Genomic DNA, 57671 nt, shown 5'->3' on the forward strand with positions numbered 1-57671 from the left:
AATACTTTAAAGCAAAACAACGTACTTTACTTTCAGCTCCAGCGACTGGTCGGATCTATGCACAACGCAAGATTGATATTGAACCGGTTTTTGGCAGGATGAAGGCTTCTTTGCATTTCAATCGTTTCTCAGTACGGGGATTCGAAAAGGTCACCAAAGAAACCGGACTCGTTGTAATGGCATTAAACATCCTGAAATTAGTCACGCTAGGAATCAAGTTAAAAGAGCAAAATCTTAAGCAAATAGAGCGAGAAACCCAAATTCGGTTTCTCGCCCTATTTATTTGTGTAGAGACTAGTTATGTCACAGCCTCGTAATGGTTGGTGGTGACACGAAGATATCTGCAGACATTTTTGTGATTGAAATTGTAGGTAAGTCATTTGCGTGAAGTAAAGTATAGTCTATTATTTTACAATAAGTGTCAGTCGATTCGTGGGTGTTTTTATAAGACATCATTTTCTTTAAAAAATCCATAAGGGTCATCTCCTATATAATTAATATTTTGACAAATAGAAAGGTGTGTATATCATGCAATTTAATAAAATTCAAAATTTTATGGAAAGTAAAATATCACCATTTGCGACAAAGTTTGGTAATAGTAAGTTAATCAGAGCAATTTCAACTGGTTTGATGTATACGTTACCGCTAACATTAACGGCATCTATTTTTTCTATTTTTGCTAAATTCCCTATTCCTTCAGTGGACACATATTTAACAAAAATTGGAATTGTAGATAATCTAAATGCAATTATTGGCGGTACAATGAATAGTATAGCTATCTTTGTAACAGCAGCAATTGCTTATGCATATATAAAGATTTCGGATAGCAAGGATGCTAATCCATTTATTGGTGGATTATTAGCAGTAGGTATCTTTATAGCACTTCTTCCTCAAACGGTTGGAAAAACTTCCGCACTTAATATGACCTATTTAGGTAGTTCCGGTATGTTCCTTGGAATTGTTCTTGGATTAGTAACTGCCAAACTATATATTATACTATCTGGAAACAAAAAACTAATAATTAAAATGCCAGATGGTGTTCCACCAATGGTTGCAGAATCATTTAAGCCACTTTTGGTATCATTTATTCTACTATTATTAGCTTTAGTTACAAGAATAGGTATCTCATATACTCCAGCAAAAACGTTATATAGTTTAGTAAACACCTTTATTACAACACCATTAATGGCATTAGGTACGTCACCATTTGCATGGCTTGGAATTGCAATAATTGCTAATACGCTTTTCTTCTTTGGGATTCACCCAAATGCAATCAACGGAGCATTGACACCAATCTTACTAAGTATGGCACTTACAAACTTGCATGCTTATCAATTAGGTAAAGCATTACCATATAAAACAGTGATGATTGTTGATCAATTCTTGAATAACGATGCAGTCGGCAGTACACTATGTTTGTTAATTGCAATCTTTATTTTCTGTAAGAGTGAACGTTATCGTAAACTAGCTAAATTAACTGTTGTTCCTAACCTTTTCAATATTAATGAACCTGTTATTTTTGGATTGCCAATCGTATTAAATCCAGTGTTATTCATACCATTCTTCTTAAGTACAGCTATTAGTGGTTTAATTGGTTGGATTGGTGCAGTTACCGGCTTTATTTCATACTATAACCCAGCATTTGCTTTAGGTATTCCTTGGACTGTTCCTAAGTTTATTACAACATTCTTTGTTACTGGTTGGCAAGGTTTGGTATTACGAATTGTAAGTATGACAATTATGGTCTTATTATATGCTCCATTTATCAAGATGTTAGATAATAAAGAACTTGAAATTGAAGCTAAAAAAGATAAAACAGAAAAAACTGAAGTTGAAGCTTAAGTAAGACGTAAGAGAGAAAGGAAGTATGAATGTGAATAAAATATTTCCCAAAGATTTTTTATGGGGCGCTTCTACGAGTGCATATCAAGTAGAAGGTGCTTGGAATGAAGATGGAAAAGAACCTTCTATTCAAGATACAATGAAGCCATTTCCTAATACAACTGACTTTAAAGTTACGGCTGATTTCTATCATCATTATAAAGAAGATATTAAGATGTTTAAAGAATTAGGCTTAAAGGCATATCGTTTTTCTATTGCGTGGACACGTATCATTACTGCGCAAGGAAAAGTGAATCCTAAAGGTATTGCATTTTATAACAATCTTATTAATGAGTTGCTAGAAAATGGGATTGAACCTATTCCAACGGTTTTTCACTTTGACTTACCACAATCATTAGAAGAAAAAGGTGGTTGGGGTAATCGGCAAACAATTGATCGTTTTGTTGAATATTGTAAAGTATTATTTGATAATTATGCTGATCGCGTCAATTATTGGCAAACAATTAATGAGCAAAATATGTTGGTTTTTGCAGGTCGAGTATTAGGCCAAAAAAAGAAGAGCTGGAAAGAAGTTTTTCAAGGCAATCATCATATGTTAGTTGCGCAAGCAAAAGTGATGCAGTTATTCCACGAGGGAATTTATGAAGGTAAAATTGGTCCAGCTCCAAATATTTCGTGTGTGTATCCTAAAACACAAAAGCCAGAAGATGTATTAGCAGCGGAAAATATGAGTGCTTTTAGAAACTGGTTGTTTTTAGATGCAGCTGCCTATGGAATCTATAATCACCGTGCTGTTCAAATTTTGAAGTCGTTGGATGCAATGCCAGAGATAACGGATGAAGATCGAATTGTAATGCGTGAAAATACAGCTGATTTCATTGCTTTTAACTACTATAATTCAACAACAGTTGAAGCTTTTCCAATTGAAGCTGGTGCTGAAGCGAAAAAAGCAGCTGACCAACAATCTGGTTTTGCAATTCCTGGCTACTTTAAGCCTGCCAAAAATACACATCTTCAAAAGACTAAGTTTTCACAATGGTCAATTGATCCAGTTGGGCTAAGAATAACAGCTAATGAAATATATGATCGTTATCATCTACCAGTGATAATCACTGAAAATGGTTTAGGTCAAGAAGATACGTTAACATCTGATAACAAGGTTCACGACGACTATCGGATTGACTATTTAGAGCAACATATTGAACAAGTATATCTTTCTATACAAGATGGCGTAGAATTTATTGGTTATTGCCCATGGAGTGCAATCGATCTGGTAAGTACGCACGAAGGTTTTAAAAAGAGATATGGCTTTATTTATGTCAATCGTGATGAATTTGATCTTAAGGATTTAAAACGCTATAAAAAAGATAGTTTTTATTGGTATCAAAAAGTAATTGCTGATAACGGACTTAAATAGTAAGGATGACTACGCATGGATAAACATTTAGGTATTGATGTTGGGGGGACCTTCATTAAATATGGTATTGTGGATGACACAGGGAAAGTTTTGAGTTCTAGTAAGATAAAAACAGAACGAAAAAATCCAGATGCAGTTGTGGAGAGTATTAGTAATTTAATTACAGAACAAACTGCTAATCAAAAAATCGCTAAGATAGGCTTGAGTATACCGGGTGTTGTTTCTAATGACGGAACTTTATTAACCGCAGGCGCAATAGAAGGTCTAAGTGGTCACAATATTATTAATGAAGTTTATGAAAAAACCGGCAGAAAAATCAGTGTTATAAATGACGCAAATTCAAGTGCATTAGCAGAGCACTGGGTGGGAGCAGCTAAACACTATGATAACTTTGTAAGCCTTCCGCTTGGAACTGGCGTTGGTGGAGCTATTTATATAAATGGCAAACTCGTAACCGGTAGAATTGGAGCAGCTGGTGAATTTGGAATGATGCTAATGGATCGTGGAAATACAGAACCATTAGAATATGAGTCTAGCAGTTTTTATTGCGGTGCAGTTGCAGGCCTTTGTAGAATATATAGCTATAAAATAGGCAAAAAGAAGATGTCTGATTGGGAGTTAGATGTTCGTAAGATTCTTGAACTAGCAAGTGAAGGGGATAAAATCGCCCAGGAAAGTTTGACGGAGTTTTATCACAATGTCGCTGTTTTGTTGTTGAATATCTCGGTTTCTTTAGATCCAGAGCTAATTTTAATTGGTGGTGGAATAAGTGAAAATCCGATAATAATGACAGGTATCAAAAAGGCAGCAACAAAAATTTCGGAAGAATATTCTTCAATTAAAAATATCGGTTTTCCTAAAGTCGAAGCTTGTGTTACAAGAAATCAGGCAGGATTGATTGGTGCAGTCGCACATGCAATTAGACAAGCAGAACTGTAAAACTAAGTAATTTAAATTACGATGAGTTCGGGACAAAAGTCTCGGATTCTTTTTATTTTCCGCTGTTAATACTGTTCAGCTAGTCACCTTTTCTCGATAAAATTAATTATATTAATAACTTTACCAAAAATAGCATAACATTTTCTCGAAATTATTGTCAATAATCGAATAAGGTTTTGACAAAATTGCCATGACGAATTAAAGTTAACTTATTAACTATCTAATGAGGATTTTTATATGGACATTATCAAAGCTATTCAACAAAAAGCAAAAACTCTTTCTAAATCAGAATTAAAAGTGAGCGATTATATTTTAAAATACCCTGAGCATGTTGAAACATTTACAATTACTAAACTAGCAGATAGAGCAAAAACATCTACTTCAGCAGTATTACGTTTTTGTCAGTCGCTAGGTTTTAAGGGTTATAAAGATTTTAGATATGAAATGATTAGTCATTTGCGTAATAATCGCCATCATTTAAAAACAGATGATACGCAGGGAACTTTTTTAGATGAATATTCAAAATTGATCGAACAACTATATAAGTTAGATCAAACGTTAATTGAAAAGTTAGAAGAGGCCCTTAGGACGCCAACGATGAATTACCTATTAGGTGTACATTTTTCAGCATTACCAGCTAAAGAACTTTTCTTAGGTTTACAGGATTTAGGAATAGTGGCAGCATATGCAGATGATTATATTAATGCGGCACATTTAACAAACACAATGACAGATGATGATACCCTGGTTTTATTCTCCATAAGTGGAAATAAAAGTAATTTTAAACATTTCTTGGCTGCGTTAGATAATAATATGCCTCAAAATTCATTTTTAATAACGATGAATCCTAAAGCTGATTTAATAGATAGCTTTAAGCATACACTTATTTTACCGGGAAATAGTTTTTCAAATCAGTCAGTGGTTGATGCACAGGCAGTTCCAATTTTATTTGTGGAACTATTACTAAACCTGATTCATGAACATCAATAAAAAATATGTGGTGCAAATAGAGATCTTTTTAAATAAATATATAAAAAGATAGTACTTTTAAACGAATAATTGGTATGATATAAGATAGAAATAATAATAAGGTCGGTGAATAAAGTGCAAGCCTGGATAACATTGCAACATACTATTATAGAGATCCAAACACTCTAGTGAGCAGAAAAAATAAATGAGTGAAGCTAAACCTTCCTCATATCACTGGAGTGTTAAATTTGAAAATTGAATATCATAAAAATATTAAATATAGTTACTATTATAGTTTCTTTTCTTTCTTTGGAATTACCGGTTTATGGGTCATTTATTTACAAAACGCGGGATTAACGCTTTTTGAAATAGGTTTATGTGAAAGTATCTTTCATATTGCTAGTTTCTTGTTTGAGGTTCCTAGTGGCGTATTAGCAGATCGCTTTTCATATAAAACGGTTTTAGTTGCTGGAAGGATAACCGCAATTTTATCAGCAATTGTAATGTTAGTCGGTCATTCTTTAGTTGTTTTTGCACTAGGTTTTATTCTAAATGCTTTTTCATATAATCTGCAATCGGGCACAATTGATGCTTTAATGTATGATTCGCTGATTGAGGGAAAACAAACCAAATTGTACCCTAAAGTAATAAGTAAAGCAGAGATTATTTTTGAAGTGGCTGATACATCAGGGGTTGTCATTGCTGGTTTTTTCATCCATTGGCATTTTGCTTTAACATATGTAATTTTTATTTTAATGTGTGTGATGGCTTTGGTCGCTATTTTTTTGTTACAAGAACCATTAAGATCAAAAGAAATGGTAACAAAGAAAGATGTTGAATCAACAGTAACTGTTGGTGAATTGATTAAGTCATCTTGGAAAGTTTTGAAGAAGGAAAAATTATTACGTAACTTAATGGTATACCAGGCCATTTTAGATTTAATATATACGAGTTACTATTACTACTATCAATCTGTGATGAAAAGTAGTGATTTTTCAGGAATCATGATTTCAGCGATAATTTTAGGGTCTTCGGTTATTGCGGTTGGTGCGATTAGTTTGTCAACTAAAATCATGAAGCGCTATACGCAAAAGAATATTTTAGGATTCTTGTTAGTGTCACCAATTAGTCTAGTTGTATTGCTTTTTGTTAAGAAAAGTGTTTTAATGCTGGGTTTATTCATGTTATTGCGGGCATTAAGTGCTATAATAGGCCCAATTTTTAGTAGTTACTACAACGAGTTAATTGAATCTAAACAAAGAGCAACATTACTTAGTGTGGCTAGTGTCTTATTTTCAGCAACAATGATTATTTTCTTCCCACTTATTGGTTGGTTAATTGATCGAAGTAATTTTGCGATAGCTTTTGGTAGCTTAGGGCTATTTTTAACTAGCGTGTTTTTAATAATTAATTTAGGCAAGAAGCTTGGAACTAGGTTAAAGCGCTAATACAAAGTTTTAGTTAATAGAATAGTGAATTTTATAAAAGTTTTCTAAGGATACTAGTCTTTAGAAAACTTTTTTATTGCATATTCTGATTTAAAATTAAGATTATTATTTTACAAAAAAAGTTAATGGTAATTAAGAACATTCATGTTGAGATAGCGCAAAATTAGTTAGTATAGTTATTTATGATGGGTAATTTTTAAATTTCTCTAATGCTTTTAATAAAAAATATAAATATTATTTACGTTGCTGTTACACGAAAAACTAAGAAGCAATACATTTATGTTTTATGATGAAGGCCTAAAGGAGGGATTTATTGATGTTAAAAAATAATAATCCATTTTTAGTTACTGATGAAAGTAAGTTGGGAAAGTTTCATGTCAAAGCAATGCTGATTACTGGAATGGGAGTTTTATCGGATGGCTACGGCTTGTCTTCGGTTGCGGTAATTTTACCAACTATTTTAACTAGTCTTGGTGGAGAAGTTACGGGGATAACAACTTCATTTTTATCAGCAGCACCATTGATGGGAATGATTGTTGGCTCTTTGCTGTTTGGATACTTAGGCAATTCTGGGCGTAAAAAGTATTATGGAATTGATGTTATTTTAATGACAGTTGCCACTTTATTATCAGCGGTGTCAACCAATATTGGTTTTTTAATTATTACGCGTTTTGTTTTTGGGATTGGTGCAGGTGCAGACTACGTATTATCTCCAACAATTTTGGGAGAACACAGCAATGCTAAAGACCGCGGTAAATTAATGTCGGCAGGTTTTGGCCTAAGTTGGACGATGGGAGCAATTTTTGCAGTGTTAGTGGCAATGACTTGTTCAGCATTAGGGTTATCAGGTGAATTAACTTGGCGAATTACTTTAGGAATGGGTGCATTACCAGCCGCATCGGTAATATACTTACGTCGCCACTTACCCGAAACACCGCGGTTTTTGGCTCGAGTTCAAGGAAATACATTAGAAGCCGCTGAAGTAGTGGCAGCTGAGACCAACCAAGCGACAGCTAAATTAGATGTTAAACAAGATCAACAAAGTGTACGTCACTACTTGAAAGAAAAGAAAGCAGCAATTATCAAAGCATCGTTACTTTGGTTTCTAGCAGATATTGCCGGTTATTCGACAGAGCTTTATGGACCATCTTTAATCGCTAAAGGATTGGGTTTTTCATCAACATCATTTTCACTCTTAACACATGTATTGTTCTCAGTTCCTTCAGCAATTTTAGCGGTTTTTCTGATTGATTCATTAGGTCGAAATAAATTACAAGCTTTAGGAGCTTTTCTAGCTGGAATTGCCCTAATTGGATTTAGTCTTTTGGGTACTTCAGGAGTAATGGTGCAATTTATTTTATTTGGTGCATTTTCATTTTTTGATAACCTTGGACCAGGGTCAGTAGTCCAAGCCGGCATTACTGGAATTGAAATAGCTAGTACTAAGGCTCGTTCAATTGTGCAGGCAATTACAGTTACTGCTGGGCGTTGCGGTGCAATTTTAACCGCCTTTGTTTTTCCTTCATTATTTAAATATTTTGGAGAAACAGTTTCAATGTGGTTCCTGATTGCAATTTTATTTATTTTGACAATTGCCAGTATAGTATTATTACCAGAAGCCAAGAATCGTTCATTGGAGGATTGTGCGCAAGAAGTTATTAATCCAGAAGAAACATTTGCGAAAGTTAATTAGAGAGAAGGTAAGCATAATTTCAATCAAATTAGTTGCAATTGACGTTGACGGAACATTAGTGAATTCAGAAAAGAAATTAACAGCTACTGTTAAAGCAGCTATTAATGCCGCAAAACAAAAACAAATTAAAATCGTAATTTGTACGGGGCGCCCCTATAGTGGTGTTGAGTCACTATTAGAAGAATTGGGACTGCAGGAACAAGCAGAACAGTATGTTATTTGTTTTGGTGGTGCACTAGTTCAATCAACCAATGGTCAGATAATACAACTACGCCGCTTAGCAGCTGAAAGTTATCTGAAACTAGAAGCATTAACCCAGACTTTACAGTTGCATTTTCAAGCAGTTACAAGTGATCGAATTTATACTTCTAATCGCAATATTAGTCGGTATACTGTATATGAAAGTTTGATAACAAAGCAAGAGTTGGCTTATCGAACGCCTAATGAAGTGGCAAACGAAGATTTGATTAAAGCAATGATTGTTGATGAGCAACCTAAAATTGAAGCTTTAATCCAATCTGATTCAGCTTTTCTAGCTTTAAGAAATGGAATTAATTTTTGCCAAAGTTCACCTAATTATATTGAAATTAATGCTTTCGGTGTCAATAAAGGCTCAGCATTAGAAGTCTTGTGTCAATACCTAAAGCTAACACCTATTGAAGTTATGGCAATTGGTGATCAAGGTAACGATTTAAGTATGTTTAAATATGCTGGATTAAGTGTAGCTATGGGAAATGCGACTTCTGCGGCAAAAAAAGCAGCATTAATTGAAACAGATGATAACGATCATGACGGAGTAGCGACAGCAATTAAGCGTTTTTGTTTAGAAGATATGGTTAACTTGAGTGATTAGTGAATAACATGTAAGTTGTGAGATAACTAGTAAATAAGAGTTCAGGATAAATGTAAATCTTGAACTCTTTTAATTTTCGAAGATGTGGTGGTAAAGTGTGCTAAAGAGTAACTGGTTGTACTTAATCTCGTAATACCCAGCTTTAGATTGCTAGGTTTACGATGTTAATGGTTCTAGTTAGTCGTCTTTGTACTCACTTTTTCTATATTATTGGATATTCAGATTGAGTACAAAATAGTTATGGTAGTATTGTAGTTAGTTAAGGACTTGGAATACAGAAAGAGGCTGTAGTTTACATAGCAACATCGAATTTTATAAATAAAAAAGGAGTATTAGCTGTGATTCATTTAACAGGCGATAGTTTGATGGCACGATATGAGGGGTATAAGCAACCAATTATCAATGAAATACTTAAGAGATTAAATCCACAAATAGAGATAATAAACACGGCACATGCTGGAGATAATACTACCGATTTATTGGCGAGAATGGATACGGAAATTCTGAGCCATACAAACGCGGATCGGATATTTATGTTAATCGGGATCAATGATTTAGCGCTTAATAAGCAGGTAAAGTTAAAGCAATTTGAAGAAAACATTGGGAAAATAGTAGATAAGTTAAGAACAAGATATCCGACACAGCAAATATATTTTATTACATTAGCACCAGTTGATGAGAGTAAACAAGTATATCGAACGAATAAATTAGTCAAAATGTATACTTCGCAATTAAGAAAGGTCGCAATTGCCAATAATTGCCAAGTACTAGATTTATATCAGGCTTTTATTAAAAGCGAGATACCGGTAAATACGTTATTACAAGGAATACGAAATGACGGCTTGCACTTTGGTGAGGCAGGCTACGTTATCCTGGCAAAACTAATTAATGGTGTTTGTTAGTTGTTGTTAGAGCTATTGAAGATGGTATAATTATAAGTAGTAATTATTTAATAATGGTGGGTATCTATGGATAAGATTTTAATAATTGAAGATAATAATGACATGCAACAATTGTTAAAAAAGGTTTTCTCAGCTCAATATGAGACAGTAAGTGCATTTTCTGGTACAGAGGGCTTGCTGTTATTTGAGCAACAAACATTTCAGTTAATTTTGTTGGACCGGATGTTACCAGGAAAAAGTGGCGATATAGTCTTACAGGAAATCAGAAAATCTTCAGAGATTCCAGTAATTATGATAACAGCGCTAGACGATTCTAGTGAAAAAGCCCAGTTGTTGCTGGTAGGGGCAGATGATTATATTACGAAACCCTTTGATATTGATGAATTGCAGGCAAGGATAGTCGTACAATTGCGAAATCATAGTGGACAAAATATAAAGGATATATTGCAATACAAGAATTTAACTTTATTGCCGAGTGAATATGCTATTTCGAATGGAAAAGAGAAATGTATGCTTAAGAGAAAAGAATTTGATATTTTGAAATTATTATTTAACAATCCACAAATGATTTTTACGAAAGAAAAGCTATACGAAATGGTTTGGGCTGAGAAATATTACGGAGACGAAAATACCATCAATGTTCATATTAGCAATTTAAGGAAGAAACTAGCTCAATTGGATGATACGGAACAATACATTGAAACCATTTGGGGAATAGGAGTACGACTAGCATGATAACTATACTAAGCATAGCTTTGGTAGTGTTAGGAGGTATAATAGGATATTTACTCTATGTGTTATTTGATTACCGGCAAATAACTAAGCAAATATCTTTTATTAATCATGAAAGAACCAATCAACAGTTAAAATGCAACTCGCGTAACAAGAATGTAGTAGCATTAGATCAACAAATTAATCAATTATTGGATGCACAACAAAAAGTAACAAGGAAATATGTGAAGTCGCAAAATCAGCTTAACTTAGCGATTCATAATATTTCACATGATTTGAGAACACCGTTAACAGTGGCAAGTGGGTACACACAGGTTTTATTAAAAACAAATAATCTTGATAGTGATGCTAAAAAGCAACTAGCAAGTATCAATAGAAACCTTAACGCGTTGACTAAGAATTTAGATTTATTACTGTTATACAACCGTTTAATTGAAAAGCGAATAACACCAAATTTACAACAGGTTGACGTTTCAAAAATAACGCAACAAGCTATTTTAAATATTTATGATGCGTTAAAAGAAAAAGGGATATTTGTTAATTTAGATATTCAGCCACAGCTAGTTTGGTCAATGGATGAAGCTATTTTTCAAAGAATTATTCAAAATATTTTTGGTAATATATTAGACCATGGTTCAAAGCAAGCGACTATTTTTTTACGAAAAGAAGGAACGGAATTAATCTTGTTGGTTAAAAATCAGTTATTGCAGCCAATAAAGAACCCACAAAACTTGATTGATCGTTTCTACACAGAGGACTTAGCTCGAAAAACGAAAAACTCAGGGTTAGGACTCTATATTGTGGCAGAGCTAACCAAGCTATTAAACGGAAAAGTTGATATTGCTACACATGATTTAGAATTTGAAATTAAACTAGTTTTTAAAATAGTTTAAATAAGTAATTTCTACATAGTAGTTTTTACAAAAGATAACTGAAAATATATGAAGCACTAGCTTTCCAAAATAGAGATAGAATTAAAAACAAAGCAAAGGAGTTTGAGACATTTGACAGTCTCAGACTCCTTTAGCTTTGCATATTTGGCGTCGAAATGAGCACTTAACCTCGTAATTCAGCCAACTTAAATCTTGGATTATCCAGTTTACGATGTTAATGCTCACTAGCTACTTTTTTGTTCATACTCTTGAAAATAGCTAACTGCTTTGAAAATGTAGTAATCAGGCTATATTAAAGGTCTTTTCTTTGGAAAATTAAATAAGCACCAACAAGGCAAACTAAGATTGTAGCAAGTGCATATAAGAAAAAGCAAGAGATATTAGTGGATGAATAATGAGTGAAATAAGCGCTATCTATGCTTGATTGAAAATTAAAATATTTTAGCCAAATTGTATGTTTAAAAACAGCTGAAATAATGCTGATTATTAGTGGAAATACAATTGTAAAAATGATAGAGGCAACTGTTGAAAAACTGAGATACATAATAAAAATAGAAATAGCAAATATGGCTAAAAGAGAGATAATTTGTAAACCAATAGTAAATATTATTTTATGAAGAAAGTAACTACTGGGATCTCCCCAACCATTTTTTAATCCAGAAACTATAAAAACTGTACCATAGTAAAAAACGAACTGTAAAAAGGTAAGGACTAAGAAAACAAAATACTTGGAAATAAAATAATTTATTCTAGTCATGCCACTGCTCAAAGGGTTTTTGTATATTTTTCGAGAAAAGTCAAACCCAATAGTCATAATAAAAAGGGGTAGAATTAGGTAAATCAAGATACTTGCCATGCTTGACATAGCTGAAACGGAAGTAATAGAATTCCATACCTTGGCTTGAGAAGCTATTTGAAACTTTTCAAGATCTTGTGTATTTGCCCCAATTGTTCCAGCTGTTTTAGTCATAATTGAGCTGCTTACTGCAAAAATTAGGACAGCTTCTGTAATATAAAATCCTTTTGAATGAAGCAATCGATATAAATCGGCTCTTATCATATTAAACATGGTTAATATCCTCCCCAGGCTCAATCGTTGTTTTGAAATAACTTTCAAGATTAATATGCTCTTTAACGATGGTACTAATCTTTATGTGTGCTAAAGTTAATTGTTTTACAATTTCAGTATTATCTACAGAAAAATCATAGATATTAATCGTTTTACTATCAACAACCTTTAAACTTTTGATGCCAAGTTGGTTGAGAATAGTAGTTGCTAAGTTTGGTTTATCTACTTGCAGATGAATATACTCGCGACTTTGTGTTTCGAATTCTTCTTTGGTAAATTCCTTGATAATAGAGCCATTATCGATAATACCAAAACGAGTGGACATTTGATAAAGTTCACCAAGGACATGACTTGAAATCAAGATAGTCATTTGTTGTGTTTGATTTAGCTTAATCAGCATATTTCTAAACTCAACAATTGCGATGGGATCTAGGCCGTTAATTGGCTCATCGAGAATAAGAAAATCAGGTTTACTAAGCAAAGCAATCGCTAAACCTAGTTTTTGCTTCATGCCTAAAGAAAAATTTTTAAACTTCTTTTTTCCAGTGTTAGCCAAACCAACGAAATTTAAAGCTTCCAAAACAGCATTTTTATCAACGATACCTTTCATTTTGCAATAATAGATTAGATTTTGCTCAGCTGTTAATTGATTATTTGCAACGGGTGTTTCAATAACACTACCTGTTCGTTTTAACTGTTTAAAATAGTCCTTTTTAGTTGAACTCCCAAATAATAGAATGTCGCCTCTATCTTGTTGTAATAAGCGAACGATTATCTTAAGAATTGTTGTTTTACCAGCACCATTACGACCAATCAAACCGTAAATATCACCCCGCTGAATGGACAAGCTGATATGATTGAGTGCAACTTGGTGCCCAAATTTTTTGGTAATATCGCGAAGTTCTAAAACTGTATGCATAAAATATCCCCCTTATTAGAATTGATAACTAAATTTTATGGATTAAGTGTTAATAAAACATTAAATGAATTCTTAACTGTTTATTAATTCAGTGAAGTTCTAATAATTAAGATAGCATAAGTTAGCAGGAGAGTGCTATTTGTAATAGTTGTAGGTGTGTTTTCATTACTCAAGGGTATTAATAAGTTGAAACTTCATCAAAGAAGAATAGCGGGATATGGATTAATTGTTATTGGTATAGGTTAAAGCAGAAGAATTATTTCAAGACTCCGCTATTCTAGGAATAGCCTTAGATAATCCACAACATGTCCCTGCAGAAAAGTGTAGATATGATGTCTGTCTAATTACTAATGAGAACCACTTTAAAAACAATAATATCAATCAACGAAGGTTAAGGTCTGGAAGTTATGCTGTTTTTAAAATATCTCATACTGAAATAGCAATTAATGAATTTTATCAAAAAATAGGCACAATTATCAGTGACAATCAACTCAAAGTAACCGAACGGCCAATCATTGAACGTTATCAAAAAAATTAGTAGATAACGGGTTCTGTGAGATAATGATTCCAATTGAGTAGTAAATTAAATTCTAATTTACCCAGTGTGGTATGTATAATTATTTGTCTTTAAGGGTTCATAAATACAAATAGCCCTCAATATCTATACTGTAGATGTTGGGGGATATTATATTTTTTTAGTTAATAATAATGCTTAAAAAGTAGGGTTAAATTGAATTGTTAATCGTTGATTAGTCGCTTGCGCAAAAAGCCATGTGAGAAGAAGTAGAGCTCATAAAAATGGTTTTGAAGTGACTTTATTGTATGTTGCTTTACGAGACGAAAACTTGGCTATTTAAAGAGTAAATGAACGGGTGCAAAAGGGCGGACATGGTGTCTCGAAAGAAATTATCAAGAAACGTTATCAGCAATCGAAGCATAATTTGACAGAAGTGGCTTTTAAAGTTGATAAAGTAATGATCTACGATAACAGCAAAAAATTTACTCTTGTTTATGCAAGAGTAAAGGGAAATGGAATTAAGAATAATTTGAGCCATTTTCCTTGGATAAATCAAAACATTACTTTTTCAGAAAATCTGTAAAATCAGGAAAAGAATTCTGTAAGTCATAACCCAGAAAAGAGCACTTTTCATCCACAAAAACGACCTCCAAGAGCGAGCTATGTGGGGGTCGTTTCAATAAATCTTTTGTTAATATGATTAGAGGATACCAAGTATAGATGTGTTATAGATGTGCACGCAAAGTTTAGTTAGAATATAGCTTATTAGAATAGAATGCAGATTAGTCTTTATTTTTAGACATTACAGGATATTTTTTGAACATTACAGTTAGAAGATGCAATATGAGTGATACTGCTAAGATTATTATAAGACGAGTCATAGAGTCATTCATGCTCCCTACACCAAACATGATATGAATATCATTTTGGACACTCGCAGGTACGGGCAAGATATTGTAAAAAAACTTATATGCACTAGGAAGCATCTTATAAGGAATGACACTTCCTGATGAGAAGGACTGCATTAAGATAAGTGGTAGGGTAACTAAACCGGCAATATTTCCTAGAAATTCAAATAAGAAACCAACTAAATTTAAAGAAGTGTATGAAACTAAAACATGTTGAAGGTAAACCTCAATTAGTGTTTTTGTAGAAAAAGGATCAACAGCTTTCAAAATTACAATGCCAATAATTGGAGATATTACTGCAATTATTATATATGCTAGTTCAATATACAACCAGCCATGTAGCTTTTTAGTTCCTTTGAGAAAAGCTAATTTAAGTCCTCTAGATAAAATCATAGCGCCAATCATAGCGGCGATAAATGAAGAAAGTGAGAAAAACATTGGTGCCATAGTTTCATAAAGATTTGAACGATTAGCATTAAGGTCTTTAATGTTTGCGGAAACAAATGTCGTCTTTACTATTTTATTTGTTTGTGCATTTACATTTTTTCTAACTTTTTGTGATACTTGAGATTGTATTTTTTTTGAGATGACAGCTTTGATTCTAGCTTGTTCATTTTGCAGTGCAACGCTATCGTTTTTGAGTGATGGTGTTGCAGCAACAATACTTTGCATTTGCTTTTGTACTTGTAAAGTAGTTAGTTTAGTGACTTCAGATTCGGTAGTTGCAGCAGAGGCTTTCAGAAGAATATTATAAATAGCAGCCTTATAGTATTTACCTAATGTTCCAGAATTAAATTTTGCGGTTAAATTATTAGCAATTTTTGTACCCAATTGGTGACTGAGTTGGTCACCAGCAGAGCTAACAAAAAAGTTTAATTTTACAGAATTACCTTTTTGCAAGTTTTCAACATAGTTTTTAGGAATTTCTATTACTAATACGTTTTTATGATTTGCTAGGTTATTTTTAGCGTGCGAAAGGTTCTTTTTTTGAATTAATTTAAAATGTGTACTTTTAGAGTTCTTGATACCTTTTTCAATACTATTGGCTATTTTTTGACCATTGCTTTTGTCATTGTTAACTAGTTCTATTTCAGCATATTTTAAATTATGGGTTGCTACTTTATAGCCGGGTAAATATATTCCAAGCATAACGAGATGATAGAAAACACCAAAAATTATAGCAATTAACGTAAACTTACTGAAAATAAATTTTTTTAAACTCATAATAATCTCCTCTTTCTCTAACGAGTTTCAAAAAGTGAACTCGTTTGCGTAAAGACTATTATAAACCTGAGTTTCATTTTGTCAACTCAACTTAAAAAATTATGCTATACTAGCTATAATAAAAACATGGGGGAGTTACTATGAAAGATGATACAGATAATTTCAATGAAGAGTTTTACGAAAATATAAAACGGGTTTTTTTAATAAAAAAATTGATTTCTAAAAGGGTAAGAATCCCATTTAGTGGTGCATTATTAACAAAGAATGAAGTATTAATCCTATTTTTATTATATATTTCAAAGGATCACAGAAATGATGTACAGGAATTAATTAATATTTTAGATTTATCTAAGTCGCAATTTAGCAAGCTCACTAAGTCATTGCGTGATAAAAAAATGATTATAACAGAATATAATCAAGAAAATAAAAATTTTTTGGTCCTACAATTAACAAAAGCAGGAGAGACTTTGCTTAAAGAACAATATCAAGAACTTACAAGTGTTAAAAAATTAATTTTTTAATTAAATAGTAGCTAGGAATAACTAATACAATAAAAAAGTAGTTATCACCAAGGGTTAAACCTGGTTGATAGCTACTTTGATATATTTATTTTTTATTATCAGTAGTTTAATCTTTGACAACATTTACCCAAGTTGATGGTTGGGTATATTTTTCTAATTCTTCAATAGTTAATTTAATCGCTGTATTTGCAGTTCCAGCAGCCGGATAAATGATATCGTGTTTTTTTAAAGTTTCATCTAGATAAACACCAACATTAGATTTTAATGTAAAGGGACACACTCCCCCAATGGGATGACCAATTAGTGCTTCAAGTTGGTCGAATTTTACCATATGGGCTCGTTCCTTAAAGAATGCTTTGAATTTTGGATTAGATATTTTGGCTGTTCCTTCCGTAACAATTACAACTGGATGATCTTTTAGTTCAAAAGCCAATGTTTTTGCAATTTGAGCGGGTTTGACACCTAAAACAGCAGCGGCTTCAGCGACTGTTGCGGTGGATTGATCGAAAGCTTTGATACGATCTTGTAAATTATATTGTGAAAAAAATGTTTGTACTGCTTTAAAAGACATGCTGATAACCTCCTAAAATAATTAATAGCTAAATTGTTTTCATAATTCCTGTGAGACAAATTTAAACTGGGTTACGTTTACTAATCCCATATCTGTAATCTTTAATTCGGGAATAACAGCTAGAGGCATAAAACTTAATGTCATAACTGGATTAATATTTGTGGGAATTTGTAATTCTTTATGCGCAACATCATCAAGTAAATCTTGTTGTTTTACGATATTTTCACCACTTTGATCACTCATTAAACCTGCAATTGGAAGGGCCATGCGAGCCAATACTGCACCATTTTTGACAATAATAGCTCCCCCACCTAGTTTGGTGAGTGCTTCAACGGCTAATGTCATGTCACTATCATTTGTCCCAGTGACAATAACGTTATGTGAATCATGACCAATTGAAATAGCAATGGCCCCTTCCTTTATGCCATAGCCTTTGAGCAAACCAACAAACACATTACCTGTATTATGGTGCCGCTCAATTACTGCAATTTTTGTTAAATTATTGCCTGGGTTATAAATAAAATCACCAGTATTATCAAGCTCAACAGTTACATGAGCTTCCTTTGTTAATACTTCACCAGCAATGACTTCAATGGCCCGCACATTAGTGGATTTAAGGTGCATTTTTAATTTTGCTTCGGAAAAATCTTTAATGTGTATTGACGATTGAACACTTGTAATCGGATAGCGTGTAACCGGAGGTAGATATTTACCTTTTTGTGCGATAAGTTCGCCATTAATATAAGTTTCTTCAATATGAATATCAGCTAAGTCATTAAAAATCACTAAATCAGCACGCTTACCAGGAGCAATAGCACCGCGGTCATTTAAACTACATGCCTCTGCTGCATTAATAGTAGCCATTTGAATAGCGACTAGCGGATCAAGCCCTTCTTCAATACAGATACGAATACTATGGTCTAGATGTCCTGTGTTCAAAACGGTTTTTGCTTGCATATCATCAGCAGCCAGTACACACCGACGAGCGTTTTGGCTAGTAACGCCTTTTAATAGTGTTCGAAGATCATGAGCCACAGATCCCTCACGTAAAAAGACATACATACCACGCGCTAAACGAGCTTGCATTTCTTCAATGGTGGAACATTCATGGTCATTATCGATTCCAGCTGCAATATATGCATCTAGATTATGACCTGTAACTTGAGGTGCATGGCCATCAATTCGCTTGTGATATTTTTGTGCCATTAATATTTTAGCAAGAGCTTGATCAGTGGCATTAATAACACTTGGATAGTCCATAAACTCAGCTAGACCATCAACTTGATTTGTAGCTAATGGTTGTTCCATATCGTCAGCAGTAATAACTGCCCCCGAGTTTTCCATATTAGTTGCAGGAACGCAAGAAGGCAACATGTAATGAATGTTAAGTTTAGATAGTTTTGCTGCAGCAATCATATAGTTTAATCCGGTTAAGCCAGCAACATTAACAATTTCATGTGGATCTGCAAAGATAGTTGTTGTTCCGCAAGGAGTAAACAAACGGCCAAATTCCTCGGGCGAAACGTAGGCAGACTCAATATGTATATGCGATTCAATAAATCCAGGAGCAATGTACTTACCAGTTAAATCAATTTCTGTTTTTCCTGTATAATTTTCTCCAATTCCAGCGATTTTACCTGCGACTACAGCAACGTCACCTTTTAAAATCTGTGCCTGGTAAACATCAATGATGTTTGCATTTTTGAAGACCAGATCAGCAGGTAAGCGACCAGCTGCGACATCGATAAGTTTTTTTAAATCCTGTTTTTCCATTGGTTATACAGCCTCGTTTCTGTTCGTGTTTTAGATGCATATAAGCACCATAAAGTGTATTTTTTCTATTGTAGCGCGTCAAGAGTGTAAGTACAAGTTAAAATTATAGTTAAATGTTAAAGGATTTCCGAACGAAAGAAATAAAAAAGAAGAATATTAACTATAAACTTGATGTAATGAACAGATAGATTAGTTGAGCATAGACTTTGAAAAATAATGATAAGTATGGTAGATTGTTTAACATACTTACTTTTTAATAGTGGAGGTTAAATTATTTATGAAAGCTGTCGGTTTTTATCATTATGGTTCAGCAGAAGAACAAGAAATGTTGGAGCTACCTATTCCTCATGCAGGAAAAAAACAAGTAGTTGTTAAACTAAAAGCAACATCAATTAATCCAATAGATTGGAAATTGCGGCAAGGATATCTTCAAAAGATGATGGATTGGGAATTTCCAATTGTTGTTGGTTGGGATGCTGCAGGTGTTATCACGGAGATTGGTGATGAGGTTACCGATTGGAAAGTCGGTGATGAAGTTTTAGCACGTCCAGACACGACATCACGGGGTACTTATGCAGAGTATACACTTGTAGATCAGAATTTGTTGGCGCATAAACCAGCTAATGTTTCATTTGAACAAGCTGCAGCAACACCTTTAGCTGGATTAACAGCTTGGCAAGGATTATTTGAATATGGGAAATTAACGGCTGGTCAAAAGGTTCTGATTCAAGCAGGTGCAGGTGGCGTCGGCACTTATGCAATTCAATTTGCTAAACAAATTGGTGCGGAGGTTTGGACTACAGCTAGTGCGTCACATGAACAGATGCTAAAGAAGTTAGGTGCAGATTATGTTGTTGATTATCATCAAAATGATGAATTGGCTAAGTTAACTGACTTTGATTTAATCCTAGATACTTTAGGAGGTAAGCAACAAGAAGATGCATTTGCATGGCTTAAAAAGGGTGGTCGTCAAATCTCAATTGCTGGTCAAGCTCCTGCAAGTCAGGAACTAGCGACAAAGAATGAACAGTCTTTTGAATCGATTTGGTTACGACCTGATGGCAAGCAACTTCAAGAGATTAGCGATTTAATGGGAGCTGGCAAGGTAACTTCAGTTATTGGAACAGTATTACCATTTTCACTTGAAAATATAGTTGCAGCACATAAGCTAAGTGAAACAAAGCACGCAGAAGGTAAAATTGTAATAACTTTTGCTTAATTAAAAATAAGAGTGAAATAAAAGGCAGTTAGCTAGAGAGTCTTAGCGTTGTAGCCCGGATAATGGAGGGAAGCGCAACTAGCTGCTTTTTGGCACCGAATATGTGAAGATAAAACGAGAGTCTGGACAAAATGATATGCTCCCCCCTATATAAGTCACTTTATATATATAGGGGAGCATATCAAAAAGTTCCAGACTCTCGTTTAGTTTGAACCTAGATAAGTGATTGCAGGAAACTAACAATCACTATAATAATGAGTATTATAAAAATTAACAGACCGATTGGATTTTGCGGATTGATAGACCAACCAAGTCCAGCAGCTTTTGGAACAAAAAGGGGCACTTTTTCACCCTTTTTCTTAGGATAGGCAATCCAATAACGGTATAGTGAAAGAAAGAGAATTAATAACACAATAACCATGGTTATTAGCAGCATAAAATGAGTGTTGATTTTGTTAAGAAGTGAAAAGCATAATAATCCGCCAATTAATATAATTAAGATAATATCTAAGAAACGTAATTTTTTTTGCATACGGACAGTATTAGTATCTTTCGTAATTTTTTTCATAATAATTTCATCATCCTTTAACAGTTGATCTAGAGATAAATGATATAGTTTGCATAAATTAATCAGGGTTAAAAAATCTGGATAGTTTTTTCCGTTTTCCCAGTTTGATAATGCTTGTCGGGTAACATGAAGTTTTTTGGAAACATCTTCTTGGGTTAAATGTAATTCTTTTCTTTTTTCTTTCAAGATGTGACTTAATTGCATTTTTAGTTCTCCTTATATTCTTAAAGTAAGACGTTATTAGAAAAAAGTAACGCAAGTATTTCTTGCAAATGCAGTAATTTAGGGTAAATAAGATCTTTTTGATTGCATGATACCGTATTGAAGCAAGAGGCGCAATCTATTTTCGCAAAACTAATTGAGAATCAATATCTTATTTAGATAGAGTTATGCTATATTAATGGTAGTTAGGGAGGACAACTCAATGAGTAAAATATTTTTAATTGAAGATGATCAAGCAATTATTAGTGCTATTCGTCTTGGACTAGCTAAATGGAAATATGAGTCACAAGCGGTTACAGATTGGGAACAAGTTTTATTACAGTTTGAAACTTATCAGCCTGATTTGGTTATAATGGATATAACACTACCCGTTTTTGATGGCTTTTATTGGACAACGAAAATTAGAGAAGCCTCGACAGTTCCAATTATCTTTTTGTCAGCAGCAGATTTAGATCCTAATGCGATTCGTGCTATTGCTGTAGGTGCTGATGATTATGTAACTAAACCATTTTCAATAAATGTCTTAATATCTAAAATTCAAGCAGTATTGCGTCGAGTGCAACCTGATTTGAAAAATTTGGACTTGTTAAAATTCGATGATTATCAACTGAACATTTTGACAAACGAAGTATACTTCAAGCAACAAGTAGTTAAGTTGACACCGAATGAGGCATTAATTTTAAAACTACTAATTCTAAATATTGGAAAGCTAGTTTCTAAAACACAAATTATCCAAAGTTTATGGCAAGGTGGCAGTTTTATTGACGAAGGTATTTTGAATGTTAACCTAAGTCGCTTACGAAAAAAAATAAAACCATTACGTTTAGATCAGCGAATTGTAACAGAACGAAAAAGAGGGTATCGACTGCTTGAAAAAGATGAAGAAAATAATTAAGATCATTGGAAAATTGCTCCTAGACCAAATACCATTAATATTAGGATATACTTGTTTGTTGCTATTATTAGGAGTGTTATGTCACTTGTATTCAGTATCGCTAGAAGTGACATTTGATTTGTTACGGTTTACGTGGATTCCTATTTTATTGGTAGTAATCAGAAATACCTATCGAACTTATAAAGAAAAGCAGGAGTTATTAGTAGCACGAAAACAACATTTGCTGCCTGTTAATGCACCATCAAAACAAGTTGCATATACATACTGGCAAGAATTGCAAAAGATACAAGAAGAAGAAATAATATTGATGCGGACTAAACAACTAGCAGCAGATAAAAGGCAAGATTATTTATTATTGTGGAGTCATGAATTGAAATTGCCTTTGACGGCGCTCAGACTTCAAGCAGAAAATAACACCAAAGTAGATAGTGTTCTTATTTTACAAGAGTTACAGTTAATGCAAAATCAATTAGAGATGCTTTTGGGCTATGAACGTTTAGATAACTTTGAACATGATTTGGATTTTGTTTGGACAGCCTTAGATAAGGTATTAATGCCCATTATTAAGGAATATTCGCTGTTTTTTATTGAAAAGCAGCTAACACCTAAAATAGATGTTTCACGTGTTACGGTATTAACGGATCAAAAGTGGTTGACTTTTATTTTGAAGCAACTAATTTTTAATGCGATAAAATATGCTAACCCGCATACTGATTTAACCATTACTTGGCAACAAAACAAACTAATTATTCAAGATTATGGCATAGGTATTTCAGCAGCTGAATTACCACGGGTTTTTGAACCCGGTTTTACGGGGAGCAATGGCCGTCAAAAACAAGCAGCAACCGGAATGGGGTTATATTTAGCGCAGCAAGTTTCGCAAAAGCTAGAACTTAAATTAATGCTGCTTTCTAAACAAGGTGAGACAACAAAGGCATCGATTGAATTTCGAGAAGAGCAAATTAGGTAAAATAACAAATTGTAAGGTTATCGACTTGACTGTAACTAGATAGTAAAGTGGGTAGCCTTTTATAATAGGGTTATAGACTTAGAAAAGAGGGAGATATATGCCAATCTTAACTTTAGAACATATAAAAAGAACATTTACAGAGGGACAGAATAAAGTAGAAGCGCTAAAAGATATTTCGTTAAAAATTGATGCAGGTGATTACGTAGCGATTATGGGAGAATCAGGTGCGGGGAAAACAACGTTATTAAATATTATGGCAACTTTAGACCAACCCAGTGGAGGGGAGATTAAGCTAAAGGAACAAGATTTAAGCAAGCTTAATGAAAAGAATGCAGCTAAGTTTCGACGTGAAAACTTAGGCTTTGTTTTTCAAAATTTTAACTTGCTAGATACATTTAACAATAGGGATAATATTTTTTTGCCGTTAGTATTGGCTAAAGCAAAGTATGAAGATATGGAACAACGACTTGACCCATTAGCTAAACAACTGGAAATAGAACAGATACTTGACCGTTTTCCGTATGAGATATCAGGGGGACAAAGACAGCGGATAGCTGCAGCGCGGGCGTTAATTACACAACCGGAATTATTATTAGCCGATGAACCAACAGGGGCGCTAGATTCTAAAAATGCAGCTGCATTACTTGATTTATTTGATCAGGTTAATTATGAAGGACAGACTATTTTAATGGTTACACATAGTGCAGTAACTGCAAGTTATTCAAAACGAACACTTTTTATAAAAGACGGTCGGATATATCATGAACTTTTTAGAGGGGAGCAAAGTAAAGCCGCTTATTTTGAAAAGATAACGAATAGTTTAACGGCTTTAGCTAGTAAGGGGGCAAAAAGATGATACATCTCAAACTAGCTTGGCATAGTTTAAACCATCATAAACAACAGTATGGTTTGTTTTTACTAGCAAGTTCATTAATGGTTGCGATAAACTATGTATTCTGGAATCTAACGTTTAACCATAGTATAAAAGCAAGCAACTATGGAACAGCAATTATAAGTGTCTTAGGAATTGGACAGGTATTTGTGTTATTAATTGCTGTTTTCTTCATGTTTTATGTCAATAGCTTTTTGATGCGGCAACGAGATCAAGAGCTGGGCTTGTATAACATGTTAGGGATGACAAGAGGGGATTTACGCATCATTCTAGCTTGCGAAAATGTGTTATTACTATTAGGAAGTATAGTAATTGGTTTAATTAGTGGATTAACATTTGTTAAGTTAGCATTTTTGTTTTTGGGGAAGCTACTGAATAGTAAAAACTTAAAAGAACAATTCTTATTAACACCGTTAGTTTCTGTTTGTTTAATTTTTATTGCTATTTTTGCAGTATTGCTAATATATAATTTTTTAAGATTAAGAAGAATTAAGCCAATTATGTTGTGGAAACAGTCGACAAAAGCAGAAAAGGAACCTAAAACACGCTTCTTAATGGGAATTATCGGGATTATTCTACTTGCTGGAGGATATTATATTGCACTAACAACTAAGGCTAACATGGCGGGCATTTCTCGATTTATGCTTGCTGTTATGTTAGTTGTTTTCGGGATATACCTTGTATTTACAGCAGGCAGTATCATGCTATTGAAATTTCTAAAAAATCGGCGCAATTTTTATTATCAGCCGAATCATTTTATCTCTATTTCAGGAATGCTTTATCGAATGAAGCAAAACGCGGTGGGGTTAGCATCAATCTGTCTTTTATGTACAACAATTCTAGTAACAATGACGGCTAGTGTTAGTTTAGTTGTTGGCCAAAAGAACTTAATTAAACAATGGAATCCTTTTGATATAATGTTAGTTACCAAAAAAGCAGTTGATAATAATATGGTTTTAAAATACGCTAAACCTAATCATGTTAACATCGATAAAAGTAGTGCTATAAAAGTTACTTCGCCATCATATGGAGAAATTCAGAAAAATGAATTACGTATCCAAAGTGAAATGAACAACAAGACATCAAAAGAAATATCGGTTTTGACAGTTAGAAGTTATAATCGATTGACAAAACAGAAGATAAAACTAAAAAACAACCAATTATTGGTGTATGTCCCGGGTGATAAATTAACTGTAAAAACTTTACACGTTAATAAAAGAGTATATGACGTTAAGAGTATAACTAATTTTAAACTAGGCGCAAATATTGATCATACAATATTTCAACCGGTTTACTTAGTTGCAGCTAATGAAGAAGTTGTTCGAAATATTAGTCAACAGCCATGGATTTATATAAACGGAATAAACATTAGCGGAAAAACAAAAAATCAGAAAAACTTTGCGACACAATTACAAAAAAAGATGAAGTTAGACAATGGGAGTTTTTCATTTAAAGCAGAGATTAATCAGTTGCTCAGTTCCTTTACAGGCAGTCTACTTTTTATGGGTTGCTTAATCAGCCTTTTAATGGGAATGACGACGGCCTTAGTAATCTACTATAAACAGGTGGCAGAAGGAGTTGCTGATAGTGAACGCTTCATAACGATGCAAGAAGTGGGATTAAGTCAAAGAGAAACTAAAAAAGCAATTTGGAGTCAAGTATTGCTTGTCTTTATGTTACCAATAGTTGCTGCAGTGATTAACCTATGTTTTGCATTTCCAGCAATTCGCAGTATACTACAGATTTTTTCAATGTATAATTTGAAAGTACTACTGCAAGTGAGTGTCCTAACTGTGATAATATTAATTGCCTTTTATTTACTGATATTTAAATTAACAACTAAAGTTTATCAAAAAATTGTAACACGCTAGATTAAAAAGCAGATAATAAAGAAAAAATAGGCGAGCTTGGGTTATTGAAGTGATCCCTCTGAGTTGAAGTAAAATTCAGGGGTCACCTCATATCTACAAGCCGCTATTTTTGTTTGATAATATATAATTTTGAAATATAAAAAGATGGCTAAAACATTGTCTATCGAACCTCTCCCACAAGGCTAACTTTTTGAAATTATGGTAGACGCTTGGTTTTAATAAAACAATAATGTAAAAAGCAATTGAAATTAAGTGTATAAGGTGAAGGGGTTTAAAAGTGAGAGGTTATTTTTAAATATAGTATAATAATAGTTGAGAAAACAGGAGCTAAAAGAAAAAAGAGAATAACTGGGGCAGGTAAATTATGGAAATTATCGTAAACTTTTTAAAGTTATTATTAATAGTACTAGTAGTGGGGATTGTTTCTTTGATAATTACAATTAATGTAACACCACGACTAACGGTTGCTTTGTTACGCCATAGTTTTGATAAAGAAGCAATTAAACCTAAGGAATATAAGACATATGCTCAGCAAGTAGATATAACAAAAAATATTAAGTATAGTTCAAAGTATAAAAACAGTAAATTGGATATCTATTCACGTAAAGAGAATAAAAATAAACCGACCATTATTTGGGTACATGGAGGAGCTTTTGTTGCGGGGGACAAGGCGGATGTACAGTATTGGGCAATGAAGATGGCTTATGATGGATACAATGTTGTATCCATCAATTATTCTTTGGCACCAGACAATTATTATCCAGCTCAGATTAAGCAAACCGGTGATGCGATAAGATATATAGTTGCTAATTATAGTAGTAAATTAAATGTCAAAAGAATTGTCATAGGCGGTGACTCTGCTGGGGCGCATATTGCATCACAAGTAATTGCGGCACAATATAATAGTGAGTTAGCCCGAAAAATAAACTATCAGCCTATTAATAAGACTAAGATAGTGGGCGGACTGCTTTATTGTGGGGCATATGATGTTAAACCGTTAGCTAATTTGAAAGATAAGAATTTTATGACTAAATTATTTGTTAATCAACTTGGTTGGGCATATTTAGGCAAAAAAAAGTGGCAAAAAGCAAAGATGATTGAATATGCTTCAACCGTTGACTATGTTAATGCCAAATTTCCACCTATTTTCATAACAGATGGGAACTCAGGTTCATTTGAAACGCAAGGAATAGCATTATATAAAAAGTTGCAAGAAAAACAGGTTACTGTGAAAAAGCTTTTTTTTGATAAAACACAAAAAGTAGGTCATGAATACCAGTTTGATTTAGATACTAAACCCGCTAAGAAATGTTTTAAAGAAACACTCTCTTTTTTAAACGATTTATAAAGAGCTAGGCAGGTACTTATATTAAGTAATAATAATTGAGGTGAAGGCAGTGAAGAAAAAAGTGTTATATCATACAGAAATTGAAAATACAGCTGGAATTGCTGGAAAGATTCAGGCACTTACAGGTGGTGAATTCAAACAATTAACCAGTAGTCCATTAACGGATAATCCTGGAACTAATCCAGAACAATTATTAGGTGGTGCACTTGTAACATGTCTAAACGCCACTATTGAAGCTGAAGAAAAAAGACGGGGCTTACAACATCAAAGCATAGTTAGGGCCAGCGTTGATATGGGAAGAGATATTAAAGGATTTCAATTTTGGATTCAGGCGCAAGTTAAGATTCCACACGTTTCGGTAAAAGAAGCGCAAGAAATTTTAGCTATTTGTGAACAACGCTGTCCAGTTGCTAAACTTTTAGCAGCAAGTCCAAATGTAGAGGTTAAACTAGTTGATAAGTTTGATTTTAAGGAGGAAGCAAAGTGAAATATCTAGTTACAGATAGTCGTGATATTCGATATAACTTAGCACTTGAAACCTATTTAATGGAGCATGCGAATTTAGAAGAACCAATTCTTTATTTCTATATCAATTCTCCATGTATTATTCTGGGTCGGAATCAAAATATTTATGAAGAGATCAATAGAGATTATGTTCAAAAACATCAAATTATTGTTACACGGCGAACATCAGGTGGTGGGGCTGTATTTGATGATTTGGGTAATGTTAGTTTTAGCTTTATTACTAAGGATGATGGTCAATCTAATGGAAACTTCTTGAAATTTACGCAACCAGTCATCGAAGCACTTCATGAGATGGGAGCTCAAGCGGCTGAACTTGTCGGGCGCAATGATCTGCAAATTGATGGCAAGAAGTTTTCCGGAAATGCAATGCGACTAGAACATGGACGGATGTTTTCGCATGGGACTTTAATGTATGATGTTGATCTTGACGTAATTGAACATGCTTTAAATGTTCCTAAAGATAAGATTGAAGCTAAAGGAATTAAATCAGTGCACAGTCGTGTGACAAATTTAAAGCCATATTTTAAAGAAGAATATCAAAAATTAACGATTGAACAATTTAGAGATACTTTAGCTAAAAAAATTCTTGGAGTTGCTGATTTGAAGGATGCGCATCCGTATATTTTAGATGAAGAAGTAAAACAGGAAGTTGAAAAACTTAATGCCAAGATTTTTAGTAACTGGGATTGGGTTTATGGAAAATCACCTAAAGCTGCTATTCAAAAACGGAAGCATTTCACTCAAGGGACAGTTGATTTCCGCTTACAAGTTAATCACGGAAAAATTAGTTACTGTAAAGTTTATGGCGATTTTTTAGGGCAAGCCGATATTAGTGCATTTGAACAGTTACTTTTAGGAGTTCGCTATGATCGAGCTGAGATAGTTCAGACGTTAAAAGAGGTTGATGTACAACCATACTTTGGAAAACTAGATAAACAAGAAATCATTGATTTAATAGTCACCCAAGGATGATTTGTGGCTAATATCAGTTTTTTAGGTAGCAATTTGTAAAAAAATCTAGGAATAAGCTGTCAGTTCAAATACTATTAAAAAGTTAGCGAGTAGTTTATAATGTTTGTGTGAGATTGATTGTTAATCGAGCTATTGTTGATTTTAAGGAGGAACATTAGATGACAGAAAAAAGCGCTAATAAAACAAAATTACAAATTCCTAAGTTGGGGCTAGGAACAAATAAAGTTGGTGGTCATAACTTATTTAAGAATTTAGAAGATAGCAACGGTTATGCGGTTATTCGTCAAGCTTTAGATAGTGGCATACAGTTACTTGATACCGCTTTTATATATGGCAAAGGTCGTTCAGAAGAAATTATTGGTGACGTTCTGCAAGATTATGACCGCTCTAAAGTTATTATTGCGACAAAAGCAGCCCAGGATCCAAGCCAAGACTTCGCACCTAATAATAAGCCGGAATTTCTAAAAAAGGCGGTCGATGAAGCCTTAAAACGTTTAAAAACTGATTATATCGATATTTTTTATATTCATTTTCCTGACGAAACAACCGCTAAAGATGAAGCTGTTGCTGCTTTAAATGAGCTAAAACAAGCCGGAAAAATTAAGTATATTGGTGTTTCTAACTTTTCTCTTGAACAAATAAAAGAAGCAAACCGTAACGGACAAGTGGATATTGTAGAAGATCATTATAGCTTGGTTCATCGGGATGCAGAAAAAGAAATGTTACCTTATCTACAAGAACAAAATATTGCCTTTGTACCATACTTCCCACTGGCTTCGGGACTATTGACAGGTAAATATACATTGGCAGATCATGCTAAATTTGATAACTTCACTACTAGCGAGTATGAAACGATAATTAAAGCACTAGATGAAGTTAAAATAATTGGTGAAAAACATAATGCTACTGTCGCACAAGCAATTCTAGCATGGTATATGGCTAATCCAATGATGAGTACAGTAATTCCAGGAGCAAGAGTACCAGAGCAAGTAACAATGAATGTTGCTGCGTTAAATGTAACTCTAACAGCTGAAGAATATAAAACGATTGATAATTTATTTGCTGATTTTAGCAAATAATGTTAAGAATGGATGTTAATCTCAAAGAAGGCTAAGACATGAGCAAATATGATTTTTTAAAGCCATTTACATTTAAAAACAAGCCAATTACATTAAAAAATCGTGTGGTAATCCCTCCAATAACTGAAAGAATGGCGTTTGAAGATGGGACAGTTACTAATGATGAAATTGCCTACTATGCGCAACGTGCTGGTGGAGCAGGGATGTTTATTACAGGAACGGCAAATGTAAATGCACTTGGTAAGGGTTTTGAAGGTGAATTAAGCATTGCGGATGATAAATTCATTCCACAGTTAAGCAAGTTAGCTGCAGCTATGAAGAATAACCATACAAAAGCCATTCTTCAAATTTTTAGTGCAGGGCGAATGACGAACAGTAAAATATTACGTGGTCAGCAACCCATAAGCGCTAGTGCAGTTGCCGCTCCAAGAGAAGGCTACGAAGTTCCGCGGGCTTTGACGAGTGAAGAAGTTTTACAAACAATTGAAGATTTTGGTGAAGCAACGCGGCGAGCAATTGCAGCTGGCTTTGATGGAGTAGAGGTTCATGGAGCTAATACTTACTTAATACAGCAGTTCTTTTCACCGCATTCAAATCGTCGGACCGATGCTTGGGGTGGTTCTTTAGAAAAGAGAATGAAGTTTCCGCTAGCTATTGTCAAAAAAATTACAGAAACGATTGAGCAATATAGTAATAAACCGTTTATCTTAGGATATCGAATTTCACCCGAAGAGTTAGAAGAACCGGGAATTACATTGACTGATACCTTGGCCTTAATACGAAAGCTCAAGGAAACGAAGATTGATTATTTACATGTTTCGCAAAGTGATGTTTGGCAAACTTCTAAACGAGATACGTCAAACGACGCTATAATCAATGAGATTATTAAAAAAGAAGTCAATGGAGCATTTCCAATTATTGTCGTGGGCGGTTTAAAGACACCGGATGAGGTGCAAAAAGCGGCAGCTAGCTTTGATCTAGTCGCATTAGGCCACGAGATAATTTGGGAACCTAAATGGGTGCAAAAAGTTGAAAATGGTGATGAAAATGCAATCCGATATGCAATTTCACCTGCTGATTTAGCTGATTTAGGAATTGCACCTTCATTTTTAGGCATTATTGCAATGACTGTTGGTGGCGTAGAGAACATCCCATTTACACGAAAGTATTGCTAATATAAAAAAGCACCAACCTCTAAGCGTTAGGATAATGTAGTAAGCGCAAGAGCTGGATTTTAATCTAACTTTTGAAGAGCTGTATAGAAAACTAGCGCTTGGTGAAGTGCCCCATAATTGTTAGACATAGAAACTAACAATTATGGGGTGTTTTTATGACCAAATATTCAACTGATTTTAAAATTATGTTTTTCAAGACAGTCTCTACTTTTCAATTGCGATAGTCCATGCAGTATAAGCAACTGCTACAATTAGCAAGGATGACATTAGAATGGATATTATGGAACGTTTATTGATGACTTCCAATATTTCAATACCTAAACCATCTAGTAAAACTAAAAAAATGAGTAGTAATCGAATAATTAGAATGAAGAGTAAACCAAGCGAATAAAAGCCAGACATAATGCTTTGATTTGTCAGAATGTGATTCCACTTTCCTTTGTCGTCTTTCGATTGTTGAGCTGCTTTCAATATTTCATTCTTATTCATTATAAATAACCTATTTTATCGAGAATGGTTATAATACGAGTTATTTATTTCTTTGTGCAAAATAAATCAGAAAAATTGCACCACCAATCCCGCTGATCAATCCACCGATTAAATAGTAATCTGTTAATGAAGCTACTAGATTTCCAACAACAAATAATGCCCCACTTAAAAATAAACTTTTTGTGCTTATTGAGACTCTTTTAGTAGTTCTAACATCAATTTTTCTTTGAAATGTACCCTATTGTAACTATCTAGAAAGTGCAGTATTATTAGTTACATATAAGTGACCCGGAGGTATACTGAAAAATGACTAAAATTGGTTATGCTCGTGTTAGTACCCGAGATCAAAATCTAGCACGCCAACTTGAACAATTAAAAAGTGCCGGAGTGACCAAAATCTTCCAGGAAAAAATTTCTGGTAAAGACGCTGATCGTCCCCAGCTGCAAAAAATGCTGAACTATTTGCGTGATGATGATGAAGTAATTGTTGTTAGCCTGGATCGTTTAGGTCGCAACTCTAAAGACCTGACCGATATTATTGAAGCAATTCGCCAACAAGGTGCTACGCTAAATGTCCTTAATTTACCAAGTTTTGCCAGCATTGATGATCCTAATTTGCGCAACCTGATTACCAACATCATTGTCGAGCTTTATAAATATATTGCCCAAGAAGAACGAGAAACAATTCGTGAACGCCAACGCCAAGGGATTGAGATTGCTAAAAAACAAGGTAAATATAAAGGTAAGGTCCGCGAATATGGTCCAGATTCTCCTAACAGACAAAAATGTTATATTTACAAAGAAGCTTGTAAGTTATTGGATCAAAAAAAAGCTGGCAATGCTGATCTCACGAAGAGACAGATTGCCAGAATGTTGGGGATTGCCCCCGTTACTTTGTATCGCATTGAAAAATATTATGCAGAGGAGTAAAGGTTATTTCTATAGTTAGTTTTCTTTGATATACTGAATAAATAAAATAGGAGATGTTTTTATTGAATATTAATCAATTAGACCTATTGTTACTAACCATTTCCATTATTTGTACTATCATTTTTTTTATATTTTTATTTAAGCTTATTAACACGCAAAAGGCCTTAAAAAAGCAAATAGCTATTTTTAATCATTTTTTAAATACATACAAAGCAAATAATGATATTTCTGCTACAAAGGAATCTACAACAGTTTCATTAAAATTATATAAGTCAGCAAAAAAATTGTATAATCCAATGAAACTACTATTGCCAATAATTGTTGTGAACATGATTCCAGCAATTATGTTGCTTTTAACATTTCCTGTTCACGGTCTATTAATGGACATGCTACTCATTTTCTTTTTTAGTTGTATGCTTTGCTTGGCTATATATATCTTTTATTTAATAAAACACAAAGATTTTTTTAGTTTGGAAAAACGCTTTGTAAACAGTAGTTATCAAATAAAAAATGATGATTTTTTATTAATTCAGAAATTTGACTACACTATTTCTCCTCTAATTCAAAGAAAAGTATTTATTATTTTATATGCTTTTGAATTTCTAAATGTTTCTCTAATTTGTCTGATGTGGGTCTAAGCTATTTGCACTGCTAACCTGAGCTTTATGTTGTAACTATATTCAATTTCTCAAAACATTTTATCCTATCTCTACTATTTCAGTAAGATACTATCATTTTAACCAATACGGCAATTGATGAACTAACTTCTGCAGCTGTTGTACCGGCAGTCGATAGTGTAATATATAGTCCTCCTACTACAATAACTGAAATTAAAGTAGCTTTTGCGAATTGTACGGCCTCACCTGTAAGTTTATCATTATAATCATTTGCTGTAGAGCTGGGTACCCCTTCTGGGACAGTCGCAATTTTATGGAATATTTCATCAATAATGATTTCATACTCTAACTCAATCTCGTTGCCATTATCAAGAGTGTGATTGAAGGTTGATTTAATATGCAATTCTATGCCGGCATTGCCATCTTTGACTACCGGTACAAGCCAGACCTTACCATTATTAATCTCAGAAGATAACTCGGTTAATGCATCTGTGATATCAGCACTCTTTATTTCATCACTTAATGCAACTACACCTGCAATACTATCTGTAAAATCTGATTCAAATTTACCTTCTGATACATTATAGACAACACCCACACTGTTATCTGGATCAGAAACTGAAGCCTCGAATTTAACTTTCACGTACATATCTACCGCTAATCCCGATATTTTGTATTCTGTACTTGTTTTCTCAATTTTAATACCACTTAGAAATGAGAAAGCATTTTTTTGGCTTAAATCGCTAAGAATTGTATTAATCTTTTTTAGGTCAGCTGCATTTCCATAACCACTTTCGCCGCCAACACCAAAACTGTTGGTGGCTGTTTCTCTAGCACTAGTTGTCGCAACTTTATCAATCGCAAAATCACCAATTAAAATTTCCGCAAATTGATCAAAAGCCCAGTCATCAGGCATTGAAAAGCCAAGATTTCCTGAATAGCCGGTTGACATATCCGATACGTAAGCTTTATCAGCTAAACCGGCTTTAATAATTGTTTGGGTTACATTTCTTGTTCCATAAATCCCAACACCATAACCATATGAAGTTACAGTATCATATAAAGCATTAAAGTAAACTACAGCTGTACTTGCAATATCTCCATCCTGAATATCAGCGTCAACTGCAAAGTAGATGACTACATCTTCTTCAAAGCCTAGGTCTTGTGCTGCATATACGGCTTTTGTTGCGTCTGTTGTCCCTTGTGCTGCTGTAAAGTAGCTTTCACTATCCGAAGCTCCATCTTGATAGATTGGGAAAATCTTTAAGCCACCATCTGTGATTGCGGTAATTTCATCAGTGGTTAGATTTTTTGCTCGTTTACTAGTTCCAGAACCTACAGTTCCTGTTAAATAACGACCAACAATTTCATAGCCGGCATTTTTAAGTACTTCTACTCGGGCGTTAATTGATAAGAAGTGTCGCAAGCAATTGCGGATCGATCAGGGTTACCGGCTGATGTTAACAAGCTCATAAAAATATCAACACCGGCACTGGTTCCATCAGTAGTTGTTAATGCTTGATCTGATTCAAATTTCTTTACTGCGGTTACAACTGCTGAATCATAATTACCATCAAAATCTCCTGTATAGGCTTTGTTATTTACATATAATCCCCACTGTAGAATACGGACAAAATTATTTGTTTCTCCTTGTTTAACCGTTGGCGTATCTGCTTTTGTTGTTGGGCCATATGCACCTGTTGCAGTACTTGTACTCAACTTTTCTTCTGCTTGTAATGCATAAATTAAAGCTGAATTAGTATCTCGCTGATATATTCCATCACAGGGCAAGATACCTGTATACGCTAAATAATCATGATTCAATTGTTGTTGCATTTTACGAATCTTAGCATCGCCACCTTGAGCTGTTAATAAGTCAAAAGAACTCATATTTAACAAGGCCGCCATAAAATTACCATCAACGGCACTACTTGTATCTGCAAGTCCAGCCTTTGTTTTCATTGTAGTCACTGCAGAAGCCGTATCAGTTGAAAACTTACCATCAAATTCTCCTGGTGTGATTCCCTTACACCAAAATCCACCTTGAATAATATAAGCAATATTTCCTGTATAACCAACTACAATCGTACTTGCAATATTATTGAACAGTTGTTTACTTGTTGGTCCAAAATTATTGACCAGACCTGTAATACCAAGTTCATGCTGTAATGCCCTTGTTAAACCATAAACAGTTGACCAACCAGTCTTTCCATCTTCGGTAATACTACCAAAACCACTGACACCTCCATATGTTTTGTTTAACCATTGTTGTGTTTCTAATACCATTTGATCCATTTGAAAAACTTCCTTTCATTTAAGATTGGTATTAGCATAAACCCTAAATTTCGTTTAATCAAACATATGTTCTAAAATATTTTAAAAAAATTATTTATTCTTTGATTTAGTTGTGTTTTGCTGCTTTAAAAGTTCAATTTCTTTGGTCAGTAACTCTATGGTTTGGTTAGCTTCTTCTATGGTTTTTTCTAGTTGTGGTGTTTGTAGCTGACTTCCAGTTGTTACTAGAATATGATTGTTCAATATGTTACCAATTAAAATAATTAAAGAACCTATAGCGCTAATTATCACTGAAATATCCGCTGTTGAAATAGTAATATGCCAAATCCATTTAGCGATTAACAAAAGTACTATACAACTAAAAGCACTTAGAGAAACCCAAAAATTTACTTGATGAGAGTTTGTTCTCCAAAGGGTACTAATTTTCAAAAGGATTTTCTTTAGCATGAATCTTCACCTCCTTGAGTTTCATTTAATTTGTATGCTCTAATGGTGTCGACATAACGCGTTCTAGCTGCATAAGTTGGAGACGCCTTAAAGCGTAATGTGTTAACAGATGTATGATAGCGACTTGCTAATTCATTTAATGTTCCGATATCAACAAACTCATCACCCCGATAGAGTGCATAATAAGCGACTTTATTACTCATTTATATCACCGGCTTCTATAAATAGTTATTCTTGTTCTTTATTGTGAACAAGGCAAGTTTATATCTTGTGTTCTTTATTGTCAACAAAAAATAAGCATTGTTCTATAAAAAGAACAATGCTATAATATATTAAATGATACTGCGAAGGAGGAACTTACTTGAAAAGCAACGAAGAAGTAATTGATTCTATTATTAGAATAAGTAAAACACAACATCTTTCAATTAGTGAATTAGCACGACGAACTGAGATGGCTAAGTCAGCTATATCAAAATACTTCAATAAAACTCGTGCCTTTCCACTAAACCGCTTAGAACAATTCGCAAAAGCACTTGGTGTTACACCAGAAGAGTTATTAGGTGTTCCTAATAACCTTCATTTTGTTAATGAAACCGTTAAGATTCCTGTTTTAGGTACAATTGCGTGCGGAGACCCAATTACAGCTAGTGAAAATATAGATGGATATATTGAAGAGTCTAGAGATACTTTACCAGCAGGTAATCTTTTTTATTTACGAGCTAAAGGAAATTCAATGTCTCCAACTATTCCTAATGGCGCTAGTGTCTTAATTAGGCAACAACCCGATGTTGAAGATGGAGAAATTGCAGCAGTTTTATTAACTAATGAGGATGAAGCTACTTTAAAGCGAATTAAGCGTTCAAAGAATATAGTTCTACTGTTGCCGGATAATCCTGAATATGAACCTATAATTTCAACCAAGGAAAATCCAATTCGAATTTTAGGAAAAGCTTTACGCTATGTCTCTCAGCTTTAAATAAATACCTATGTGATAAGATATAACTGAATATTTATAATCTTTGCTAGACTATCGTTTAGTTTTTATTTTATTGTAAAATGGATTATCATTTTTTACAGCTTATATGATGAGCTTAAGAAAAGCAATTGTATAAAGAAAAAGCATAAGCATAGTATCATGGAATGCAACAAAAAAGTTAGATATTTGAATAAATTTTAGCATGTTAAGGTCTGTTTGCGGTATTCAACCGGAGATCGGCTTTTTTTACTATGTTTAGGTGAACTTTAAATTTAATTGAATATGGTAATTTTGAAATGAAATAGCTTAACAAATTGGAGCAATGTAAAGATAATATGCATTGTATAGTGTTGTATAGAAGATTCTATTTGCTAACTCAGGGTTAATCGTTGTATTTTTACTGGGAGTAATTTAATAAGAAAGCGCTTATTTATTTTTGTGATATGCTTATTAAGATAATTTAAATCATTTTTTTAAACGGTATTATAATATAAGGGGAGTAGGGTAGTCTACAAAGTATTTATAAGTAACTTAAATAAAAATAAGACATTAGGTGAAAGGTAGTTAATAAAAAATGGATTTACTAATACGCAACTTGAGTATGGAATATGGAAAAACGGCTATTTTTTCAAATTTGAATGCGGACTTACAATCTGGAAATTTGATTGGGTTGCTTGGACCAAATGGAGCTGGTAAAACAACTTTAATAAGAATTTTAACAACTCTTTTAAAACCAACGCATGGAAAAGTTATGGTTGATGGTAAAGATATTATTTCCAAGCCGCAAGTAATGCGAAGTATCTTAGGCTATTTGCCACAACAAGTTCCTTATTTTCCCAACTTAACAGCAAGAGAATATTTAAATTATATTGCTGATATGAAAGGCATGAATATAAAAGAAACAAAGCATCAGGTTGAAACATTGCTAGAAAAATTACATTTGGCCAATACAGGAAGTAAATACGTAAAGAATTTTTCTGGGGGAATGCGCCAACGTGTGGGAATCGCTGCTATGTTATTAAATGATCCTAAAATCATCATTGCAGATGAGCCTTCAACAGGATTGGATCCTGAGGAAAGAGCAATTTTAAGAAATATTTTAAGTGAATTAGCAAGGGATCACTTAGTTTTGCTGTCTACACATATTGTTTCCGATGTAGAGGCTATCGCAAGTCAAGTGCTGTTAATTAAAGAGGGTAATTTTTTATATCAGGGAACTCCTGAAAACTTAGTAGAAAAAAGTACAGGTTATGTTTGGGAATACTCAATAGATAAAAATGCAAAGTCCTTTGAGGTACCTAATCAGTTTGAAAAGCCGACGATTTCTTTAACTCAAAAATCAGATGGTGTTCAGATTAGGGAAATAAGTGATAAACCGCAACAATTAAATGCCAAACAAGTTTCTCCTACTTTAGAAGAGGCATATTTAGGGGTTATAAAGGGAGTGATAACTTTATGAAAGGCAGTTTTCAAGCCACTTTGCGAGAACGAATGCGACATACGTCTTTTTTAGCTTTGTGCATTGGGTTAATTTTTTCAATTACATTTATGATTCCGCATGGATCTGGTGTTATGCGTGCAATAATTATCAATCCTGATACATATGAACAAGCAAACAATGCTAGCTGGTCAGCAATTAGTATTAGTTTTATAATGGGGTTTTTTCTTCCACTAATTGGTGCAGCCTTTTTGCGAAATAGTATTCAATTGGATAGAGATAATGGAACAATGGATTTATTTATAACAACTAAATTCTCACGTTTAAAGTATATACTTGGAAAATTTTTTAGTAATGTTTGTATTATGTTAATTTTTTTGGTATTGATTTTTATTTTCTCGGCAGTAGAAACTCTGCTTAAATATCATTTGGTAGGCTTTAATTTAATCCAATTCACCTTACCATTTCTTATTTTGTTACCAGGTTTAGTCTTTGTTTCTGCAATAACCCTATTTACAGAGGTTCTTCCGGGATTACGTGGCCGCATAGGGACTATTGTTTTAGTAATATTTTTAACGGTTTTGTACGCTTCAGAAACAAGCTATCAAACATCCACTAGTTATTTACAACGATTGTTTAATATTTCAGGAAGCAATTATTTAATTACTAATATAAAACAATCTATTGCACAAACCTCCAACCAGGGCTTAACTTTGTTAAAAATAATCGGGAGCACTTCAACTAACTATACAGGGAAAAAACAGCTTGTATTTTTACCTTTGCAGTTAACCACTGGAGATTTATTGAATATGCTTACTCTTATTCTATTAAGTTTCATGTTCGTTTTTTTAGCTAGCCTATTTTTAGAACATAGTCCAATTAAGAAAACCAGAATAAATTTAGCTAGAAGAAACACGGCCCTATTTGCTAGTGAAAAGCTATCAGTAATTTATACACCACTAAAGTTATTAATTAGAAGTGTTCCTAGTTATTGGATTTTGTTGATAATAGGGCTTTGGTTATGGAATTTTAGTGCTAGCGATTACAATTTTATTCATTTGACATTTCCTTTACTGTTCTTAGCAGCACTGCCTTTGTTTGCTGAATTAGGAACAGCGGAAGTAAAAGAAAATGTTTATCAGTGGCTAGGTTCTGTTTCTAAGGCTCAAAAGAAACATTCTTTTAAGGAAAGCATTACAGGTATTTTATTATCTCTTTTCTTAATAGTTCCTTCTATAAATAAGGTATCTGTTAGCGTACTAATTGCATTAATTTTTTGGGCAATTCAATTACCGTTGTTTGCGCAAATAATCGGACGCTTTGCAAACAGTAAACAACTTTTTCAGGTAATATTGATTGTTTTTTTCTATCTTTATTTAAATGGCGCACCATTACTTCCATTTAATGAAAGTAACGTAGCTATGTTAGGTATAATTTATTTGGTAATTGCTATAGTATGTCTAATAGCACTACGGTTTAATTTGCAGAATATAAATAACGCTCTAAATAAGCAATAATGTTCTGAATAACGTTAAAAAAGTTCTCTCAATAGAGCGACCTCCAAAGGTTAGATTTCTGGTCTAACTTTTTGGAGGTCGCTTTGTAATTATTTTATTGAGGGAGACTTTTTATCTAAGTGTTCAGATTAAGTATAGCGAATAGTTGTTACCAGTTTTTTCAACTAGAGTGGACCATCAGGAAGTCTATATTTTAAGCATGTTTAGCAAAACATAGCTAGACTAAAGATAGCAGATTTTCTATTTTCCCGTAACGCCGCTTTTTCGTGGAGTAATTTTCTTAATTCCAATGCCAGTAAAACCACTGAGTAAAGAGAATACAGGAGATAATAAGCTAAAGAAAACAAATGGTAAGTAGCTAAATGTGGCTACTCCAAATGTTCCAGCAACAAAACTTCCGGCAACTCCCCATGGAATTAAATAGTTAATGACAGTCCCGCTGTCTTCTAGAACACGCCCTAAGACGACAGGAGCTAAACCAGCTTTTTCGTAGACCTTTTTAAATGCATTACCTGGTAAAATTACTGATAGAAATTGTTCACCAATAAAGATATTAACACCAATGCCAGATAACATAGTCGCTAAAATAAGTGAGGGCGTCTTAGTCAATTTTTTAGCTGCTCGGTTCATAACGGTTGAAATTAGCTGCGTTTTTATTAATAAACCACCTAAGGATAAAGTTAAAATTATTAATGCTACAGTGGGCATCATGCTTTCAATTCCACCACGGGACAAAAGTAAATCAATCTGCTTATTTCCCGTATGTGCTGTGACACCAGACTCGACTATTTGCCCAATGTAACTAATCTTAGTATTGGGGTTCTGTAAAAAAATCATCAAGATTGCTAACCCAATATTTAACATGATAGTTATTATAGCGGGAAGATGCCTCCAAGCACATACAAACATTAGTAGTAGCGGGATAATTGATAAAAATGAAATATGGAAGTTTGCTTGCAGGATATTGGTGACTTTTGAAATTGAAGATAAACTTGAATTTTTATTGGTCATTCCCAAAAAAGCAAATAAGATAACTGAGACAACAAAGGCGGGGACAGTTGACCACATCAGATTTTTAATGTGATCAAATAAATCAGCATCAACAACGGCAGCTGTTAAATTGGTTGATTCAGAAAGAGGCGAGGTTTTATCACCAAAAACAGAACCTGAAACAATTGCACCAACTAATAATGCAGGATTTAAGCCTAACGTTGAGCCGATTCCAAATAACGCTACCCCAACGGTCGACATAACCGTAAAGGCACTCCCGACAGCGCTCCCGACTATCGCACAAACTATAAAAGCTGAGGGAACGAACCATTTAACGCTAATAATTTTAAAACCCCATACCATAAGCGTGGGGATGATGCCTGCTTGAATCCATGTTGCAATCAACACACCGACAAGAATAAAAATGAAGATAGGAATAATGCCAGGGCTAAGGCCTTCAATAATACCTTCATGGATTTGGTTAAAGGGAACTTTTTTTATAATTGCATAAACAATAGTAATCCCAATTGCAAATAAAATGGCTGTATCTGCAGTTAATTTGGCCCAAATAATGCTTACTGCAATACTGCTGATAATTATTAGTAATACTAAACTAGCCTCACGTAGACTAGGTTGGTTGCTTTGTTCTTTTTTCATACATACACTTCCTCTAAGATTTTTTTAAAATAATAATAATTTGGATTAAATAGAAAACCAATCTGTTTTCCAATAACCAAGTTTGTACAATCAAATTTATTGGAAAATAAAAAACCCCCTTGGGGACTGTAGTCCTCAAGAGGGCGATATAAACCGCGGTTCCACCTCTAGTTCACAGCGGTTTTTCAGCCGTTGTCTTAACAAGTTTAAAACTCATAACATTAACGGGTTGTCACATCCGAATGAGCCTAATAAAGTTAACATCTACTCGTTTAGCACATCTGCTCCTAGTCGTAATTCAGTTCACGTTCATTTTCTCAGCAGCCAAATGATTTCTGTAAGGAACCTACTTAAACTATTCTAAGCATTTAAATATACGATTATTCATTAATATCAGCATAGCTTAATCAATTTTAGTTGTCAACTTGACGAACTAGCATAGTAAGCAACTGAATTTAAAATTAGTTATCTTTCGAATTATTTTTTCAAATACGGACTTAGCATACTTAATAAACCAATAGTTTGACTTGGAAATGCAAAGATAGCTTTATTCAATTTGCTTAAAGTTAGTTTCTGACTAATAATCATCGTTAAAAAGTTAATTAGTTCAGGGGCTTCATCGCCATATACACTGGCACCCACAAGATAGTTTTCTTGATCAAAAACAAGAGTAGCTTCAGCATCGGGTTCATTTTTTGTTTGAAATTTCAAGCGAGCACCAAATGGAATTGTAGCTAGGTGATATTTTTCTGGAGTTGCTGTTGCTTCTTGAGAAGTAATTCCAACTTGAGCAATACGAGGTAATGTAAAGACAACACTCGCAATTGCGGGATATTGAATTGCAGCAGTAGTTTGATTTGATAGTAATGCAGCTAGATAATTGGATTCAAAAGTAGCGGTTGGAGTTAGCTTGGGGATTTTTTTAGCGATAACATCGCCACTGGCATAGATATGAGCAACATTTGTTTGCAGATGATCATCGACAAGGATACCAGTTCTATCAAAGTTAACGCCTACTTTCTCTAGGTTTAGTTCTGCAATATTAGGGATACGGCCAGTTGCATCAACAATATAGTTTGTTTCAACGGCTAGTCCAGAAGCTGTTGTAACTAAAAAGCCAGAGTTAGTTTGAGAAACTGCTTTAACAGCTTCATTAAAGTGGATATCAATTCCTAGAACTTTCATTTTAGCTAGGGCTTTATCGACATACTTCTTTTCAAAGCCACGTAAAGCAGAATCTGCAAATTCAATGACGCTAACTTTAGTACCAGCAGCCTGAACTAACATCGCAAATTCTAGTGATACAATACCAGCTCCGATGAAAGTCATGTGTTCTGGTAATTCAGGTAAATCTAAAAATTCGCGGCTATCATGCAAGAATTCTTTTCCAGAAATTGGTAGACGGTTTGGCTTTTGACCAGTTCCAATAATTATATCAGTAGCGGTAATCTGTTTTTCATCAACAATGACAGTATGCTGATCAACAAATGAAGCAACACCTTTAACTACATCAACTCCGGCAGCTGCAAATTGTTGTTCTAACAGCTGATGAATAGGGTCAATGGTTTCGTGCTTGTAAGCCATTAATTCGGGCCAATTGATTTTTAGGTTGCCTGCTAATCCCTTTTTTTGGTAAGCGGCTGCTTGATGAATGACATCAGCAGCACCATCTAATAATATTTTGGCATTGCAGCCGTAATTAGTACATGTACCAGCAATTAAATCTTTTTCAATTAAGACCACTTTTTTGCCAGCTTGTGTAAGTGCAACAGCAGCATGCCAGTTTGCATGCCCACTTCCGATAAACATTACATCATAATCATAATTTGTCATAGTAATTCTCCTTTAAAAATAAGTTTAATTTAATTCATTAATAACAGTTAGCAAGCGTTGGTTAAGTTCATGTGATTGCTGGAGAATTGCTTCAAATTCAGCTGTTGAATTACCAATTAGCTTTTTTTGAAGTTTCTCAATTTTTTGTTGAAGATGTGCAAACTTTTCATTAGCAGATGGTGTCATTGCTAGAATAAAGCGTCTTTTATCCAGTTTAGATTGTTGTTTTAGCAACCACTTTTTTTGTAATAGCTTTTTAACAACAGGAGTTAGAGTGTTGTTTTCAAGATCCAAATTTTTACAAATGTCAGCAAGAGAACAATCAGCTTTTTGATGCACATTCAATAAAACCATGTACTGTAAATAAGTAAGTTCATCATCATGAAGAACAAAAGCGTAAAGTTGATGAAAATAGCGATTAGTTGTGTAAACAGATAGACATAATTCATCATAAAAATCTGCGGATGCGACCATGAAAGCACCTCCTTTTTTGTTATAGGTCGTATGCGATGTATTTTAAAGCAGAGAATTTAAAATGTCAATAGATCAGCTTATTAAAAGAAGGTTAATAAAAAAACTCACAAATAAATCTGAAATCCGACTTATTTGCGAGAGGTAGCGATATATTAAATTTAAGCAGTAGCAACTTTTTTATTTGATGCAGTATTTGTGGGAAGTTTAGTTGAGTTAAGCAAAAGAGAACTTAATACAACGGTGATAGAACTTAAGGCCATTGCAAGCCCTGCAATTTCAGGGCTTAAAGTTAATCCTAGTGTAGTAAATAAACCTGCGGCGATAGGAATTCCAATCACGTTGTAGATGAACGCCCAAAAAAGATTAAGCAAAATCCGGTCGTATGTCTTTTTAGCAAGAACCAAAGAAGTTACTACGTCCATCAAATCATTTTTAACAAGAACAATCCCACCAGATTCGATGGCAATATCAGTTCCTGATCCCATAGCAATTCCAACATTAGCGGTTGTAAGTGCAGGAGCATCGTTAATACCATCACCAACAAAAGCAACTGGATTTCTTTTTTGCAGTTTTTTAATGGTAGCAGCTTTATCGCCAGGTAAGACTTCGGCAATTACTTCATCAATTCCGACATCTTTAGCAATGGCTTGAGCAACTAGTTTATTATCACCGGTAAGCATGACGGTTTGCATACCAATTTTTTTAAGGGCTGAGATAGCTTGTTTTGAACTTGGTTTAGGAGCGTCTTGGATGCCAATTAAAGCGATAATCTGTTTAGCGTAACCAACTAAAATGACAGTTTTTGCTTCATTTTGCAGTTTGACAATTTTTTCATGTAAAGAATTGTCAGTTTTGAAATCGTTAGCTAGCTTTTCATTGCCTATGAAAGCTTCTTGACCATCAATCATTGCTTGAACACCTTTACCAGAAATAGCGGCAAAATTGCTAACCTCTGCGGCAGTAATATTCTTTTCTTTAGCGGCATTTAAAATGGCCTGCGCTAGTGGATGTTCAGATGAACTTTCAAGTCCAGCTGCAATGCGGAGAATTTCGTTTTCTGTGGCTTGTAAACTAATAATATCGGTTATTTGAGGCTTGCCAACGGTGATAGTGCCTGTTTTATCAAAAACAACCGTTTTAATAGAGTGTGTAGCTTCTAAAATCTCACCATTTTTAATTAAGATACCAAGTTTAGCGGCACGACCAGTACCGACCATTAGTGCAGTAGGTGTTGCTATTCCTAATGCACAAGGACATGCGATAATCATGACCGAAACAGAGAAAACAAGAGCAGTAACGGCGCTTGTACCAATGAAAACATACCAAACAGCAAAAGTAACAATTGCAGTAATTAGCACAACCGGGACAAAAATATTAGAAATAGTGTCAACTGTTTTTTGAATAGGTGCTCTAGATGCTTGTGCTTCACGAACCATTTCGGCAATGTGAGCTAGTAATGTGTCATTACCAATATTAGTAGCGGTAAAGGTAAAAGTACCTGTTGTGTTGACTGTGGCACCAATTACTGAATCACCGACTGTTTTTTTGACAGGCATGGATTCACCAGTCACCATGGATTCATCAAGGGTTGAAGTGCCATCTTTAATTACGCCATCAACCGCAACTTTTTCACCAGGTTTCACTCGAATAATGTCACCAACGGTAATTTTTTCAAGTGGAAGCATGATAAAAGTTCCGTCGCGCAAAACTTCAGCATTTTTAGCCTGTAAATCCATTAATTTTTCAACAGCACCTGAAGCTTGTGTTTTCATGCGTTCTTCAAAAACAGAGCCTAATAGAATTAACGTGATAACAACGGCTACTGATTCAAAATAGGTTCCTTTAGGGGCAGTAAACATTGCATAAATACTATAAAAATAAGCAATTGTTGTTCCTAATCCAACTAACGTGTCCATGTTAGCTTGATGGTTTTTAAAAGATGCGATTGCTGTTTGTAAAAAAGGTAAACCAGCTAACCAGTAAACTAAAGAGCCAAAGAAAAAGAGAAGCCAAGCACCACCTGGTAAACTTATTCCAGCCATAGAGAGTATCATATTAAGGAGAAGTGGAACAGAACCAATCACTCCAATGATAAAGCGTTTTGTTACAGACATAAAAGTACACGTCCCTTCGTGTAGATTAGCTAAAACATCGAAAAATAGGATAACTGGCTATTTAACAACGTATTTTCCATGGATCATATTCATGCCGCAACTCCACTCTACTTTGCCTTTTTCTTCAGGAGTAAACTCGAAGGTTACGGGTTCGTTTATTGGTAAGTCACGGCGTTCGTTGTTAAAAATAACCTGTTGTGTACACCCTACTTCGCTAACACGTGTGAAAGTAACTTTGGCTGGGACACCAGCCTTAAGTTTAAAGTTATTTGGTTTATATCCTCCATCGACTGTAATTGAAACGTCATTTGATATTTTATTAAACATATGCAATTCCTACTTTCTTTTTTGAGTATAATTTATTTTATAATTAATTTGCCATGAAACATATTCATACCACAAGCATAGTTAAATTCACCAGTTTTACTTGTATCAATGGTAAAGGTAACATCTTTATTTTGTGGTAGTTCCTGATTAATTCCAAAATCAGGAAAAACAACTTTTTCTAGACAGGTAGACGGATCTTTGCGGTTAAATGTAATTGTTGTTGGAATTCCCGCTTTTAAAGTTAGCACTGTTGGATTATAGCCTCCATTAACAATGATGTTGGCATGTTGTTTATTATCAACAATAGTTGCTGTACCAGCATTTTCTGCATGCTTTCCAAAAAACCACCAGATGATAAAAGCAATAAGAAGAATCGCAACAATAAGAACGATAATTTTAATCATGATAAGCTCCTCCTCTTTTATTTAATTATTTTTTAACTACGTTTACAATTGTAATTCTAGTTCTTGAAAGAATATTTGTCAATTAAGTTAAGTCATAGAAGAGTAAGTTGTTTTTGGTGTAGAGTTTTTATAAGGGCTTTCTATCAGCTTTTTATTACGACTGTTGAGTAAAATGAAATAATTGTATGCTCTAAAAAATATAGTTATGAACAATGTTTTTGAATAATTTAGAAAAAAATATTGACAATCATCATTCTCTAGATTAGAATACTGTTAAACTTTTAAATAAATGATAACAAACTTATGAGAAGAAGAGTAATTACAATAATCAATTTTAGAGAGTCTGAGACAGCTGAAAACAGATATTGAGAGTTGTAATGAAGATGAGCTTCAAAAAAGAAATATTTGGTGAAAGCTAAATATTCGGTAGGAACCGATAACTTCCCGAGTATGATTGTACTGTTGAGACATTAATGTTTTTAGTTGATGTAAAAAAAGGGTGGTACCGCGATTATTTCGCCCCTTGCTTAGTCATTTTTTGATGAGCAAGGGGCTTTTTTGTGCTTATAAATAAATTTATTGAGTAAAGTAGCAAAAAGTTTTACAATTTAATATTTCAAAATTAAAAAGAAGAGTAACTGTTAATTTCATTTACAGAGAGGCTAAACTGGTGAAATAGCTAATGGAATTACGAGTGAAGATGGTCTTTTAGAAATAAGTTACTGTGAGCTATTTTAAGTAAGCAGTAGACAGGGGTTGCCTGTTATAGCAATTAAGCCTTGAGTTAAAAACTTAGATCAAGGCTTATAGAGGGTTATTAAAGTGATTTAATAACTAAATTCGAGTGGTACGCGATAATTCGCCTCGTAGTCAATATAACTGACTATGAGGCATTTTTATATATAAATAAGTGAAAGCGGAGGATGAGTAGTGATACTTCAAATTAAGGATTTAAAGAAAAGTTTTAATGGAAATGAGGTCTTAAAGGGAATTAATTTTAAAATTGATAAAGGTGAAGTTGTGGTTATTATAGGACCTTCTGGTTCGGGTAAAACAACTTTGTTAAGAAACATTAATTTTTTAGAAAGTGCTGATTCAGGAATTATGAAATTTCAAGATGAAGAAATAAATTTAGTTAATCCAACAAAAAAAGAGAAACTATTAGTACGCAGGCAAACCGCGATGGTTTTTCAAAATTATAACTTGTTTAAAAATAAAACAGCACTAGAAAATATTACGGAGGGACTTATTTTTGGACAAGGTATTAAGAAAGAACAAGCAGTTAATCTAGCAGAAATGGCATTAGATAAGGTGGGACTATTAGATAAAAAAGATTTTTATCCTTCTCAATTATCTGGAGGACAACAGCAAAGGATAGGAATAGCACGGGCAACTGTTTTGAATCCTGCATTGGTATTATTTGATGAACCAACATCAGCGCTGGATCCTGAACTGGTAGGAACAGTTTTACAGGATATGAAACGATTAGCTGATGAAGGGCAAACAATGATCGTAGTTACACATCAGATGTCTTTTGCCAAAAATGTTGCAACTCGTGTAATTTTTTTTGATAAAGGGGAAATTATTGAAGAAGGAAAACCTAGTGAAATCTTTGAGCATCCTCAAAATATAAGAACTAAAGAATTTTTATCCGTTATTGCAGAGGATTATTAGAGGAGTGAAAAAAGTGAAAGAATTAAAAATTATCGAAACTTTATTGAAAGGATTGCCAAATACATTAATTCTGATTGTTGGATCATTTGTTTTTGCCACATTAGTTGGTGTATTGATAGCATGGCTATATTTGAGAAAGCACAAGGGTTTTCAAGCAATTGCTAAAATCTATCTAGGAATTAGTAGAGGAACACCACCTTTATTAATGTTGTTAGTTGCCTATTATGGATTACCAAAATTATTAGAAGTGGTTGGAATAAATATTAATGATTGGTCAAAGATGTTTTTTGCGATTGCAGGGCTTTCAATTGGTTGGGGAGCATATTTAGCAGAAGCCTTTAGATCTGCATATTTAGCGGTTGATAAAGGTCAACATGAAGCTGGTTTAGCAATCGGATTAAGTAATCGGCATATCTTTTTGCACATAATGATGCCGCAAACGATGTTGATAGCATTACCTAATATTGAAAATCTTTTAATTGGATTGATAAAGGCAACATCTTTAGTATATGTGATTGGTATTACAGATATGTATAACGTAGCTACTGATTTATCGAATATAAACCAAGGTGTATATCAATTGAGTATTTTTGTCACATTGGCATTAATTTATTGGTTTATAGTGCTAATCGTAGAATTTATCTTTAGGTTATTTCGAAATCATTTTAAGTATGTGACGGTCTAGAAAAGGAGGTGAGAAATTTTGTTTGATATGAAGTTTGCTGTTTCAGCTTTTCCACAAATATTGACTGCCTTAAAGGTAACTGTCTATTTATCGGTTATAGCAGTATTAATAGGGACTATTCTAGCTGTATTGATTGTAATTATCAGAGAGAAAAAAATTATTGTTTTAAATCAAATTGCTGCTTTTTTAGTTTCATTTATAAGAGGAACACCAGTCATTGTTCAAATGTATGTTGTTTATTATGGACTTCCTCAGTTACTATTGATTCTTAAATCTAATGGATTCGATGTGAATCCAAATGGTCTTTCAGCGCTAGCAATTGCAATAACAGCTTATGCATTAAATGCAATGGCAAACTTATCTGAGAGTATCAAATCTGCTTATCATTCAGTGGATTATAGGCAATATGAAGCTGCTGTATCTGTAGGTATGACTCCGTTTCGAGCAATGATTCGGATAGTTATCCCGCAGTTAATAGCAAATTTAATTCCTAATTATGCCAATTTTTTTATAGATTTAACTAAGGATACATCTTTAGTATACAATATCGGCATTATTGAAATAATGGCTAAAGCAAATATTATATCATCGATAGGATTTAAATATTTAGAAACATATCTAGATGCATTAATCATATACGTTGTCATTTGTTGGGTTTTTGCTAGAATATTTAGATTTAGTGAAGTAATAGTTAGAAAAAAAGTATTTCAAAATTAATAATCAAAAGGGAGTTTTTTTATGTATAAAAAACTAGTTAAAGCAATCGTTTTATCAACAACTATAGCTATTGGAACTATTTCTGCCTTTAGCTTTCATGATGACATTGTGCAAGCAGCTAAGGTTACAACAATTAATGTTGCTGCACCAAGCAATACACGACCATATAATTATGCTAAAGGATCAGGAATTGGTGGTTATTATGGTGAGTTGCTCAAAAAGATTGATAAGGATCTTTCGCAATACAAATTTAAATATTCTACTACTTCGCAAAACTCGGTTTTTGTTGGATTACAATCGGGGAAATATGATTTAGCAGCTTCAAATTGGTGGTATTCAAAGGAGAGGTTTAAAAATTATCTACATACAAGAGCTACAGGATTGGATGATTTACGATTAATATCTAAAAAAGGTACAAAAAAGGCAAATTCTTTGAGAGAAGTTGCTGATCGAAACTTGAAGCTATCTCCTATTTCAACAGATGATGCGCGATATAGTATAGTTCAAACATACAACGAAAATAATCCTAAGCATAAGGTATCTTTGCAAGGGATTGGGGATCAATCTGCTGGAGATGCAGTTAAGCAAATTATCGAAGGAAAATATAACGTGTTGATTTATCCGTATGCTATTTATAAAGAAATTGCAAATACATCTGAAGGTAAAAAAATTCAGGTTTCAAAATCAATTGGCTTAGAGGCTAGTTATTTTCTTTTGAATAAGAGTAGCAAAAATAAGAAGTTGGTTACGGCACTTAATAAGGAACTAAAGAAGCTTTATAAAAATGGATATTTAGAAAAACTAACTAAAAAGTATCTATATGAAGATACCTTCAAATTATCTAATGCAGATAAAGTATTTAATGCTGATCCATCAAAATAAAGAGGTGATTGTATGATTGGTGACGGTAAAACGGGTGAAATAGATGAAATTAAAAAAACTAATAAGCCAACATTGAATGATGAAGTTACAAATGCATTAAGAGATATAACAGAAAAAAGAGCTAGCACATTAACATATATGCTTGATAAAGCTAGCGAAGATGATGTATTCGCAAAAGCCGCAGTACGCCAGTATGGGATAGATAATGGTAAAGATTTAAGAGAAAGTTTACAAAATCCTGATGATTTGCAAGAATTTGCAGAAAAGTTTACAGGTGGTTTAGAGTCTAATGTATATGAAATGGAAACAATTAAAGCGACAGAAAACGAATTTGAACTTCATTTCCATTATTGTCCTTATGTAAATAGATGGCTTAGAATGAAGAAAAGCTCTGAGGAGATGTCACGATTATGTGATATTTGTATGGAAGGGGATAAAGCAGTTACAGAGAATTTTTCAAACTTGCAATTTGAATTGGGCGAAACAATAGCTAAAGGTGGTAACTATTGTAAAATTAGATATGTCAAAAACTAACGAGTGGAAAAACATATGTATGTAACCTTGATTTAAAGGGTATTTTTTCCATAAATTAGTGCTTCTTAGAAAATAAAGATAAGTATTTTGCTGTTTATTATTGTTTTTTAATCAAAATTCGGTTAGAATTAAGCCAGCAATATATGAAGGACACGTGCTATTGATTATTTTTCGAAGCGAGGTCAGAGTTTGGTGTAAGCTGGCTGAAAAAGTTTTTAGTATACTACCTTCTTGTGTGTTTTGATTAGCAATTTTAAATTGTGAAATGAACGCCGGTGAAGCCGTTATCGAGTGAAGAGTGTTTTGTCTATTCAGGACAAATAAACTTGGGTGGTACCACGCTTAAGGGCGTCCCTAGATTAGTCTAGGGGCGCCTTTTTATATTGTCAGTAAGGGAAAAGGGAGCTATTTTGTATGACAGAGAAACAAGAGTTAAATCGTGACTTATCTTCGCGGCAAATGCAGATGATTGCACTTGGTGGAACTATTGGTGTTGGATTATTTATGGGATCCGCAGCTACAATTAAATGGACTGGTCCTTCTGTATTATTAGCATATGCATTAGCTGGGTTAGTATTATATATTGTAATGCGAGCTCTAGGAGAAATGCTTTATCTTGATCCTTCGACGGGCTCTTTCGCTAAATATGCAACGGAGTATATTCATCCGTTAGCGGGTTATTTAACAGCATGGAGCAATGTTTTTCAATATTTAGTTGTTGGCATTAGTGAAGTTATTGCAGTTGGGCAATATTTAAATTATTGGTGGCCTAATTTACCTGGCTGGATTTCGGGAACTGTTGTAGTGGTAACATTATGTATTGCAAATCTAATTTCAGTTAAGGCTTATGGTGAATTGGAATTCTGGTTTGCATTGATAAAAGTGTTAACAATCATCTTTATGCTAATATTAGGAGCAATGGTTATTTTACTTGGATTAGGAAACAATTGGCATCCACTTGGTTTTTCAAATTTGTGGTCGCATGGCGGCTTTTTCACAGGTGGTTTTAAGGGCTTTATTTTTGCTCTTTCAATTGTTATTGCTTCTTATCAAGGCATTGAGGTTATTGGAATAACTGCCGGAGAAGCAAAAAATCCCCAAGTAACAGTGGTAAAATCAATTAAGTCGATTGTTGCTCGGATTTTACTTTTTTATATTGGTTCAATTTTTATTATTGTAACAATTTATCCTTGGAATCAATTAGCAAAAGTGGGCTCACCTTTTGTTGAAACTTTTTCTCGAGTGGGGATTACTGCAGCCGCAGCTATTATTAATTTTGTTCTTGTCACAGCGGCAATGTCTGGATGTAATTCAGGTATTTTCAGCTCCAGTAGAATGTTATACACATTAGGGTTAAAAGGAGAAATCAGCAGAAAATTTACAAGGCTTTCACGTCAAGGGGTGCCGCTGTTGCCAGTTTTAACAATTTCAATTGGAATTCTTATTGGAATGATTTTAAATGAAGTTTTACCACATTTGATAAAAGGCAGCTCGAATGTTTTTGTGTTAGTTTATAGTTCCAGTGTTTTACCAGGAATGGTTCCATGGTTTGTAATCCTATTTAGTCAGTTGAAGTTTCGAAAAATTAATAAAGATAAGCTAGGTAATCATCCATTTAAGTTACCTTTATATCCAATTAGTAGTTATTTTGCAATTATTGCATTAGTGATAACATTGATTTTTATGTTTTTTAATCCAGAAACAAGAGTATCAGTTTTTGTAGGTGTTATCTTCTTAGCTATTATGTCATTAATTTTCTTCATCACGCGACCAGATAAAAATAAATAACTAATGTATTATAGGATTTAAAGACTCATACTATAAAAATTATCCGGCATTGTAAAATGTTATAGGATAATTTTTTAGTTTATAGGATTGTAGAAAAAAGCAAAAATCAAGTACCAATAAAGTTTTTAGAAGGTTAAACTATACACTGTGTCAACTTTATACTAGAATTATCCTAAGTGTAGATAAAATACAATACGAGGTAATGAAATGAAAAAAAAGTTAGTCGGGGTACTACTATTTTTGATGATGGTAGTAGGGCTTTGTTTAATATTTAATCAGCAAATTAGTGATTTTTTGGTTAAGCAAATGACTACCACCGAAATGCATAAAAAAATAACGTCAAAGACTAAAAAAGGAACATTTGATTTTTCAAAGTTAAAAGAAGCAACGATGAAAAGTGTTTTAAAGGCTAGATTTATTGACAGTAAGAATGGCGTAATTGGAAAGATTGCTGTACCAGCAGTTAATTTAAAGTTGCCAATTTATTACGGAATAAGTAATGATAACTTGCTTCGTGGTGCAGGAACTATGAAAAAGGATCAAAAGATGGGCAAAGGAAACTATACATTGGCTGGTCATCATATGAATAATCCTAATATTTTATTTTCACCACTAGCTAAGGCAAAAGTCGGCGAAAAAGTATATTTAACAAACGGAAAAAAAGTATATGTATATAAATTAAATGTTAAACGTAGGATTACTAAATATCAGGTAGAAGTTATTAATGATGTACCAAATAAAAAAATGATTACTTTAATCACATGTGATCCTGTAAAAGGGGTAGCACATACTCCGTATAGGATTTTACTACAAGGAAACTTAGTAAAGGTTGAAACAGCAACGACTAAAAATACAAAAGTCTTTGAATAAATAAAGGTTTATTTTGTCCACTGAATATTTGATGTCAAAATGGATACCAATAATATCCACAAATAGTAAAGATAGGCTACTTTAAAGTATTTTGAGAAATTAAAGATAGTTGTTATGAATTGCAACAACATAAAACTCAAGTTAGCAGTAAAAATAGCTTAGACCCATATCAAACAAATCAGGGAAACATTTAGAAATTCAAAAGCATATAAAATAGTAAATGCTTTTCTTTGAATTAGAGGAGAAATTGTGTAGTCAAATTTCTGAATTAACAAAAAATCATCATTTTTTATTTGATAACTACTGTTTACAAAGCGTTTTTCCAAACTAAAAAAATCCTTGTGTTTTATTAAATAAAAGATATATATAGTCAAACAAAGCATACAACCAAAAAAGAAAATGAGTAACACATCCATTAATAGACCGTGAACAGGAAATGTTAAAAGCAACATGATTGCTGGAACCATGTTCACAATAATTATTGGCAATAGTAGTTTCATTGGATTATACAATTTTTTTGCTGACTTATATAATTTTAATGAAACTGTTGTAGATTCCTTTGTAGCAGAAATATTATTATTCGTTTTGTATGTATTTAAAAAATGATAGTACAAATAATGGAAATGATTAGTAACAATAGGTCTAATTGATTAATGTTCAATAAAAACATCTCCTATTTTATTTATTCAGTATACCAAATAAAATATGTCTATTTAGGACTAGCTATAATAAATAGAACTGTATAAAACTCTGTTGTATGCTATTTTTCATGCAATACAAAGTAACATGGGCAATTCCCTAACATTCTGGCAAGCTATCTCTTTGTGAGACCAGCTATGCCAGTTTTTTTGCCTAATAACTTATAAGCCTCTTTGTAAATCCTAAGATCATAGTGGTGCCCATGTCTTGATTTTATCTCTAACATTAAATAAATCAGCAAATTGAATTAACTGGTTAATGCTTTTTTGCTTGAGCTGCTCATAGGTAGGTATTACTTGCGGAATAGTTTTTGCTGGAAAAGCAATTTCAAAAGCTATTGAGGAAAAGGTTTACAGTAATTATGCTGTTTTTCAAAAACGTTTAAAGCAATGATTCAAGCTTAAATTGATAAGTAAAGCTAAGTTAGTGTTGTTATCATACAAATAACAACACAAAAAACTACAATGTTTATGGATTCAATATAATATAACAAGACCAACGTCTTTTTTTCAAGCTGCGATGCGAGTAAATTATCAAATTGTTGCATGGTTAGAGCGATAGTGTCATCTAACATAGGAAGACCTGAATTCTTGAAAGCATGTTCTAGACTAAATAGATATTGCTGTTTTTTTAAGTAATATATATATAGCGCTATAAGAAGTATGTAGATGAAATAACCAATCGGAATTACCTCTACTGGAAAAGTTTTGGTATCAATATCAAAAAAAGTGAACAATGGTAATGTAAAAAATAAAATGGCAGATATAGCTCCTAAAATTCGTGTTATTATTACAGGAATAGGGGTAGGATATACTATTTTGAGCATTGTCTTCATTTGCCGCTTATTTAGTAAAGGTTTTTCTTCACTATCCTGAGGCACATATTCGTCTAAGAAAGTGATAAATAATTTTCCGTTTTTTTTTATTTTTTTTAGTACACCTCGATACTGAACAGAAAGTCTGCCGGCATTAGTAAGAGCAGCCAATGAGATAACAAGTAACGCTATAGCTAGATAAAGATTGTTCAAAAAACCAGCTCCAATAATATTTTTTTCCAAGTATACCAAATAAAAATGATTATATAAACAATTGCAATTCTTTCTGGCAATCTGTCTCTTTATGAGATAAGTGTTGCCATTTTTTTAATGACTCACAAGCTTCCTTATAATATAGTTCTTCTAATATCAATTTTAGCCATTTTTCAATGTACTTTTGAATTACTTATATGCAACTAATAATACAACTTCTAATAGATATCATTATGATGATTATGCAACCATTTATTTACATAATATCATCGTAAAATGTTACGTTCTGTAAATATAGGTTTTCTTATCGTTAATCTGTAGTATTGCAAAGCAAAAAAGAGGTGTATAATTATGAAATTTTACTTTAACGATTAACTAGCTGCGACTGGGCGATTATTGATGCTTACACCATAGTTTTTTGAATAATAAATCGCAATGATAAATTAAGCGCACAATCGTCGTATGATGGATAAAAATATCGTGATTATGGAATATTTATATCACATCACGATAACTTAAACGGAGCCCAAATAACTTTTAGCACATTATAGAAGTGGAATATAAATTTGACATTATTATTAATAAAGTGCAATAGTAAAATTCAAAAAATGAAGTAATGGAAGTGTAAAAATGGAACTACATATTGACCCTATATCTACCACAGCATCTAGAATTGAAGGCCTACAAGTAATTAATGCTAAAATGGTAACTGATGATAGAGGAACTGTCCGAGAGCTCTATCGTCAGAGTAGTTATTCCAATTTTCTACCTAACACCGTTTCTGCGTGGGGACAAGTGAACTTAACGCGAACAAACCGTGGAGCAGTTCGTGGTCTCCATGGTGAGGCAATGTCAAAACTGGTTACGGTTGCTTTTGGATCCGCTTTTGGTGTTTATGTGGATACAAGACCTAACAGTAAAACGAGAGGCGCAGTTGTAACAGTGCATCTCACACCGGGAATTCAGGTTTTTGTTCCTCAAGGAGTGTGCAATGGATTTCAGGCACTCGATGATAATACTGAATATCTGTACTTTTTTGACAACGAGTGGGTTCCAGGAATGCCAGGAATAGCATTATGTCCTTTGGATTCTGAGCTTGATATTGCCTGGCCAATCCATATTGATCCAAATAACCTTGAACAAATATCTGCAAAAGATGCCAGTGCGCCTAACCTAAAAGACATAGTTAATTCTTATTTTCAGAAAAAGTCCAATGACTAACTTATTAGAAATGTAAAATCAGCCATTTTTTTAGGCTTGAATTGTCGGATTAGGTGTAATACTATATCAAAATAAACTTCATATAGTAGCCTTCAATAAAAACATAGGACAGAAAATACTCCATACGCATGACTCTGTATATGGCTCACTATTGATCCAGATTAAATGGAGAACGCAAGGGCTTTCAATGCTGAAGAAGAGATTAGAACATATATGGAGATTCTACTATGAAACTTGAATTTACTAACCAGCAACAGTTTTTGGTTAAAATCAAAAGAATGTCTAAGAAAAGAAACATTACGTCACAGATTATGCTTCAAGGGATTTGTGATATTGGATTACCAGAAGATAGCATCATATTATCAATTGTTAAAAATGGCAACCGTCAAGAAATCGTGTATATACCGAATTTATATTTAAAACTAAAAAAAGAAAATCAATCCGTAAATGAATTGATTTTCTTCAATTATCTTCAGCAATACTTGTTGATTTAGAGCCCTTTATATTTACCTGCTTTTCCCCCTATTTTCTGCACTAATCTAACAATAAATAGAACCAGAGCAAGTCCAATAAAAAGGAAACCAATCCTATAATTTTCTATTCTTAAGAAAATTCCAACTATTAGCATAATAAAAGCCATTTTCCCATATTTCCCCCTTTTTCTGTACAAACTATATTCCTTTTTCTCCATTAAGCTTTCGTGTGTACCTTTTCAATTACTCCATTTTTCATAATATATATTAAAGCTGCATTTTAAATAGTTTATGATCTATGAGTAATTATTATTTTTGTACATTTTTGTTTATTTCTTCTGCAAACTTTATCGCAATTTCGGACTAATTTCAACTCTAAATTCTATATTCTTCATTCGGATGGTAAACTTTTTCAGACTTTAGCTTGGTTCTTGTAAAAAAATGATATCTAAATTTAAATTTTCTCAACTTGTACAAAGTATAGTTCATTATAATGATTAACAATCATTATAATAGTCAGTTATTAGAATAGATTATTTCAATAGTTAACTGCTAGCTATAATACTGACCAAATAGCACAAATATTACGGACGGACTCAATATTTAAATTATTAACTGGTTTGGTACAACTCGCCGCATAGCCTTTTTTGTCTAATAATTATGAAGT

56 protein-coding genes, 1 pseudogene and 1 other annotated feature are annotated in these 57671 nt (G+C 33.4%); of the genes and pseudogenes, 38 read left to right on the forward strand and 19 right to left on the reverse strand.

Features of this window, described 5'->3' with window-relative positions; all coding sequences use genetic code 11:
- From LB941_RS00005 to LB941_RS00055, 11 genes are all read left to right on the forward strand, one after another.
- A partial coding sequence (locus LB941_RS00005; protein ID WP_253358308.1) for a transposase occupies positions 1–317 on the forward strand: 317 nt, incomplete at its 5' end.
- A gap of 211 nt (positions 318–528) precedes the next feature.
- A complete protein-coding gene (locus tag LB941_RS00010; protein ID WP_253358310.1) occupies positions 529–1842 on the forward strand; it encodes a PTS sugar transporter subunit IIC in 1314 nt (437 codons plus the stop codon).
- Between the two features lie 31 nt (positions 1843–1873).
- Positions 1874–3259, forward strand: coding sequence for a glycoside hydrolase family 1 protein (locus tag LB941_RS00015; RefSeq protein ID WP_253358313.1), 1386 nt, complete (start codon positions 1874–1876; stop codon positions 3257–3259).
- Positions 3260–3274: 15 nt separating this feature from the next.
- Positions 3275–4198: an ROK family protein gene (locus tag LB941_RS00020; protein WP_253358315.1), complete on the forward strand. Its 924-nt coding sequence runs from the start codon at positions 3275–3277 to the stop codon at positions 4196–4198.
- Between the two features lie 237 nt (positions 4199–4435).
- Entirely contained in the window at positions 4436–5188 is a 753-nt protein-coding gene (locus tag LB941_RS00025) for a MurR/RpiR family transcriptional regulator (protein WP_253358317.1), read from the forward strand.
- 227 nt (positions 5189–5415) lie between these two features.
- Entirely contained in the window at positions 5416–6615 is a 1200-nt protein-coding gene (locus LB941_RS00030) for an MFS transporter (protein ID WP_253358327.1), read from the forward strand.
- A 316-nt stretch (positions 6616–6931) separates the two neighbouring features.
- Positions 6932–8308 carry an MFS transporter gene (locus LB941_RS00035; RefSeq protein ID WP_253358329.1) on the forward strand — a complete coding sequence of 459 codons (1377 nt, stop codon included), beginning with the start codon at positions 6932–6934 and terminating at the stop codon, positions 8306–8308.
- Positions 8309–8321: 13 nt separating this feature from the next.
- Complete coding sequence (locus LB941_RS00040; RefSeq protein ID WP_253358741.1) at positions 8322–9161, forward strand: Cof-type HAD-IIB family hydrolase; 840 nt, start codon at positions 8322–8324, stop codon at positions 9159–9161.
- Between the two features lie 338 nt (positions 9162–9499).
- The gene (locus LB941_RS00045; protein ID WP_253358338.1) at positions 9500–10063 is read left to right on the forward strand and encodes a GDSL-type esterase/lipase family protein; all 564 of its coding nucleotides are present in this window, start codon (positions 9500–9502) and stop codon (positions 10061–10063) included.
- A gap of 66 nt (positions 10064–10129) precedes the next feature.
- Positions 10130–10798 (forward strand): response regulator transcription factor, encoded by a 669-nt coding sequence (locus LB941_RS00050; RefSeq protein ID WP_253358340.1) that lies wholly within the window; start codon positions 10130–10132, stop codon positions 10796–10798.
- The gene (locus LB941_RS00055; RefSeq protein WP_253358342.1) at positions 10795–11688 is read left to right on the forward strand and encodes a sensor histidine kinase; all 894 of its coding nucleotides are present in this window, start codon (positions 10795–10797) and stop codon (positions 11686–11688) included. Before LB941_RS00050 ends, LB941_RS00055 begins: the two co-directional genes overlap by 4 nt.
- Before the next feature lie 292 nt (positions 11689–11980).
- Here the strand turns inward: LB941_RS00055 and LB941_RS00060 are convergent, their stop codons facing one another.
- Both LB941_RS00060 and LB941_RS00065 read right to left on the reverse strand, forming a co-directional pair.
- Entirely contained in the window at positions 11981–12757 is a 777-nt protein-coding gene (locus LB941_RS00060) for a hypothetical protein (RefSeq protein WP_253358344.1), read from the reverse strand.
- A complete protein-coding gene (locus tag LB941_RS00065) occupies positions 12750–13676 on the reverse strand; it encodes an ATP-binding cassette domain-containing protein (RefSeq protein ID WP_253358347.1) in 927 nt (308 codons plus the stop codon). Before LB941_RS00065 ends, LB941_RS00060 begins: the two co-directional genes overlap by 8 nt.
- Before the next feature lie 283 nt (positions 13677–13959).
- On the opposite strand from LB941_RS00065, the gene LB941_RS00070 reads away from it, so the two are divergent.
- Both LB941_RS00070 and LB941_RS12555 read left to right on the forward strand, forming a co-directional pair.
- Positions 13960–14214, forward strand: coding sequence for a GyrI-like domain-containing protein (locus tag LB941_RS00070; protein ID WP_253358745.1), 255 nt, complete (start codon positions 13960–13962; stop codon positions 14212–14214).
- A 247-nt stretch (positions 14215–14461) separates the two neighbouring features.
- Positions 14462–14893 (forward strand): annotated as a pseudogene (locus tag LB941_RS12555) (zeta toxin family protein); the annotation flags it as partial.
- Positions 14894–14975: 82 nt separating this feature from the next.
- Here the strand turns inward: LB941_RS12555 and LB941_RS00080 are convergent.
- Complete coding sequence (locus tag LB941_RS00080; protein ID WP_253358351.1) at positions 14976–16325, reverse strand: ABC transporter permease; 1350 nt, start codon at positions 16323–16325, stop codon at positions 14976–14978.
- Positions 16326–16465: 140 nt separating this feature from the next.
- Here LB941_RS00080 and LB941_RS00085 point away from each other — a divergent pair, with 140 nt between their 5' ends.
- The gene (locus tag LB941_RS00085) at positions 16466–16846 is read left to right on the forward strand and encodes a winged helix DNA-binding protein (RefSeq protein WP_253358353.1); all 381 of its coding nucleotides are present in this window, start codon (positions 16466–16468) and stop codon (positions 16844–16846) included.
- A 106-nt stretch (positions 16847–16952) separates the two neighbouring features.
- Here LB941_RS00085 and LB941_RS00090 read toward each other — a convergent pair whose 3' ends face one another.
- Together LB941_RS00090 and ade are read right to left on the reverse strand one after the other, a co-directional pair.
- Entirely contained in the window at positions 16953–17417 is a 465-nt protein-coding gene (locus LB941_RS00090) for a YbaK/EbsC family protein (protein ID WP_253358355.1), read from the reverse strand.
- A gap of 39 nt (positions 17418–17456) precedes the next feature.
- Positions 17457–19190, reverse strand: a complete 1734-nt coding sequence (gene ade / locus LB941_RS00095) for an adenine deaminase (protein WP_253358358.1) — start codon at positions 19188–19190, stop codon at positions 17457–17459.
- Positions 19191–19467: 277 nt separating this feature from the next.
- Between ade and LB941_RS00100 the strand changes: the two genes are divergently transcribed.
- Positions 19468–20409 carry an NADP-dependent oxidoreductase gene (locus LB941_RS00100; RefSeq protein WP_253358360.1) on the forward strand — a complete coding sequence of 314 codons (942 nt, stop codon included), beginning with the start codon at positions 19468–19470 and terminating at the stop codon, positions 20407–20409.
- A 214-nt stretch (positions 20410–20623) separates the two neighbouring features.
- On the opposite strand, the gene LB941_RS00105 is transcribed toward LB941_RS00100, so the two are convergent.
- Positions 20624–21181 (reverse strand): helix-turn-helix transcriptional regulator, encoded by a 558-nt coding sequence (locus tag LB941_RS00105; protein ID WP_253358362.1) that lies wholly within the window; start codon positions 21179–21181, stop codon positions 20624–20626.
- Between the two features lie 220 nt (positions 21182–21401).
- On the opposite strand from LB941_RS00105, the gene LB941_RS00110 reads away from it, so the two are divergent.
- The 9 genes from LB941_RS00110 (at position 21402) to LB941_RS00150 (ending at position 30926) form a co-directional block, all read left to right on the forward strand.
- Entirely contained in the window at positions 21402–22094 is a 693-nt protein-coding gene (locus LB941_RS00110) for a response regulator transcription factor (RefSeq protein WP_253358365.1), read from the forward strand.
- Between the two features lie 85 nt (positions 22095–22179).
- Positions 22180–23064, forward strand: coding sequence for a sensor histidine kinase (locus LB941_RS00115; RefSeq protein WP_253358367.1), 885 nt, complete (start codon positions 22180–22182; stop codon positions 23062–23064).
- A 97-nt stretch (positions 23065–23161) separates the two neighbouring features.
- Positions 23162–23920 (forward strand): ABC transporter ATP-binding protein, encoded by a 759-nt coding sequence (locus LB941_RS00120; protein WP_253358368.1) that lies wholly within the window; start codon positions 23162–23164, stop codon positions 23918–23920.
- The gene (locus LB941_RS00125) at positions 23917–25827 is read left to right on the forward strand and encodes an FtsX-like permease family protein (protein WP_253358369.1); all 1911 of its coding nucleotides are present in this window, start codon (positions 23917–23919) and stop codon (positions 25825–25827) included. The genes LB941_RS00120 and LB941_RS00125 overlap by 4 nt, the downstream gene beginning before the upstream one ends.
- A gap of 364 nt (positions 25828–26191) precedes the next feature.
- Positions 26192–27175 (forward strand): alpha/beta hydrolase, encoded by a 984-nt coding sequence (locus LB941_RS00130; protein WP_253358371.1) that lies wholly within the window; start codon positions 26192–26194, stop codon positions 27173–27175.
- Positions 27176–27224: 49 nt separating this feature from the next.
- Positions 27225–27662: an OsmC family protein gene (locus LB941_RS00135; protein WP_253358374.1), complete on the forward strand. Its 438-nt coding sequence runs from the start codon at positions 27225–27227 to the stop codon at positions 27660–27662.
- Positions 27659–28672 (forward strand): lipoate--protein ligase, encoded by a 1014-nt coding sequence (gene lplA, locus LB941_RS00140; protein ID WP_253358378.1) that lies wholly within the window; start codon positions 27659–27661, stop codon positions 28670–28672. The genes LB941_RS00135 and lplA overlap by 4 nt, the downstream gene beginning before the upstream one ends.
- A 158-nt stretch (positions 28673–28830) precedes the next feature.
- A complete protein-coding gene (locus tag LB941_RS00145; protein WP_253358380.1) occupies positions 28831–29751 on the forward strand; it encodes an aldo/keto reductase in 921 nt (306 codons plus the stop codon).
- Positions 29752–29789: 38 nt separating this feature from the next.
- Complete coding sequence (locus LB941_RS00150) at positions 29790–30926, forward strand: NADH-dependent flavin oxidoreductase (protein ID WP_341869212.1); 1137 nt, start codon at positions 29790–29792, stop codon at positions 30924–30926.
- A gap of 204 nt (positions 30927–31130) precedes the next feature.
- Here the strand turns inward: LB941_RS00150 and LB941_RS00155 are convergent, their stop codons facing one another.
- The gene (locus LB941_RS00155; protein WP_253358382.1) at positions 31131–31415 is read right to left on the reverse strand and encodes a hypothetical protein; all 285 of its coding nucleotides are present in this window, start codon (positions 31413–31415) and stop codon (positions 31131–31133) included.
- Between the two features lie 306 nt (positions 31416–31721).
- Here LB941_RS00155 and LB941_RS00160 point away from each other — a divergent pair, with 306 nt between their 5' ends.
- Together LB941_RS00160 and LB941_RS00165 are read left to right on the forward strand one after the other, a co-directional pair.
- Entirely contained in the window at positions 31722–32345 is a 624-nt protein-coding gene (locus tag LB941_RS00160) for a recombinase family protein (RefSeq protein ID WP_253358384.1), read from the forward strand.
- Between the two features lie 62 nt (positions 32346–32407).
- Complete coding sequence (locus tag LB941_RS00165; RefSeq protein ID WP_253358387.1) at positions 32408–32983, forward strand: hypothetical protein; 576 nt, start codon at positions 32408–32410, stop codon at positions 32981–32983.
- 79 nt (positions 32984–33062) lie between these two features.
- Here the strand turns inward: LB941_RS00165 and LB941_RS00170 are convergent, their stop codons facing one another.
- The 4 genes from LB941_RS00170 to LB941_RS00185 form a co-directional block, all read right to left on the reverse strand.
- Complete coding sequence (locus LB941_RS00170; protein ID WP_253358389.1) at positions 33063–34388, reverse strand: glycoside hydrolase domain-containing protein; 1326 nt, start codon at positions 34386–34388, stop codon at positions 33063–33065.
- On the reverse strand, positions 34355–35257 hold the full coding sequence (locus tag LB941_RS00175) for a hypothetical protein (RefSeq protein ID WP_253358391.1): 903 nt from the start codon (positions 35255–35257) through the stop codon (positions 34355–34357). The genes LB941_RS00170 and LB941_RS00175 overlap by 34 nt, the downstream gene beginning before the upstream one ends.
- 90 nt (positions 35258–35347) lie before the next feature.
- A complete protein-coding gene (locus LB941_RS00180) occupies positions 35348–35704 on the reverse strand; it encodes a cell division protein ZapB (protein ID WP_253358393.1) in 357 nt (118 codons plus the stop codon).
- Positions 35698–35907 carry a hypothetical protein gene (locus LB941_RS00185; protein WP_253358395.1) on the reverse strand — a complete coding sequence of 70 codons (210 nt, stop codon included), beginning with the start codon at positions 35905–35907 and terminating at the stop codon, positions 35698–35700. Before LB941_RS00185 ends, LB941_RS00180 begins: the two co-directional genes overlap by 7 nt.
- Before the next feature lie 158 nt (positions 35908–36065).
- On the opposite strand from LB941_RS00185, the gene LB941_RS00190 reads away from it, so the two are divergent.
- The 3 genes from LB941_RS00190 to LB941_RS00200 all read left to right on the forward strand — a co-directional run bounded on the left by LB941_RS00190 (position 36066) and on the right by LB941_RS00200 (position 39635).
- The gene (locus LB941_RS00190) at positions 36066–36680 is read left to right on the forward strand and encodes a LexA family protein (protein ID WP_253358397.1); all 615 of its coding nucleotides are present in this window, start codon (positions 36066–36068) and stop codon (positions 36678–36680) included.
- A gap of 574 nt (positions 36681–37254) precedes the next feature.
- Positions 37255–38139 (forward strand): ATP-binding cassette domain-containing protein, encoded by an 885-nt coding sequence (locus tag LB941_RS00195; protein WP_253358398.1) that lies wholly within the window; start codon positions 37255–37257, stop codon positions 38137–38139.
- Complete coding sequence (locus LB941_RS00200) at positions 38136–39635, forward strand: ABC transporter permease (RefSeq protein ID WP_253358399.1); 1500 nt, start codon at positions 38136–38138, stop codon at positions 39633–39635. The genes LB941_RS00195 and LB941_RS00200 overlap by 4 nt, the downstream gene beginning before the upstream one ends.
- Positions 39636–39875: 240 nt before the next feature.
- Here the strand turns inward: LB941_RS00200 and nhaC are convergent, their stop codons facing one another.
- The 6 genes from nhaC to LB941_RS00230 all read right to left on the reverse strand — a co-directional run bounded on the left by nhaC (position 39876) and on the right by LB941_RS00230 (position 46434).
- Complete coding sequence (gene nhaC / locus LB941_RS00205) at positions 39876–41282, reverse strand: Na+/H+ antiporter NhaC (RefSeq protein WP_253358402.1); 1407 nt, start codon at positions 41280–41282, stop codon at positions 39876–39878.
- A gap of 136 nt (positions 41283–41418) precedes the next feature.
- Positions 41419–41654: a binding site (T-box leader), on the reverse strand.
- A gap of 105 nt (positions 41655–41759) precedes the next feature.
- Entirely contained in the window at positions 41760–43115 is a 1356-nt protein-coding gene (locus LB941_RS00210; protein WP_253358403.1) for a dihydrolipoyl dehydrogenase family protein, read from the reverse strand.
- A 24-nt stretch (positions 43116–43139) separates the two neighbouring features.
- Positions 43140–43589 (reverse strand): MarR family winged helix-turn-helix transcriptional regulator, encoded by a 450-nt coding sequence (locus tag LB941_RS00215; RefSeq protein WP_253358405.1) that lies wholly within the window; start codon positions 43587–43589, stop codon positions 43140–43142.
- A 158-nt stretch (positions 43590–43747) separates the two neighbouring features.
- Positions 43748–45703 carry a copper-translocating P-type ATPase gene (locus LB941_RS00220; RefSeq protein WP_253358406.1) on the reverse strand — a complete coding sequence of 652 codons (1956 nt, stop codon included), beginning with the start codon at positions 45701–45703 and terminating at the stop codon, positions 43748–43750.
- Positions 45704–45760: 57 nt separating this feature from the next.
- Positions 45761–46030: a cupredoxin domain-containing protein gene (locus LB941_RS00225; protein ID WP_253358408.1), complete on the reverse strand. Its 270-nt coding sequence runs from the start codon at positions 46028–46030 to the stop codon at positions 45761–45763.
- 32 nt (positions 46031–46062) lie between these two features.
- Positions 46063–46434: a cupredoxin domain-containing protein gene (locus LB941_RS00230; protein ID WP_253358410.1), complete on the reverse strand. Its 372-nt coding sequence runs from the start codon at positions 46432–46434 to the stop codon at positions 46063–46065.
- Positions 46435–47367: 933 nt separating this feature from the next.
- Between LB941_RS00230 and LB941_RS00235 the strand changes: the two genes are divergently transcribed.
- The 7 genes from LB941_RS00235 to LB941_RS00265 all read left to right on the forward strand — a co-directional run bounded on the left by LB941_RS00235 (position 47368) and on the right by LB941_RS00265 (position 53584).
- The gene (locus LB941_RS00235; protein ID WP_253358747.1) at positions 47368–48108 is read left to right on the forward strand and encodes an amino acid ABC transporter ATP-binding protein; all 741 of its coding nucleotides are present in this window, start codon (positions 47368–47370) and stop codon (positions 48106–48108) included.
- A gap of 13 nt (positions 48109–48121) precedes the next feature.
- Positions 48122–48793, forward strand: a complete 672-nt coding sequence (locus LB941_RS00240) for an amino acid ABC transporter permease (protein WP_253358412.1) — start codon at positions 48122–48124, stop codon at positions 48791–48793.
- A gap of 27 nt (positions 48794–48820) precedes the next feature.
- A complete protein-coding gene (locus LB941_RS00245) occupies positions 48821–49510 on the forward strand; it encodes an amino acid ABC transporter permease (protein ID WP_253358749.1) in 690 nt (229 codons plus the stop codon).
- Positions 49511–49531: 21 nt separating this feature from the next.
- On the forward strand, positions 49532–50392 hold the full coding sequence (locus tag LB941_RS00250) for a transporter substrate-binding domain-containing protein (protein ID WP_253358421.1): 861 nt from the start codon (positions 49532–49534) through the stop codon (positions 50390–50392).
- A 12-nt stretch (positions 50393–50404) separates the two neighbouring features.
- On the forward strand, positions 50405–50926 hold the full coding sequence (locus LB941_RS00255) for an L-2-amino-thiazoline-4-carboxylic acid hydrolase (protein WP_253358423.1): 522 nt from the start codon (positions 50405–50407) through the stop codon (positions 50924–50926).
- 414 nt (positions 50927–51340) lie between these two features.
- Complete coding sequence (locus tag LB941_RS00260) at positions 51341–52714, forward strand: amino acid permease (protein ID WP_253358425.1); 1374 nt, start codon at positions 51341–51343, stop codon at positions 52712–52714.
- 207 nt (positions 52715–52921) lie between these two features.
- Positions 52922–53584: a class A sortase gene (locus LB941_RS00265; RefSeq protein ID WP_253358427.1), complete on the forward strand. Its 663-nt coding sequence runs from the start codon at positions 52922–52924 to the stop codon at positions 53582–53584.
- Positions 53585–54701: 1117 nt separating this feature from the next.
- Here LB941_RS00265 and LB941_RS00270 read toward each other — a convergent pair.
- Entirely contained in the window at positions 54702–55310 is a 609-nt protein-coding gene (locus LB941_RS00270; protein ID WP_253358429.1) for a hypothetical protein, read from the reverse strand.
- 630 nt (positions 55311–55940) lie between these two features.
- Here LB941_RS00270 and LB941_RS00275 point away from each other — a divergent pair.
- Together LB941_RS00275 and LB941_RS00280 are read left to right on the forward strand one after the other, a co-directional pair.
- The gene (locus LB941_RS00275) at positions 55941–56531 is read left to right on the forward strand and encodes a dTDP-4-dehydrorhamnose 3,5-epimerase family protein (RefSeq protein WP_253358431.1); all 591 of its coding nucleotides are present in this window, start codon (positions 55941–55943) and stop codon (positions 56529–56531) included.
- Positions 56532–56758: 227 nt separating this feature from the next.
- Entirely contained in the window at positions 56759–57025 is a 267-nt protein-coding gene (locus LB941_RS00280) for a hypothetical protein (RefSeq protein ID WP_253358439.1), read from the forward strand.
- Here LB941_RS00280 and LB941_RS00285 read toward each other — a convergent pair.
- Positions 57022–57171: a hypothetical protein gene (locus LB941_RS00285; protein WP_253358441.1), complete on the reverse strand. Its 150-nt coding sequence runs from the start codon at positions 57169–57171 to the stop codon at positions 57022–57024. The two genes, LB941_RS00280 and LB941_RS00285, sit on opposite strands and share 4 nt — an antisense overlap.
- Positions 57172–57671: the final 500 nt, after the last annotated feature.

Origin of the sequence: Ligilactobacillus ubinensis (assembly GCF_024160875.1) — a bacterium.
In the GTDB taxonomy this organism is placed as follows: Bacteria; Bacillota; Bacilli; order Lactobacillales; family Lactobacillaceae; genus Ligilactobacillus; species Ligilactobacillus ubinensis.

Bases quoted from the DNA above. Each gene is read 5' to 3' on its own strand.
- LB941_RS00175 (WP_253358391.1), bottom strand. From the start codon at position 35,257: ATGGATCAAATGGTATTAGAAACACAACAATGGTTAAACAAAACATAT.
- LB941_RS00110 (WP_253358365.1), top strand. From the start codon at position 21,402: ATGAGTAAAATATTTTTAATTGAAGATGATCAAGCAATTATTAGTGCT.
- LB941_RS00065 (WP_253358347.1), bottom strand. From the start codon at position 13,676: ATGCATACAGTTTTAGAACTTCGCGATATTACCAAAAAATTTGGGCAC.
- LB941_RS00155 (WP_253358382.1), bottom strand. From the start codon at position 31,415: ATGAATAAGAATGAAATATTGAAAGCAGCTCAACAATCGAAAGACGAC.
- nhaC (WP_253358402.1), bottom strand. From the start codon at position 41,282: ATGAAAAAAGAACAAAGCAACCAACCTAGTCTACGTGAGGCTAGTTTA.
- LB941_RS00145 (WP_253358380.1), top strand. From the start codon at position 28,831: ATGACAGAAAAAAGCGCTAATAAAACAAAATTACAAATTCCTAAGTTG.
- LB941_RS00195 (WP_253358398.1), top strand. From the start codon at position 37,255: ATGGATTTACTAATACGCAACTTGAGTATGGAATATGGAAAAACGGCT.
- ade (WP_253358358.1), bottom strand. From the start codon at position 19,190: ATGGAAAAACAGGATTTAAAAAAACTTATCGATGTCGCAGCTGGTCGC.
- LB941_RS00265 (WP_253358427.1), top strand. From the start codon at position 52,922: ATGAAAAAAAAGTTAGTCGGGGTACTACTATTTTTGATGATGGTAGTA.
- LB941_RS00285 (WP_253358441.1), bottom strand. From the start codon at position 57,171: ATGGCTTTTATTATGCTAATAGTTGGAATTTTCTTAAGAATAGAAAAT.
- LB941_RS00105 (WP_253358362.1), bottom strand. From the start codon at position 21,181: ATGCAATTAAGTCACATCTTGAAAGAAAAAAGAAAAGAATTACATTTA.
- LB941_RS00215 (WP_253358405.1), bottom strand. From the start codon at position 43,589: ATGGTCGCATCCGCAGATTTTTATGATGAATTATGTCTATCTGTTTAC.
- LB941_RS00180 (WP_253358393.1), bottom strand. From the start codon at position 35,704: ATGCTAAAGAAAATCCTTTTGAAAATTAGTACCCTTTGGAGAACAAAC.
- LB941_RS00060 (WP_253358344.1), bottom strand. From the start codon at position 12,757: ATGTTTAATATGATAAGAGCCGATTTATATCGATTGCTTCATTCAAAA.
- LB941_RS00050 (WP_253358340.1), top strand. From the start codon at position 10,130: ATGGATAAGATTTTAATAATTGAAGATAATAATGACATGCAACAATTG.
- LB941_RS00280 (WP_253358439.1), top strand. From the start codon at position 56,759: ATGAAACTTGAATTTACTAACCAGCAACAGTTTTTGGTTAAAATCAAA.
- LB941_RS00220 (WP_253358406.1), bottom strand. From the start codon at position 45,703: ATGTCTGTAACAAAACGCTTTATCATTGGAGTGATTGGTTCTGTTCCA.
- LB941_RS00185 (WP_253358395.1), bottom strand. From the start codon at position 35,907: ATGAGTAATAAAGTCGCTTATTATGCACTCTATCGGGGTGATGAGTTT.
- LB941_RS00025 (WP_253358317.1), top strand. From the start codon at position 4,436: ATGGACATTATCAAAGCTATTCAACAAAAAGCAAAAACTCTTTCTAAA.
- LB941_RS00250 (WP_253358421.1), top strand. From the start codon at position 49,532: ATGTATAAAAAACTAGTTAAAGCAATCGTTTTATCAACAACTATAGCT.
- LB941_RS00210 (WP_253358403.1), bottom strand. From the start codon at position 43,115: ATGACAAATTATGATTATGATGTAATGTTTATCGGAAGTGGGCATGCA.
- LB941_RS00035 (WP_253358329.1), top strand. From the start codon at position 6,932: ATGTTAAAAAATAATAATCCATTTTTAGTTACTGATGAAAGTAAGTTG.
- LB941_RS00245 (WP_253358749.1), top strand. From the start codon at position 48,821: ATGAAGTTTGCTGTTTCAGCTTTTCCACAAATATTGACTGCCTTAAAG.
- LB941_RS00055 (WP_253358342.1), top strand. From the start codon at position 10,795: ATGATAACTATACTAAGCATAGCTTTGGTAGTGTTAGGAGGTATAATA.
- LB941_RS00225 (WP_253358408.1), bottom strand. From the start codon at position 46,030: ATGTTTAATAAAATATCAAATGACGTTTCAATTACAGTCGATGGAGGA.
- LB941_RS00120 (WP_253358368.1), top strand. From the start codon at position 23,162: ATGCCAATCTTAACTTTAGAACATATAAAAAGAACATTTACAGAGGGA.
- LB941_RS00255 (WP_253358423.1), top strand. From the start codon at position 50,405: ATGATTGGTGACGGTAAAACGGGTGAAATAGATGAAATTAAAAAAACT.
- LB941_RS00085 (WP_253358353.1), top strand. From the start codon at position 16,466: ATGAAAGATGATACAGATAATTTCAATGAAGAGTTTTACGAAAATATA.
- LB941_RS00150 (WP_341869212.1), top strand. From the start codon at position 29,790: ATGAGCAAATATGATTTTTTAAAGCCATTTACATTTAAAAACAAGCCA.
- LB941_RS00125 (WP_253358369.1), top strand. From the start codon at position 23,917: ATGATACATCTCAAACTAGCTTGGCATAGTTTAAACCATCATAAACAA.
- LB941_RS00020 (WP_253358315.1), top strand. From the start codon at position 3,275: ATGGATAAACATTTAGGTATTGATGTTGGGGGGACCTTCATTAAATAT.
- LB941_RS00080 (WP_253358351.1), bottom strand. From the start codon at position 16,325: ATGAGTTTAAAAAAATTTATTTTCAGTAAGTTTACGTTAATTGCTATA.
- LB941_RS00090 (WP_253358355.1), bottom strand. From the start codon at position 17,417: ATGTCTTTTAAAGCAGTACAAACATTTTTTTCACAATATAATTTACAA.
- LB941_RS00010 (WP_253358310.1), top strand. From the start codon at position 529: ATGCAATTTAATAAAATTCAAAATTTTATGGAAAGTAAAATATCACCA.
- LB941_RS00200 (WP_253358399.1), top strand. From the start codon at position 38,136: ATGAAAGGCAGTTTTCAAGCCACTTTGCGAGAACGAATGCGACATACG.
- LB941_RS00160 (WP_253358384.1), top strand. From the start codon at position 31,722: ATGACTAAAATTGGTTATGCTCGTGTTAGTACCCGAGATCAAAATCTA.
- LB941_RS00260 (WP_253358425.1), top strand. From the start codon at position 51,341: ATGACAGAGAAACAAGAGTTAAATCGTGACTTATCTTCGCGGCAAATG.
- LB941_RS00130 (WP_253358371.1), top strand. From the start codon at position 26,192: ATGGAAATTATCGTAAACTTTTTAAAGTTATTATTAATAGTACTAGTA.
- LB941_RS00100 (WP_253358360.1), top strand. From the start codon at position 19,468: ATGAAAGCTGTCGGTTTTTATCATTATGGTTCAGCAGAAGAACAAGAA.
- LB941_RS00230 (WP_253358410.1), bottom strand. From the start codon at position 46,434: ATGATTAAAATTATCGTTCTTATTGTTGCGATTCTTCTTATTGCTTTT.
- LB941_RS00275 (WP_253358431.1), top strand. From the start codon at position 55,941: ATGGAACTACATATTGACCCTATATCTACCACAGCATCTAGAATTGAA.